Raw genomic sequence first — 57,411 nt, forward strand, 5'->3', positions numbered from 1 at the left:
GGGGGGGCCGCGCCCCCGTGCGCTCCTCCCCCCCGCTCCCCGCCGCCCCAACCCGCGCGCGCGGCGGGTGTTTGCCCGCGCCGGATCACCGAGCCGGCCGGCCGCCGCCGTCAGCGGCCGCCGCTCACCCCGCCGGAGCCGTCCTGGGCGCGCACGCGGGACGGAGCGCCGGAGTCACCGGCCGGGCGGGGGTCCTCCCGGCCTTCGACCACCACGGCGGACTCCAGCGGCGAGGCGATCTCCTGCGGCGTGCTCCGTGCGGCCCAGTCGCGGATGCCGAGCAGCACCATGACGAAGAAGATCCCGTAGACGATGCCGGAGAAGTAGAGCTCCGAGTGGACGGCGAGCGGCACACCGACCAGGTCTACCGCCAGCCAGACGAACCAGAACTCCACGTAGCGCCGCGCCTGGCTGTACATGGCGAGGATCGAGCCTATGAAGATCCAGGCGTCGGCGAGGACCATCCACCACGGCGCCCCGGGGTAGAACGAGGCGTCCGTGCCCTTCAGTACGAGGCCGAACGCGGCCGTGCCCAGGACCATCGCGGCCGCCAGCACCGTCCGTTCGCGCCAGGAGGCCCAGCGGACGTTGATCGTGCCCTCCTGCTCGCGGCTGCGCTTCCAGGTGGCCCAGCCCCAGGAGGCGGAGACGATGATCACGATCTGCCGGGCGGCGTTGCCGCCGAGGTGCACGTTCAGGCTGGCGACCAGGAGCAGGACCGAGCCGAGGATCTGCACCGGCCAGGCCACCAGCGAGCGCCGCAGGGCCAGCCAGACGGTGGCGAGCGCCAGGATGTTGCCCAGGAAGTCGGACCAGTAGACGGGGAGACCGAAGAAGTCGAACTGCTCGTTCAACCACTGGAATGCGCTCATGACTCACACCTTTGTTCGTGTGGAGCGAGGTGGGGGAGGGGCGGTCGGCCCCGCCGAAGCGGGGGAGCGGGGCCGACCGGGCGCGTGGGCGCGGCGTGGTCGCGAGAACGGGGACGCGCGCCGAGCGGTGGGGAGGGGTGCGGCGGTGGGGGTGCTGAGGAGGGATCAGGAGGGGATCAGGAGAGGAGGGCGAGGACGCGCCGCCCGTGCTCGGAGTCCAGCAGCGCCTCCGAGCGGCGGATGTCCTCCCGGGCGGCGAGCACCAGCTCGGCGACGGAGGCGAAGGTCGCCGTCGCCCGGACGCGGGCGACGAACCAGACCTCGACGCGCTCGCCGTACAGGTCGCCCACCTCGTCGGACGGGTCGTGGCAGTACACCTCGGTGTGGACCTCGGTGGTGTCGCAGAAGGTCGGGTTGGTGCCGACACTGATCGTCGCGCGGTGCACGGCGCCGGTGGTGCGGCGGACCAGCCAGCCGCTGTGGATGCCGGACGGCGGGGCGGGGGTGCCGGGGTCGGGGGAGACGTTGGCGGTGGGGAAGCCCAGGCCCCGCCCCCGGCCGGCGCCGTGCACCACGGTGCCGACCAGCGGGGGTGTCGGGGCGTCAGCCATGGGGGGTGAGCTCGCGGAACTGGCTGGTGTGGAAGACCAGCGGCTCCACCCCGGGGAACAGCTCGGCGGTGAGCAGCCGCATCAGGACGATCTCGTGGTCGCCGCCGTCGTACACCGCGCTCACCCGGGCGGTCAGCCACAGGGCCGCGTCGTGCACGAGGACCGCGCCGTCGGGTGTGGCCTGCCAGGCGGTGCCGTCGAAGCGGTCGCCCGCGCGGGAGGCGAGCCGCCGGCAGAGCGTGGCCTGGTCGCGGCTGAGCACGCTCAGCCCCAGCACCGGCGCCTGCGCCAGCCTCGGCCAGGTGGTCGAGGTGCGGGCCACGCTGATCGAGACCATCGGGGGATCGAGCGAGATCGACACGAAGGAGCTCACCGCGAGTCCGACGGGTTCGCCGTCGCGCAGCGCGCTCATCGCGACCACGCCGGTGGGGTAGGCCCCGAACGCCTGGCGCAGCGCCCCGGCGTTCAGCTCGGTCGGCGCGGTTCCGGGGCCGGCCGCGGGGGCGGTCCCGGCCCCGGCCCCGGCCCCGGCCGTGGGCGCCGGCGCGGCCGGTGCCGGGGGACCGGACGCGGTGGGCGGGGTCGGGTGGTGATGGGCGGGGGTGGCCATGATCCTCTGCCGTCCTCTCGTCGCGAGTGGGGTGGTTCAGTGCCGGTGACGCGCGGCCGGGTGGTCGGCCGGGAGGGCGGGGTCGGACGCGCCGGTCAGCCGCTCGCGCAGCGACTCGCCGTCCGTGTACGCGCCCCGGAAGACCCCGCGGGCCCGCAGGATCGGCAGCACCGACTCGACGAACTCGACGGTCGAGGCCGGCTGGACGGTCGGCGAGAGCAGGAAGCCGTCCAGGTCGGCGCCCTCCGCCAGCGCGCAGATCTCGTCGGCGATCTCCTCGGCGGTGCCGACCACCGGGCGGGCCCCGACGCCGTGGGTGTGCCAGTCGGCGAGCACGTCACCGACGGTCTTGTCGGCGAACCGGGCGACCTGGGTCTGCGACAGCTCGGTCGACAGCGCCGACATCGGGGTGTCCGGTGCGTAGGAGGACAGGTCGAGGCCGGTGAACATGGCGTAGCTGGCGACGGTGACCTCCGGGCGCTGGGCGTCCAGGACGCGCTGCCAGCGGCGCTCGGCGTCCGAGGTGGTGGCGCCGAGCACACAGGAGAACGCCGACATCACCTTGACCTCGTCGGCGCGGCGGCCCGCCTTCACCGCCTCCTCGCGGATCGCCGCGGTGTGCCCGGCGAGCTGCCGCACCGAGCCGCTGCCGACGAACATGCACTCGCCGTGCCGCCCGCCGACCCGCCGCCCGGCGGGGGAGGCGCCGGCCTGGAACAGGACCGGCGTGCCCTGCGGGGAGCGGGCGGTGTTGCCGTAGCCGTGCGAGCGGAAGTACGGGCCGTCGTGCTCGACCAGGTGGACCTTCGCCGGGTCGGCGAACCGGCCGTCCTTGTCCTTCTCCAGGGCGTCCGGCTCCCAGGCGCCCTCCCAGTACTTGTAGACCAGGTCCAGGAAGTCCTCGGCCATCTTGTACCGGTCGTCGTGCGCCACCATGTCCATACCGAAGGCCTTGACCGCGGTGTCGGCGGTGCCGGTGGTCACCACGTTCCAGCCGAGCCGGCCGCCGGACAGCTGGTCCAGGGTGGCCAGCCGGCGGGCGAACGCGTACGGCGGCTCCACCAGGACGGAACCGGTCACCACCAGGCCCAGGTCGGTGGTGCTCGCCAGCAGCGCCGAGGCGATCACGAACGGGTCCAGGCGCGGCAGGTCCAGGGTCTCCTCGGTGGCGATCGGCGGGCGCGTCCCGTCGATCTCCGACCAGCCCCAGGCGTCGGCCAGGAAGAGGAAGTCCAGCTTGGCGTCCTCGCAGATCTTCGCGATGTCGCGCCAGTACCCGAAGGTGTCGAACAGGTGCCGGCGGCTGTCGGGGTGGCGCCAGGTGGCGGTGCCGCTCGCGTTGGTCTGGGCGTTCTCGAACAGGCCGAGCTTGAGGTTGCGCATGGGGTGTTCTCCGTTGAACGTGAACCGGGTGGTGGTGCCGAGGGAGGGGGCCGAGGGAGGGGCCGCCGCGGTGGGGGAGCCGCGGCGGCGCGGGGCGGGACAGGTGGTCTGACGGTGCGTCAGGACTCGGTGGCGCGGGGCGGGTCGAGCTGCGCGGCGGACGGCATGGCGGACTGGGCGCCGCGGCCGGTGACGGCCAGCGAGGCCGCGCGGACGGCGCGTTCGGCGGCGGTGAGCAGGTCGCTGCCGCGGGCCAGGGCGTCGGCGAGGGCCCCGCAGAAGGTGTCACCGGCGCCGACGGTGTCGACGGCCTCCACGGCGGGCGCCGGGAGGTGCGCGGCGGGGCGGCCCGGCTGTTTGACCAGCGCTCCGTCCGCGCCGAGCGTCACCACGACCGCCCGGCAGGGCAGCGCGGACCGCTCCAGCAGCGCGCGCGCTCCGTCCAGGGAGTCGGGTCGGTCCGCGCCGATCAGGGTGGCGAGTTCGCCGAGGTTGGGGACCAGGACGTCGACGGCGGCCAGCACCTCCGGGGCGACCGGCCGGGCCGGGGCCGGGTTGAGGACGACGGTGCCGTCCTGGTCCCGGGCCCGCAGCACGGCGGCGGCGACCACCTCGGCGGGGATCTCGTGCTGGACCAGCACCACCTCGCCGGCCGACCGGGACAGCCGGGCCGGCAGGTCCGCGACCGACAGCGCGGCGTTCGCGCCCGGGTTGACCACGATGGTGTTCTCGCCGGCGCCGTCGACCACCACCGAGGCGATCCCGGTGGTGGTTCCCGGTGCCGGGCGGACCGCCCCGATGTCCACCCCCTCGGCGGCGAGTGCCCGCAGGATGGCCTCGGCGTCGGCGCCGACCCGCGCCACCAGGCGCACGCTCGACCCGAGCCGGGCCGCCGCGACGGCCTGATTGGCGCCCTTGCCGCCGACGCCCTCCACGAAGTCCCGGGCGAGGACGGTCTCGCCGGGGCGGGGCAGCTCCTCGACGGTCAGGACGAGATCGCGGTTGACCGAACCGACGACGGTGATGAGCGGCATCTGCACTCCTTGGGAGATCGATCTCCCACACTCTGGACCAGCACCCGGAAGCCGTCAAGTACCCTCAAGCTGCGTATTCCAGCGGTTCGGACCCGCCGGATCCGAACCGACCCCGACCTCGAAGGACCCCCACGTGACAGCGCCCCGACTCCTCGACGTGGCAGCGGCCGCCGGCGTCTCCCGCGCGACCGCCTCACGGGTCCTGGCGGGCACCCCGCGCAACGTGGACCCCGCACTCGTCCGCCGCGTCGAGGAGGCCGCCCGGCGCCTCGGCTACCGCACCAACCACTCCGCCCGGGCACTGCGCACCGGCACCACGGGCACCATCGGCGTGGTCGTCCCCTCGCTGGCCAACCCGTACTTCGTCCAGCTCGTCGACGCCATCGCGCAGCAGGTCCGGGCCGCGGGCGGCCAGCTGGTGGTGTCGGACGCCGCCAACGACGCCGCCATCGAGGCCGAGCAGATAGAGACCCTGCTCGGTGGGCGGGTCGACGGTCTGCTCGTCGTCCCGGTGTCGGCCGGGGCGTCCGGCCCGGCGGTGCGGGCCGCCGCCGGACGCGCCCCCGTCGTCCTCTTCGACCGCTGGGCCACCGCCTCGGGCACCGTCGCGGTGACCCTCGACAACGCGGCCGCGATGCGTCTGCTGCTCGATCACCTCGAAGGGCTCGGCCGGCGCCGGATCGCGCTGGTGGCGGCGGACCAGGCCTCCTCCTCCGGCGCGGAACGCCTCGCCGCCTTCACCGAGGCCCGCGGCGCCGACGCGACCACCGTCCTGCTGCCCAGCTTCACCACCGACGCCGGCCGCACCGCGGGACGCCGGATCGCCGAACGGCAGGCGCTGGTCGACGCCGTGGTCTGCGGCGCCGACGTCCTGGCGGTGGGGCTGGTCAGCACCCTGCAGCGCGCGGCGATCTCCGTCCCGGGGCAGATCGCCGTCACCGGCTTCGACGACACCGAACTCCTGGAGCTCCTCGACCCGCCCATCACCTCCATCCGCCACCCGCTCGCCGCGATGGCCGAGCGCGCCCTGACGCTGCTTCAGGCACCCGCCCGGGAGCGGGCGGAGAACGTCGAGCGGTTCGCCCCGCAGCTGGTCGTGCGCTCCTCGACGGACGTTCGCGCCCACGCCTGACGGTGAGGACGGCGGAGGCGTTGGGTCGAAGCCCCGGGGCTTCGCCTGACGTTTGGTCAAAGAGGCTCTCCCACAGAATGGTTGGTCGGGCCGAGGCGGTGGCTGCCGGTGCGACGGCACCGGAGTCCGCTCCGCCGGAGCCCCCGCCTAGGCTGTCGGTATGCATCCTCGACTCGGTGAAGACCTCGCCCGACTGCCCGAACTCCTCGACGCGGTGCGGGACCACGCCGTGCACGCGCTCGCCGGTCTCGCGGACCGGCCGGTGGTGTGGCCCGGCGAGCCAGGCCCGGGGCTGCCGCTCCCGGCGGAGGGCAGCGGCGCCGACGGGGCGTTGAAGCTGTTCGCCGAACGCTGGGAACCGGGGTTCAGCGGGAGCGCCGGCCCGCGCTACCTCGGGTTCGTCACGGGCGGGGCGACCCCGGCCGCGCTCGCCGGCGACTGGCTGACGGCCACCTTCGACCAGAACGTCAGCAACCGTACCGGCTCGGCCGCGGCGGATCTGGAACAGGAGACGATCGGCTGGCTGCGGAACCTCTTCGGGCTGGGTGAGGCCCACACCGGAGTCTTCGTCAGCGGCGCCACCACCTCGAACCTCGTCGGCCTCGCCGTCGCCCGCGAGTGGGTGGGGGAGCGGCGCGGCGTCAGCGTCACCCACGACGGCCTCGCCGCCCTCGGGCCGGTCCACGTGCTGTCCGGCGCCGCGCATTCGAGCATCGGGAAGGCGCTGTCCGTGCTCGGCCTCGGCCGGAGCGCACTGCGGCAGGTGCGGACCCTGGAGGGGCGGGAGGCGGTCGACGTGGCCGCGCTCGCCGAGGAGCTGGCGGCGCTGGACGGGCGCCCGGCCGTGGTCGTCGCCAACGCCGGCACGGTCAACACCGTCGACTTCGACGATCTGCGGGCGATCGCCGCCCTGCGCGAGCGCTATCCCTTCTGGCTGCACGTCGACGCCGCGTTCGGCGCCTTCGCGGCGCTCTCCCCGGAGCACGCGCACCTCGTGGCCGGCCTCGACGAGGCCGACTCGGTCTGCGTCGACCTGCACAAGTGGCTGAACGTCCCGTACGACGCGGCCGTGCAGTTCACCCGCCGCCGGGACTTGCAGGTGGCCGCCTTCCACAACGCCTCGCCGTACCTCGGCGCCCCGACCGGGAACCCGGACCCCGTCCACCTGGCCCCGGAGAACTCCCGGCGACTGCGGGCCCTGCCGGCCTGGTTCGCGCTGACCGCCTACGGCCGTGACGGCCACCGGGAGGTCGTGGAGCGCAACTGCGCCGAGGCGGCCCGGCTGGGCGCGGGCCTCGCCGCGGATCCGGCCTTCCGGCTGCTGGCGCCGGTACGCCTCAACGTCGTCTGCTTCACCCTCGCGGGGCACCCCGCGCAGGAGGACGTCGACACGCTGCTGCGCCGCGTCGCGGCTTCCGGCGAGGCGTTCCTGACGCCGACGGTGCTCGGCGGGGTGCCGGCCGTGCGCGCGGCCTTCAGCAACTGGCGTACCACCGGCCCGGACACCGACCGCGTCCTGGCGGCGCTGCGTGAGGCGGCCGCCGGGCGGTGACGGGCGGGCCCCGGGCCGGTGCGGCCCGGCCCGGCTGGCGGGATCCACCGGGCCCGGCCGCCCGCTGCCCGCCTACCCGGCCGCCTACCCGGCCGCCCGCCCGGCCGTCACCCGGCGGTCGTCGCTCAGCCGAAGTCCGGGATGGGGTGGTCCGGGGCCAGCGCGGCGGCGATCCGCTGGGCGATGGTGTGGGCGCTGTGGCCGCCGGCGGCGGTCGGGCCGTTGGTCGTGGAGACGGCGATGGCCAGGTGCTCGCACGGCAGGTAGTCCTGCGACGCCGAGTAGCCGAAGAACAGCGGGTGCTGGGAGATCCAGTCGTCCAGGACGAGCACACCCGTCCCGTAGTGGGTGGCCTCGGTCTGCGCGATGCAGGTCGTCGCGGGGCACTTCGGGGTCGGCGTGCCCAGGCCCACCGTCCCCGGGTTCAGCAGTTCCCGGTAGGAGGACGGGGAGAGCAGTTCGCCCGAGCCGATGCCGGCGGCGGAGCGGGCCAGGTCGCAGATGTCGGTGGTCTCCACCGCGCCGGGGGCGGTGGTCCACGAGGGGTTCCAGAAGGTGGACTCCTCGTACGTGCCGCGTTCGGAGGTGAAGGCGTGCAGGACGGGCGTCGGGATGTCGGGCGTGTAGCTGTCGCGGGTCTCGTGCAGTCCGAGCGGGCCGGTGACCTCCTGGTGGAGCAGGTGGTCGAGCCGGGTCCCGGTGATCTTCTCCAGGGCCGCGCCGAGCAGGACGAAGTTGGCGTGCGAGTAGTTCCAGTTGGTTCCCGGCTCGTACCAGAGGTCCCGGGCGGTGGAGATGCCCACCAGTTCCTCGGGCGTCCACTGGCGGAACGGGTCCGCGTAGACGGACTCGCTGAAGCCGGGGCTGGTGACGTAGTCGGCGAGCCCGGTGGTGGAGGCGGCGAGCATGCGCAGGGTGATCCGCCGGCCGAGGTCGTGCGGCAGGTCGGGCAGCCAGCGGCCGACCGGGTCGTCGAGGCCTGCCCGGCCCTGGTCGACCAGCCTCAGGAGCGCCGTACCGAGGTAGCTGATCGCGATGTTGCCGTTGCGGAAGTGCATCGCGGGCTCGGCCGGGACCGCGGTCACCGACTCGCCGAGCGCGCTCGTGACGAGTTCGCGGCCGTCGACGGTGACGCGCAGGATCACGGACTTGAGGTCCAGTTCCGTCCTGGCCCGCTCGGCGATCCGCAGCACGTCGAGCGCCGGGCCGTCCGCGGGTGGTGGGGAGCTGACGCAGGGTCCGCGGCGGTCGGCGTCCGGTGTCGCGCCCCCGGCGGTGGTGACCGGGGCGCCGAGGGCGATGAGCGCGGTGGCTGCGGCGAGGCACAGCAGGGAGGTGCGGCGGGAGGGTCTCATTCCCGCAGTATCGGCACGGGAGCCCGCGCGACCCGCCGCAGCGGCGGCCGACCCGCGCGGGCGTCACCCGTCGGGCCCGCCGGGCCCCGGCCCGGGGTTGCCGCGGCGGGACCGGTGCGGACCGGGGGATCAGTTCAGCGTGGCGGTGAGGACGGAGTCGTCCCGGCTGAGGTGGTCGATCGTGAGCTCTCCGGAGGCGCCGTCGTAGGCGCCGGTCCCGCCGGTGACCGCGAAGGTGTGGGACCACGGCTGGTAGCCCACCACCACTTCGGTCACCACCGGCAGCGGTCGCTCGAAGGCCCCGGCGCCGGTGAGCATGCCGTCGGTGAGGCGCAGCACCACGGTGGCCAGGACCAGCGAGGTGTCCGGCCCGACGGTGATGGGCAGGCTGTGCGCGCTCTCGGTGCCGACGGGACGGTCGGCGCTGTCCCGGAGTTCGTAGTGGACGAAGTACGGCGCGCCGGCGGTCAGGACACCGGGGATGTCGGCCGAAGCCCTCCTGCCCCTCAGGTTCAGGGTCGAGGCTCGCCGGGCCGCGCGGGCGGTCCCGGTCATGCCGAGGGTCGCGCCCGTGCCGACCGCTGTCGCGGATGCCAGGCGCAGGGCGTTCCTGCGGTCGATGTTCGTCATCTCGGTCCCGATCGTCTGGTGCGGTGGCGCGCGGGCGGACGAGCGGTGCGCCCGCGCGTCGGTGGACAGGCGGCTGCCTTCCCCGTACCGAGGGCGCCTACCCCGGTCGGCCCGGGATCCCCCCCCCGAACGGAGCACCGGGGGCGCCAGGGCGTCACCCATGGTGCGGTCCTCGGACGTTCCCCGGCCCTCGCGGCCGGTGACCTCGGCCGTCGGCCCCGGCTTCACCCGACGAGCAGGCGGGTCTCGGCGGCCGGCAGGCCCTTGACCCACCAGTGGTCGTAGCGCCGGTAGACCAGGGGGTCACGGTCGGCGAGGAACGCGAGAAGTGCGCGGGCCTCCTCGGCCAGGGCCGCCCAGACCTCCTCCGGCAGGGGACGGAAGGCCGCGGCCTCGATCCCGCCGTCGACGGTCCGCCAGACGCCGGCGACGAAGCCGTCCACCAGCAGGGTGGGCAGCACGTCCCCGTTCACGCGGATCACCGCCTTGCGGTGGGCGGGCGGCAGGACGCGGCCGCGGTCGGCGTAGACCAGCAGCGTGCTGTCCCACATCGGCAGGAACCTGGGCGGTGCGGGGGTGTCCGCGGCCGGCCGGGGCGCGCCGGGGAGGTCGTACAGCACCGTGCCGTCGGGGCCCTCCAGTCGTTCGAGTTCGTCGGCGAGTGCCTGGACCGCGGCTCCGGCGCGGGCCCGCCGGATCAGGGCGAACTGGGCGATGTCCGCCACCGAGGCCGGGCCGAAGCCCTCCAGGTAGCGGCGGATCAGGGGCTTCGTGCTCTCGGCCACGGTCTCCGGGTCCGTCAGTACCGGCCGGGTGCCCGCGGCGACGAACGACTGCCGGGTGCCGAACGACCAGGGGCCTCCGACGGGCGCGTGCCACAGCGGCGCGTACTGGCGCAGCAGCCGCCCGGCGGCCGGTTCCACCGGCGCGCCCCGCCGCTCGCCGATCCAGCCCTGCACCTCGGCGCCGGTGCGCGGCCGGGCGGCGAAGTCCAGCAGTGCGGGCAACAGGGCGTCGGCGTCGGTGGCGGTCAGCCCCGACGCCGTGAAACGCCGGTCGCCCAGCCTGGAGGCGCGCAGCGTCGGCTCCATGGCCTGGCGGAAGGTCCGGTAGTCCTCGGTGTGGACCAGGTGCAGCGTGATCCGCATCAGGGTCGACCTGACCACCTGGAGGTCGGCCACGGCGGTGTCGAGACCGACCGGGTCGAACCCGGCGAGCCGGGTCCACAGCGCGAGGTAGGGCGAGGCGGGCTCCTGCGCCTGGAGCGCGACCACCCGTCGCACCGCGGCGGCGGCGTCGAGCGGCTCCCGGGCGAGCAGCAACTGCCGGGCCAGCGTGGAGCGGTTGAGGGCGCGCGCGGTGATCACCATGCCCGCATTCTGTCGCTCCGGTCCTCCTCCCGGACACCTGTTTCGGAAGCGTCGGCGGGACGGCGATCCCGCTGTCCGCGACGATCCCCGCCCCGCGCGCGGGGAACCCGGGGGCCGGAGGAGCCCGTGACGCCGCGGAGCCTTCGCCGCGCCGCGGCACCCGTGGCCCGGCGGCGCCCTCAGTGGCAGATCTGCTGTCGCTGCTGCGCCAGGACGGTGGTGACCAGGTCGCCGAGGGCGAGGCGGGTGGGCGTCTGGTCCTCGGCGGGCCCGGGCCAGATGGTGGGGTCCGTGGTGACGGTGGCGACGGCGGCGAGGGCCTGGGTGTCGGGGCAGAAGTCGGTGAGGGTGGCGGCGCCGGGGCCGCTGGTGACGCCCTGGCCGACCTGGCTGCGGGCGGAGGCGCTGATGCCGGTGCCGGTCGGGCGGTCCGGGTCCACCGCGAACAGCAGGACACGGACGACCTCGTGGCCGTCCACGGAGATGACGCAGCTGAGCTTGCCGTGCCCGCCGAGCGAGTCGTCGGAGAGCGTGCGGGACTCGACGCCGGGGCGGTCCTTCGGAAGGACGAAGCCGAGCGGGGTGTCGTCCGCCCGGGGGAGTCCGCAGAGGGTCTGCTCCAGGTCGGCGTCCCAGAGGCCGGCGGCGAACGTGGCGCCGGCGGCGGCGGCCGCGACGACCACGGCCGCGGGCGCGAGCAGCCACCGGCGGGAGCGCCGCGGCCGGGCCCTCGGTGCGGCGGGGACGATTGACGGTTCGTCGAGCGGGACGTGCGTGGTCATCTGTGCGGTTTCCCCCGGAGCGTTCGTACGGTCGGCGGGAAGCCTAGCGCTCCGGGCGGGTGCCGCCCCGGCCGGGCCCGCGACGGCGCCGGAATCCGCGCGCGGCACCCGCGCCCGCACCTCGGACGACGGAGGGCTCATGCCGGTCGAACCGGCATGAGCCCTCGTCAGTCGCTGTGTCGTCGGTCGGTCCGCCGTGCAGGCGCGGTCCCTAGTGGCGGCGGCGCCGGGTGAACAGGGCGGCCAGGCCGATCAGGACGAGGCCGAGGGCGGCGAAGGCGAGCAGCGGCAGAGGCCCGGCTCCGGTGCCCGGGAGCTGGCCACCGGGGTGGGCGCCGTCCGAGTGGGAGGGCCGGGGGCTGTGCGGCCAGGTCGGGGACGCGGAACCCGTCGGGTGGGGCGACGCGGTCGGGGAGGCCGTCGGGCTGGGCGAGGCCGTCGGCGAGGGGGAGGGCGAGGGGACGGTCACCGTGACGTCGGCGCGGCAGCGGGCATCGCCCTCGCCGGGCCGGCAGTTGTTGCGGTAGCTGTCCGAGACGACGGTGTTGGTCAGTGAGGTGGCGGCGGTGAGCGAGGAGTGGACGGTCACCGAGTAGCTGACGGTGGCACTCGCGCCGACCGGCAGGTCCCCGGTCCAGTGCAGAGCGGTGCCGGCGACGGTGACGGAGCCGAGGTCGCTCGCGGCGTCGTTGTTGTAGTCGGCGTACCGGAGCACGTCGGTCAGGTCGTCGTCGAGGGTGACGCCGGTGGCGGGGACGCGACCGGTGTTGGTGACCTTGATCCGGTAGCCGACGGTGTGCCCCGGGGTGGTGGACGTCGGGTCGGCGGTCTTCTCGATCCGGTAGACGGGGGTGTCGACCACGGTGTTGCGCACGGTGTTGCTGGTGCGGGTCTGGGCGCGGTCGGTCTGGACGCCCCGGAAGTCGAGGGTCGCGGTGTCGTCCAGGACGGTGCCGGCGGTGGCCGTCGGATCGACGGTGACCCGGAAGGAGACGGTGCTCGTGGCGCCCGGGGCGAGGTCGGTGACCTGACAGGTGACGGTCTGTCCACTGGCGGCGCAGGCGGGGTTGGAGCCGGCGGTGAAGGTGGTGCCGGCGGGCAGCCGGTCCGTGACGGTGATGCCGGTGGCGGTGTCCAGGCCCTCGGTGGTGCCGTCGGGGTGGCGGTTGGCGACGGTGAACGCGTAGGTGACGGTGTCGCCGGGGGAGACGTTGCCGGGCGGGTTGTTGTCGGTGGTGCCGGCGGGGGTGTTGGCCTTGGTGATCTGCAGGTCCGGTTCGAGGGCGTCGACGGCCAGCCAGACCGCCTGCGGGTGCAGCGCGTCGCCCGAGCCGTTGATCCGGAGTACGGCCTGGGTGCTGCCGGCCGGGATCTTGCCGGTGACGTCGATCATCCGGGCGTCGTAGCCGTAGTTGTTGACCGGCGCCGGGTCGCGGGTCGTGATGTTGGTGCCGCTGCCGTCGGCGGCGACCCGGTCGATCCGGCTGGTGAAGGCGTTCTCGGTGGAGATGCCGGTGGGGCCGGGCATCGGCACCAGCGTGAGGTTGTCGGTGGCGGAGCCGACCAGCAGCTGGTCACCCGAGATCGGCACATCGCCGTCGCCGACGGTCACGCCCATGGTGGCCGGGGCGGGGGTGGCCGCGGTCCGGATGCCGCTGAGGGTGAGCGTCGCCAGGTTGTCGGGGGAGCGCAGCAGCTGGAAGCCGTCCCAGACCTGGAGGTAGCGCAGCGGTTCGGCCTGGTCCTGGTAGGCCACCACCAGGGACCAGCCGCCCCAGCAGCCCACGTTGTTCCCGCCGAAGTTCTGCGCCGAGGAGCGTCCGGCGCAGGCCTGGATGTCCGCGACGGTGTAGCTGCCCGCTCCGGCGGCCTTCACCTGGGCGGTCACGTCCTTCACGCCCGCCCCGGCCAGCAGCGGCTCCGGCGGGGTGCCGCCGACCTGCTGGTCGAACCAGTCGTAGGTGTCGGCGGTGAGCTGCTGGTAGGAGGAGGCACCCGGGACCTTCCAGGACACCAGGTTGCCGGTGTTGATGTCCCCCGAGGTGCCGCCCGCGGTGCTGGTGTTGGTCGGGTTGAACTGCCAGTAGAGGCGCGCCGAGAGCACCTGGGCCCCGGCCGGGATCACCAACTGCGCGGAGGACGCGTTGTTACCGGGTGCGGCCGGGTCCGTCTTCACGTACATGGTGCGGCCGTTGTTGGTGCCCTCGGTGTCCGAGCAGACGGAGCCGTCGCTGGGGTCACACGTCAGCACCGAGTTCGACGCCATCGTCAGGTTGCCGTGCGCCAGCAGGTCGACGACGGGTGCCGGGCCGATCGGCCGCTGGGTGCCGGCGCCGCGGACCGCCGCCTGGCGCTGGGACAGGTCCGGTGCCGCGAGCGCCTGGTGCGCGGCGACCGGCGCCACCACCGAGGCGGCCAGCGGGACGGCCACGCACAGCGCGCGCCACAGTCTCAGGTGCGGGGATCGGCGATGGAGCACGGGGGGCCTCATAACGGGTGTAATGGGTGTAACGGGAGAAAAGGGACCTGGCGGAGTCCAGCGTCACCCGTCACCCGCGCCGTTTCGTGGTGGACACGCGGGAGTGATCAACTGTTCTCCGCGTTCGCTCCGGGAGGATCGGCCCGGAGGTGGCGGCGACGGCCGCCCGCGGACCCGGCACGGCCCGCCCTCCGCGCCGCTCGGGCAACGGACCGCCGAAGGGGTGAATCCGGCGACGGTCGCGTCCTGCGCGACCCCTCACCCGCGACGGTGGCAGCGGCCGCCCCGGCCGGCCCACTCGTGCGTGTCGTGCTCGGTGAGTGTCACCGGCCGCCCGGGCGACGGCGGTGACCGCGAAGGCCACCTGCCGGTGAACGCGCCGCTGCCGGAGGCGCGGTCGACGTGCCCGAGGTATGTCGCGACGGGTGTCGAACCGCCGGCCGGTCGTCCCGTCCGGGTGAGCCTGGTCGACCGCCGGCTTCGCGTCATGTCCCGCCCCCGCCCCTGTTGTTCGACCCTCGGGCGGGTAGCTTGGTGCCGTGACGGTTCGGGGCGGGGCGGGCGGACGGGGGACAGTCGGGTGGTGGGCGGTGCTGGCGGCGTTGTGTGTGTGCGCGGCCGGTGTCGCCCTCGTCCTCGGGCTGTCGCTGGTCGCGCCGCAGGGGGCGCTGGAACAGGTGACGGTGTCAGCGTGTGAGACCAGACACGCCGGCCGCGACGACTACGTACAGTGCGACGGCCTCCTCGCCGACGGCACCCACGTCTCGCTGCGCCACGACGGTCACCCCGGTGAGCACGTCGATGCGGCGAAGACGCCTTGGGGCTCCTACATCGTCCCCGGGAGGGGCTTCGTCCCTTGGGCCGCCGCCCTGGCTGCTCCGGCGGGGCTGCTCCTGGCTGCGGTCGCGTGCGTGATCGCCCTGCGGAGAGCGGGTCGCCGGACGCGATACCGGGCAACGGTCAACCTTCGTTGAGCCGGCCGGCGCCCGGTGCGACGCGTTGCCCCGAGCGTCCGGGTCACGTCGTCCCGACGCAGGTCACCCCCATGTCGTCCGACAGCCCCGGCCGGACGGGGTACCGGTCTCCTCGTCGACCTCCGGCGCGCCGACTTCGGGGCCGGACACGAGCCGGGTCGACGATGCCCCGGCCGTCGTCCTGCCCGATCTGCGCCGCCGCGGCCGCCTCCGGCCCGTGGTGCGGTCGGCCGGTCGCCGGGCCGGCCGTCGTCACAGCGGGAGGAGGAGGTCCTGGTGCGCCCCGTCGAGGACGAAGCCGTTGTCCAGCCGGACCCGGACGGTCACCTGCTCGCCCCGTTCCAGGTACGCGGCCCAGTGCGGTTCCAGTGCGGCGACCTCCGCCTCCAGCCGGGTCCGGCTCGCCTCCGGCATGGTGTGCCCGAAGTCCTCGAACAGCGCCTTGAGCCGCTGGTACTCGCCGGCTTCGTGGCTCTGCGGGACTTCCCCGTCCACCCGCTCGACGGTGCCCTCGATCCCGGCTCCCAGGGAGAGGAAGCCGATGACGGCCCCGGCCTCCCCGGCGACCGCGTCAGCGATCCCGAGGTCCTCGGCCAACCTGACGCGCCGTCCTTCCTCCAAGGTCATTCGCCCACTGCCTCTCCGTCACTCGCTGCCGCCGACGCCGCCGGTCCGCGGCGTGGACCATTATCCCCGGGCCCGTGACGCCGCCGGACTCTCGCCGGCCCGGGCCCGTCGTCCTCGCCCTGCCGCGCGTGGCCGGGCGGGCCGTGCGAGCGGTATGCCGGCGGGCTGTCGGCCGGTGAGGGTGGGACGTCGACGGCTGTCGGCCCGGTGACGGCCGGGTCACCGTGACGCGAGGGCCTCGCGCGACCCGCCCCGGGGCCGGGGGAGTCCGGCCCGCGCGCCGGGTGGTGGCGCCCGCCGCCTACGCCCGGTGGTACTGCACCGGGCCGGCGACCTCGCCACCGAGGGCGGTGGCGGCGTGGCGGGCCCAGTACGGGTCGCGCAGCAGCTCGCGGCCGACCAGGACGGCGTCGGCCCGGCCGTCGGTGAGGATCCGCTGGGCCTGGGCGGGGTCGGTGATCAGGCCGACGGCGGCCACGGGCATCCCGGTCGCGTCGCGCACCGCCTCCGCGAACGGGACCTGGAAGCCCGGGCCGGCCTCGATCCGGGCGTCCGGCACGAGGCCGCCGGTGGAGACGTCGAGCAGGTCCACGCCGTGGGCGTGCAGTTCCTTGGCGAGCCGGACGGTGTCCTGCGAGGTCCAGCCCTCGCGCTCGTCCTCGGGGTTCTCGGTGAGCCAGTCGGTGGCGGAGACCCGGAAGAAGATCGGCAGCTCCTCGGGCCACACCGCGCGGACGGCGTCGACGACCTCCAGTGCGAGCCGGATCCGGCCCTCGAAGGAGCCGCCGTACCCGTCGGTGCGGCGGTTGGTGTGGGGGGAGAGGAACTCGTGGATCAGGTAGCCGTGGGCGCCGTGGATCTCGACCACCTCGAAGCCGGCGTCGAGCGCGCGCCGGGCGGCGTCCGCGAACTGCCGGACGATCTCGCCGATCTGCTCCGTGCCGAGCTCCTCCGGGGCGACCCGGTCCGCGTCGAAGGGGAGGGCACTGGGGGCGACGGGCCGCCAGCCGTGGGTCTCCTCCGGGGCGAGCGGGCGGCCGCGGTCCACCCAGGTGCGCTCGGTGGACGCCTTGCGGCCGGCGTGGGCGAGCTGGATGGCCGGGACGGTGCCGTGCGCGGTGAGGAAGGCGGTGATCCGGCGGAAGGCCTCGGTCTGGGTGTCGTTCCACAGGCCGAGGTCGTAGGGCGAGATCCGGCCCTCGGGGCTGACGGCGGTCGCCTCGGCGATGATCAGCCCGGTGCCGCCGGCGGCGCGTGCCGCCAGGTGGGAGAAGTGCCAGTCGGTCGGGACGCCCGCCTCCGCGCCGTCCGGTGCGGCGCTGTACTGGCACATCGGCGGCATCCAGACCCGGTTGGGCACGGTGAGCGACCGCAGGGTGAAGGGAGTGAAGAGGGTGGTGCTCATGGCGGACTCCTGGTCGGGTCGGCGGGCGGAGAGGAGGCGGACCGCAGGTGATTGCAGAAGCAATCTATGCCGAAACAATAGTTGCGTGCGCGGCATAATGGCAAGCGTCGGCGACGTCGCCGACGTCGCCCTCGCTCTGCGGTCCGCCGCACGGTCCGGCCCGCCCCGTCGCCCCGTACCGGTCTCGATGGTGGCGGTGGTCAGGACGCTTCGGTGGTCAGGACAGCGGTGCCCGCAGGAGCGGTGCCCGGCCGGCCGGTGCGCGCCGGGGCGGCTGCGCCGAGGCCTGCGGTCGGGCCGGGTTCGGGAGGCCCGGGGTGGGCAACATGTCCCAGACCCTAGGAAGCGGGCGGAGGGCCGTCATCCCCCTCCGGGGGTGCGCCGGGGCGCGGTGCCTCCTCCGTGAGAGGTACAGACCATCAGATCTCCTAGGGGGCAGGGCAGTTGTGGCCCCGGGTGCGGCGGGGGCGTCCCTCAGGGGCCGACCTGGCCCGACCCGGCCCGGCCGGTCCGACGGGGCCCGGTCGGCCCCGCGGCGACGGCGGACCGCACGGATGGGAAGGTGGAAGGGCCCACGTGTGATCAACGGAGGAGACCGTTCGACATGGCCGTCATCCATCAGACCGCCCTGAAGCCGTCCAAGCTGGAGCTGCTCACCGCCTGGCTCCCCACCCGCCCGTGGTATGGCGGTGGCCCGGGCGGACCGGAGCTGGTCAAGTCCGGCGGCTTCCGGCTCGACGACCCGCGGGGCGAGGTGGGGATCGAGTTCATGGTGGTGACCGACACCTCGGGTCCGGACCCGATCGCCTACCTGGTGCCGCTCAGCTATCGCGGCGCTCCGCTCGACGGGGCCGAGCACGCGCTCGTCGGCACCATGGAGCACGGCGTGCTGGGGCGGCGTTGGGCCTACGACGGCTACCAGGACCCGGTAGTGGTCGCCCAGTTGCTGGCCCTGATCGAGGGCCGGGTCGGGGCCCAGGACCAGAACGCCAGCGACACCCCCGATCCGGACGTCACCGCTTCCCGCACCGGGGAAGGCTCGATCCCCGGGGATTCCCCGGTGACCGCCACCGACGACCAGGAGGGCACCGCGCTGGCTCTCCCGCGGAGCGCCGTCCTCCGCCTGCGGCGGGCCCTGCGGGCCGCCGAGGGTGGCGCGCCGCTTCCGCCGCAGGGGGCGACCGGTCACCTGGCCGGGGTCTGGCGCACGCCGGATGGCGGCCGGGTCCGGGGGCTGTTCGCCGTCCTGCGACCGGGCGCCGGGGCCTGACGCGGGGCGGGGCCGGTGGGACGGGGTGCGGGACGGGGTCCGGGCCGGCCGTTGCCCCGCCCGCCGGCTCCCGGAGCCGGTGCGACCGGTGGGGCAGTGGACACCCACGCTTGTCGGATACATGACCGTCACGCGAAATTCACGGGCCGGGGTCTACTCGCATAGAGAGCGGCGGGTCATTCTGGTGTCGCGCCGCTTCCCGCACGGTTCCGCACCCTCGTCGCACCACCGATCTCCGCGTCAGCGGGGCCCGTCCGGACCGGAACCCGTCTGTCTTCCCGTCACCGTCCCCGGTCCGAGGGACCCCTGACGCGGCCCCGAGCACGGCGAGTCCGGTCGCGACGAGGCGGGGGCGCGCCCAGCCCGAGGTCCACCACCCTCACCGGGAGAGCCGATGAAGCTCCGCACCGTACCCACCGTCCTCGCCCTGGCCATGGCCGGGCTCGCCCTGGCCGCGCCCACGGCCGGCGCCAGTGGTACCAAGGTCTCGCAGGCGACGGCCGCCGCCCAGTTCAGGAACGCGGGCATCACCTGGAGTTCCAGCGGCGGCTGCACCACCCGGTCCAACGCGACCTGCACCTCGTTCGAGCAGATCAACTCCGGCACGGTGAGCACGATCATCACCCTCAAGCAGTCCAGCGGCTGTGCCATCAACATCACGGGCGGCACCGAGGTGGGCCACGCCTCCGGGACGTACAGCCACTACAACGGCTACAAGGTCGACATCTCCCGCAACTCCTGCATCGACGGCTACATCCAGAACAGCTTCACCTACATCGGCTACCGGGGCGACGGCTACCCGCAGTGGAAGGCCGCCTCGGGCAACCTGTACTGCAACGAGGGCAGTCACTGGGACATCCTGGCCTACTGACACCGGCCTCCGGGGGCGGGTCTCGGCCCGCCCCCGGAGTGGACGTCGCGGCGCGGGACCGGTCCGCACAGCCGCTCGGCGGCGTCAGACGCTCGGCGGCCCGGTGCGGTCGGCCTGCGACTTCGACACCGCGGCCGGGTCCTCGGTCGCGGTGAGCCGGTAGTCGACGCCGGTCGAGAAGGTGCCGGAGCCGCCGCGCAGCACGATCTCGTGCCGCCCGGGGGTGAGCCCGTCCAGCCGTACCCAGAGGCCGCAGGCCCAGGAGTCGTTGAAGTCCCGGTGGCCGCGGACCGGGCTGTTCGGCACCCCCTCGGCCCGGATCTGGGTGGCGCCCAACTCCTCCACGCGCAGGGCGGTCCCGTCGAGCACGGCGCTGCCCCGGGCGTCGTTCATGAACGCCAGGCAGTCGGAGCTCTCGCCGTACGTGTTGACCAACGGGAAGAGGATCGGGATGCCGGCGGGCACCGCGCACGTTCGGGTGACGGTCCCGCCGAACGTTCCGGCCAGCATCCAGATGCCCTCGGGCTGGCCTTCGGCGCAGTCGCGGCCGTCCGGGTCGACGACGGGGTTGCGCTCCGTGGGGGTGGATCCTGCCCAGTTCCACCACTGGTGCTGGAGCTCGGCCGAGGTGAGGGCCCGGATGTCGACCGGGGTGGGCTTCGGGGACGGTCCGTCGGGCGTCGGGGTGTCGTCGGCGGCGTGGGCCCGGGCGGCCGGTCCGGTGGCCGGAGCCGGGTCCGCCGCTCCGGAACAGCCGCTGAGCAGGACGAGTGCCGTGAGCGGCAGCAAGGAAGTTCGAACGAAACGCATGATCGTCAGCCTATGCCGGGCGGCTCCGCCGCCGCTGACGATTTCCGACCGGCCCGAGGGGACCGGGAGTTGGTGACCGTGACCGTGACCGTGGTGGTGAGGCGGAACAGCCTCTCCTCGCAGGTCCGTTGCCGGTGGCGCCCTGGACGGAGCGGCCGTCTATCGCTCGTTGACGGCCTGTCTACCCACGCTGCCTAGCGTCCTTCCTCGTACCGGCCCGATCCCGGGCCGTCGCCGAAAGGGAGAACTCTCGTGCTGCGCAAGACCCGCGCTCTGCTGACCGGTTCGGTCGCCGTCCTGGCCCTCAGCCTCGTCACGCCCACCCTCACCGCCCACGCCGCCGGGGACCAGAGCGGCATCGACGCCTGTGCCCGCGAGGCCCAGTGGGCGGGCTTCGCGAAGGACAAGTCCGGCGAGGGCCGCAACGACGACGCGATCTACGCCGTGGCGATCGCCATGGCCGAGTCCGGCTGCAACCGGCTGGCCGTCCACACCAACCTCCCCACCGACCCCGACCCGGGCACCAAGGACCTCGGTGCCTGGCAGATCAACGAGCGCTGGTACCCGGAGGTCCACGGCCACGACGCCGGGATCGTCACCGCCGAGAACTGGCAGGACATGGGCTGGTCGGCGCGCAAGGCCTTCAAGATCGACAACGACGGCACCGGCCGCGGCTGGGCCTCGTGGGCGGCCTGGCACCTGGGCACCTACCAGCAGTACCTCGGCCAGGCACGCGAGGCGGTCTACCGCGTCTGGCAGTGACGCCCCGCTCCGCGTGGCCACCACGGGCCCCCGCCCGGCGGTTCGGTCGGCGGCCACTCCCCGGCCGGCCGGCGGGTGCGGGGCCGGGGTCGAAGGCGGGGTCGGGAGGAGACCGGTTCGACCGGCAGACCGTCATGCGGACCGGTCCTCGACGACGAACCCCCCGCCGGTACCCTTCCCCCCACCGGGGACCGGCCCGCCACGGGTGGGCCGGTCCTCTCTGCTCATCCCCGAGAGGACGCCCATGTTCAAGGTCAACGAATACTTCGACGGCACGGTCACGTCGATCGCCTTCACCGCGGCGGACGGACCGGCGACCGTCGGTGTCATGGCGCCCGGCGAGTACGAGTTCGGCACCGCGAAGCGGGAGATCATGCACGTGGTCTCCGGCGCCCTGACCGTCCGGCTGCCCGGCTCCGAGCAGTGGGAGACCTTCAAGGCCGGCGAGCGGTTCGACGTGCCGGCGGACAGCCGGTTCCAGGTCAAGGCCGACGTCGACACCGCCTACCTCTGTGAGTACCGCGACTGACCCCGGCCGTCAGTACCGCGACTGACCCCGGCCGTAGTTACCGCGACCGATCCCGGCCGCGCGGGCGGCCGGGACGGCTCGGCCCACCGGGGCGCCGGTCGCGGGGCCGTACCCGCCGTGACGGCGTCAGGCCGGGGTGGCGCCGGTGCCGGTGACCATCGGGAGGGTGCGGCCGTCCGGTGTGGTGAGGGCCACCAGCCAGTGCTCGGGCGGCGGTTGGCCGGGCAGGGCGTCGAGGCGCAGTTCGGGCCCGGCGCCGGTGGTGGACGGCGTGGGACCGGCCGGGCCCGCCGGTCCGGCCGAGGTGGTGGTCGCGGACAGCGTCCAGGGCGCCGCGGCCGGGTGCGTGACCGGCACGGTGACGGCGAGGGCGGCGGTGCCGTCGCCGTGGGCGGTGTAGACGGGCACGACGGTCGGCAGCGGTAGGGGCGCGGCGACCCCGCGCGCCTCGGAGAGCGGGCTCCACCCACCGGGCCGGGCCTCCGTGGCGGGCGCCCCGAAGGTCTGGTAGAACACGCCGGCGAGCGGTTCGGTGTCCAGCGGGAACGTGGGCTCGGCGGGCCAGGCCGCCTCGCACGCGTAGCGCAGCGGCGCCCAGGCCGGGGTGCCGGGCGGAAGGGTGTCGGGGAGCTCGCCGGTCCACCGCCAGCCGTCGGCCGGGTTCTCGGGCGGCTCCGGGCGCATGTCGACGGTGCCGAGCACCGGCCAGGCGGTGGGCGGGCCACCGGCCGCGGACCGTCGCACCCGGACGAGCGGCGGGGCCTCGCGGTCCGGACCGAGCCGTCGGGTGATCGGCGGCGCGATGCCCCCGGTGGCCGACCGGTCACCGGGGAAGGCCACCGACACCCTGAGCCGTACGGTGCGGCCGTCCGGGTCGAGGGCGGCGGTGAGCAGCGGGGCGGGGGGCGTGTCGGTCAGCGGGACGGCGACGACGCAGCAGCCCCGCCGGTCCCGGGGAGCCTCCAGCCCGCTCGCGCTCACCGGCGCGAGTTGCAGGGCCCGCAAGGACTCCAGCCGCCCGGGGAGCGGGCAGCGGACGCGCAGCCGTCCGTCGGCGTCGGTCACCGTCGCCTCGGTGACCCGGGCCATCGGGGTGTGTCCGGCGGCGGTCTCCTCGCGGAGCGTCCCGGCGCGCTGCCAGCGGGGTTGTCCGGCGGCCCCGGCGGTGCTCGGGGGCGGCTCCTCGCCCGCGTACACCCGCCAGGTGGTGCCGGCCGGGACGCCGTCCGGCCGGGGCGTCCAGAGGTCCAGCTCGGCGAAGCCGTCCGGCCTGCGGTCGCCGCTGAACAGGATCACCTCGCCGCGCAGGGGGCTGGTCCAGGGCCGCGGGTCGTGGACGGTGAGGCCGGCGGAGCCGGAGCCTCGGGTGTCGTCCTGGTAGGTGGCGGTGACGGTGCAGGAGAGCGCCACGCTGGTACCGGGGGTGGTCGGCGGTGCGGCGGCCTCGGCCGTCCACAGCCCGTCGGCCTGCTCCTTCAAGGCCAACGGGCCCGCTGTGCCGGTGAGTTCGGGTTCGAGCGAGCGGAGCGGGGCGCCGCCCGCCAGGGGGGCGTTCAGGGTCGCCCGGACGGTGACGGTGCCCGGGACGGCGGGGGCGTCGCCGGTGGCGGCAGGGAACGCCTGGACGTAGTCGAGCGCGACGGCGGGCACGGCCGGGTCGGGCCGGGCGGGCTGCTGGACGTCGCCCGAGCTGCCGAAGTCCGACCACCGGCCCCACGGGTCGCCGGTGGCGACCAGCCAACGCGCGCTGCCCGCCGGGCAGTCGGTGTCGGTGACGAGGACGGCCCCGGTGCCCGGCCCGGCGGACGCCGCGATGATCGGCTGCCGATGGGGCCCGGTGTCGTCGATCACCGGGTTGAGCCAGCCGCCGGGCTCGCGCTTCACGGCGAGCGGGCCGGCCATGGTGTTTCGCACGGAGAGGGAGACCGTCCAGGTGTCGCCGGGCTCGCCGGTCACCTCGTGGGCCGGGTTCCACCGGGTGAGGTCGGGCAGGGCGTCGACCTGCGGCGGGTCGGGCGGGTCGGGGGGCGGTGTCGCGACGGCGAGGGTCCAGAGGCTGACCAGCCGTTGCCCGGCGGCTTCCAACTCCTTGGCCCGGTCGAGCAGGCGCTTCTCCGTGTGGGCCTGGTACAGGGCCTGGGTGACCGCCTGCTCCATCGGATCCGCCGCGTCCGGCAGCAGTGTCAGCAGCAGGGCGTTGCGCTCCGTCGGCTCGATCGCGAACAGCGCGGCGACGGCGAAGCAGCCGACCAGCTCCGGGCCGACGAGTGGCGCCGGGTCGGCGTCCAGGGTGGTGGCGAAGCCCCACCAGCGGGCCGTGGCCGGGTCGGTGGAGGCCGCCCAGAGGGCGAGCGAGAGGTCGGCGTCGATCGCGACCTCCTTCTGGCCGGCGCCCGCACCGGGCAGCGACAGCGGGGTGAGAGGGGCGAGCGAGGGCGGTGACGCGTGGGCGTCCCGCGCCCAGAGCCGGCCGATGTCGGTCTCCAGGTGGTGGGCGGCTGCGGCGGCGCGTGCCACCGGGTCCTCCGGTGCCGGGTCGTACGGCGGCACGGTGCTGTCGGCGACCCCGCGGCGCACCCGGGGGTCGCGGTCGGCCGAGTAGTAGGACCCGCGATCGGCTCCGCACCACCAGACACCCTCCGGCAGCTCGGCGCCGATCGCGTCGATCGGCGGGTCGGCCAGCCAGCCGGGCGGTGTGACCACCGCGCCGTCGAGCCGCGGCCCGGACCGGTAGGACGCGAGACGGAGGTCGGTGGGCGGCCCCTGGTAGCGCAGCCCCGGCAGCGGCACCCGGGCCACGAACGGGCGCCGCGGCGTCGGGGAGCGCCCGGTGCAGCTGGGCCCCGGACGTCCGGCGGCGTCCACGACGGTGAGGGTGCGGTCGGGGCCGCCCCACGCGCCGACCAGCAGAGCCTGCGCACCCGTGCCGGTGAAGCACCGGGAGCCGTCGGGCAGTTCCACGGGCAAGGGGTCGTTGGACAGCGTGGCGCTCCCGGCCCGCCAGACGGTGAACGGGCAGACCGGGAAGCCGATCAGCGGGGAGGGGAACACCCGCAGGTGCACGCCGGGCGGCAGCCCCGCGCCGATCGCCTCGTCCTGCGGAACGGTCACGCACTCCGCGGTGAGCAGCGCGGGGCTGACCCAGGCCGGTTCCGTGGTCATGGCCACACCTCCAGGGCGAGCGTCGGCACCGTGGCGGGCGCGGGCAGGGTGAGGGTCGCGGAGGTGCTGCTCCAGTCGGCCTTCTCCGGTGCGCGTTCCTGCCAGGTGAGGGTGAGCGGCCCGGCCGGGACAGGGCCGGGCGGCACGCACAGCGCCGTCGTGCCGGCGCGGTCCGTCCGGGTGACGAACCCGGTGAGGGCGAGGTCCTTCAGCCGGCCGGCGCGCACCAGGGGTTCGACGGCCTCCAGCAGCACCCCGCCGACGGCGTGCCCGCCCGCGTCGTCGGGCACCCACAGCACGGTGGTGCGGGCCCAGGTGTCCAGCGGGCCCGGGTCGGCGCCGGCCCGGTCGAGGGCCGCGCGCAGGGCGCCGTCGCTGTCCTCGCCCGGGTCGGTGGGGGCGGAGCGGACGAGGAGGTGCCGCACGGCGTCCACCGGGCCGCCGAAGCCGAGGTCCTCGAACATGACGGATGCGCGGGCCCAGTGGCTGGTCCGGAAGGAGACGTGCGGCAGGGGGGTCCGCACCCGGTCGGGCTGGGTGGTGTCCGAGCGGAGTTCGGCCACGGCGGCCAGGTCGTAGGAGGCGTCGCCGACCAGGAGCGGCTTCACCGCCAGGTCGGCGGCGGTGACGGGCCAGGTACAGGCCTGCTGTGCGGTGTCGAGCACGCCGTACCGGTCGACCGCGTCCATCAGTCCGAACTGCGCCGACGGGGCCAGGCCGCCGGTCAGCAGCTGCCTGCGGCGCGGGTCCTCCCGCCAGCTGGGGGGCGGATCGGTCCGGGTGACTTCGAGGTCGACGAGGTAGCCGTACAGGCGGGCGACGGTGGAGACCGTGTCGGTGGAGAAGGTGGCCACGAGCCGGTCGTCGTAGAACACCGGGGCGTCACCGCCGGCCGAGTAGCCCTTGAGGTACCGGCCCAGCATGGCGGGATGGAAGGTGCTGACGTCGTGCTGGAGCGCCGCCTGCGACGGGCGCGCCGCCTGATGCCCGGCGATCCGGAAGCAGCGGCTCTCGGTGCCGCCCGAGGTCTGCGTGCTGCCGTCGAGCGAGCCCGCCCAGGTGACGTCCAGCCGGTAGGTGGCGTCCTCGACGAACAGGTTGCCCAGCGAGAGGCCGCGCGACGTCTTCCGTTCGGCGATCGAGGCCTTGCCGGCGGCCCGGGCGTGGTCGACGGCGTCGGCGGCCACGGCGGTGACGCCGCCGACGGCGACCACGGCCAGCAGCGGACCGACGGGGCGGGCGACCGGGACGAGCCCGTGGCGGACCGTCACGGTGGCCACGGGGTCGGGGGAGCCGTCACCGGGCCGGTACTCGAAGACACCCAGGATCCCGCCGGACGTCTTCTGGGTGTTCGTCAGTGCCCAGTCCACCCGGGAGCCCGCTCGCTCGGTGAAGACCTCGACGGCCTGGAAGGACTCCGCGGTGTACCGCAGGACGAGCGTCGGCGCGACGCCCGCCCGCTCCCACGGCACCAGCGGCGAGTCCAGGGTGAGGGTGGTCCGGACCGGCCGCGGGACGTCGTCGGCCCCGCCCTCGGACGGAACCACCACCAGATCGGCGAGCGGCAGCAGGCCGGGGAACTCCGCCGGCGGGAACGTCGACGGGAGGGAGACGGACACCGGGCCGGTGTCGGGCGGCCCGCCCGGGACCAGCGCGGTGCCCGGCGGCAGCACCGGCGCCGACGAGGGGACGGCCGGGACGGGGTCGAGCGGTGCGACCGCCGTGACCACGGTGCTCGCGGTGGCCCGGACGGTGGCGGTGGTCGCGGGCGTCGGCCCCGGTGTGGACGGCCCGTCGGCGAGTGACGGGAGCCGCCAGGAGACGCCGTCCGGGACGGCCCGGCCGCCCACGGCCCAGCCGGGTGCCGCCGACCAGTCGCTGGCGCAGTCGCGCCGGAACCGCAGGACCGGGTCGGCGGGGTCCTTCGCACCTCCGTTGAGCAGGTGCTGCGCCCAGAGCGCCGGTTCGTGGGTCAGCAGGGCCAGCACCCGGCCGGTGGTCGGCGTGTTCGGCGCCACTCCGGGCGGGAGCTGCCAGCAGGCGGGCAGCTGGGAGTGCGGCGGCACGTCGACGCCGTTGTCCAGCCGCTGGAGGGTCAGACCGGTCAGCTTCCAGTGCCCGGGGTAGCCGGGCGATCCGATCGTGCCGTCCGGGGCGGCCGCCGTGCCGTGGCCGGGCGGGGAGGAGGTCTGGTCGAGGGCCCCGTGGAACGGTTCGCCGGGCGGGCCGGTGTAGGCGGGACTGGGCGCGAAGCCGAGCAGGAGGACGCCGTCGGGCCACATCGCGGGCGCGCCGTCGGACTCCTTGGTCATGGTGCCGTCGGTGGCGGCGGCCCCGGTGAAGTCGGCGACGGTCGCCGAGACCAGCGGGTCCGCCGGTGGATCGGGCTTGACCGGTTTGCTGTCGCCGAAGGTCAGGTGCACACAGCCGCTGAGCTCGAACAGCCACAGGTCGATCGATCCGCAGGCTTTGAGCTCGGCGAACTTGGCGTCACCGGGGCCCAGTCGCAGCGTCAGCGTGCTGTTCAGGCCGAGGCTGAACGGTCCCAGGTGCAGTGCGCCGCGGACGTCCGCCGAGCCGGCCACGAACACCGGCGCGCTGCCGACCGCGGCCACCGCGCCGGCCGACAGCTCGGCCCACACCGGCGACATGCCGTACTTGGCACGGAAGGAGAACCCGGCCGCGGCCCCGAACCCCGCGGCCGGGGTGGCCGGCAGCCCCGGTATCGGCTTCGGGAACCCGTTGCCCCGCAGCATCAGGAAGGCCTCGGCCCCGACCGCGAAGAGTTCGGGCAGCAGCACCGCCCGGATCGGCGTGCCGTAGCCGGGCGCGGCCCCGAGGTGGACGAACCAGTCGCTCGCACCGGACGCCCGGACGTAGCGGGCCTCCGCCGGGACGTCGATCTCCAGCAGGTGCCACGCCCCGGGGTGCGCCGGGTCGTCGGGCGGGAGGTGGTACTGCCCGGCGACGCCCGCGTAGAGCTCCTCGGCGCCGACGGACAGCAGACCGGTCATCCTGGCACTCGTGGTGGCGTCGGGCTTGCGGGTCACGTCGCGGGGCGTGGACAGGACGGTGGCGTCGAGGGCGACGAGCAGGCCGAGGTCGGGGGTGCGCACGACGACCCGGCCGAGCGCGGAGAACGCGAGGCCGAGGTCGGGCAGGGTGCCGACGGCGACCCCGGCGCCGAACAGGTGCGTTCCCAGCTGTCCGACGGTGTGCTCGGCGTCCGGCTGCCAGCGCAACCGCTGCTCGACATCCGACGGCTGTCCGACGGTCCCGTCGATCGTCGAGGCGCGGTTGAGCCCCAGGACGGCCTCGATGCCGAACAGGCCCAGCCCGCTGTCGGCGAGCGGGATCGGCGCCGGCAGGGTCACCCCCAGCACCGCGAGGATCGACCGGGTGCCGTTCAGCCGTTCGCTGGTCAGCCCGGCGTCGGCGGCGAGGTTCAGCGGGGTGATCTCGACCCGCAGCGTGGCCGAGAAGGCGCCGTCGTCGCCGAAGGCGATCCGGCCCTCGCCGGAGACCAGATCCGGCACCTCCAGGGACAGCGAGAACCCCTGGAGCGACACCTGGTGGTCGTCGAGCGAGACGCGCAGCACGCCGCCGGCCGAGTGGACCGGGCCGAGGTCGAAGGTCAGGCGGAGGTCCAGTTCGAAGAAGGACGAACCGTGGCCCGAGCGCACGCCGGTCACCTGGAGCAGGCCGGAGGGCTGGGACACCTCCCAGCGCCCGGTGTCGGAGACGTCGATCGACGCTCCCTCGAAGCTCAGCAGGGGCGCGCCGGAGCCGTACTCCAGCAGGGCGTCGCGGACCGCGACCCGCATGGGGGCGACGGTGCCCGCCGTCAGGATCGTCGACCGGATCCGGCAGTCGAGCTCCGCGCGGTAGTCGATCCTGGCACGGCCGGGGGTGGCGGGGTCGAACCGGACCGCGGTGACCGTGGTCCGGCCGTGGCTCCCGGGGCCCGGGGGGAGGATCCCGGTGTCGGCCCCGGTGCCCCCGACGAGGGTCCGGGCCTCGGCGGCCAACGCGGTGAGCGCGGCGAGGTCGCTGCCCTTCGCCACCGGTTCGGTGTCCGCGGCGGTGGCGGTGACCAGCACCGCCGCGGCCGCGAGGCCGGTGTCGGTGTCCGCGAGCACGCCGTCCTCGCCGGACTCCACCGCGACCGTCCCGCGGTAGCCGCCGGTGTCGTGCGCCAACCGGGCGCGGACCACCGACCGGCCGACGGTCGGCGCCGCGACGCCTACGACGGCGGTGCTCGGCAGGGCGAACGGCGTGCTGACGTCGATCGAGTCGGGGAACGGCCCGCCGGCTCCGCTCCAGCCGAGGCTGTAGTGCACCGGGCCCGCCGTCGCGCTCACACCGCCGGCGAAGCCCGGCCGGCCGACGGTCAGCGCGAAGTCCAGCGGCACCGGGGCGGCCGACGGCAGACCACCGACCGTGACGGTGCCGGCCAGCTCGAACGCGGGCGCGCCGTCGGCGAGGCGCAGCGCCGCCGAGGTCAGCCCGAGCGACACGGCGGTGCCGCCCGGCGACGCGTGCAGCAAGGCCGGGGCCGGCGTGAGCGCGACCGTCGCGGCCCCGCCGACCGGCCCGCCGAGCGCCCAGCGGACGCCCTTCGGGTCGATGTCCACCGTGGCGACGGCCGGACCGGTCACCGTGAGGGACACCGGCGTGCCGTCGGCCTGGCCGCCGAACACGAGCCCGGTGAGCGGGAGGGTGAGCCGGGCCGAGGCCGGGCCGCCGCTCGCGGTCGCCCCGTGGACGGTCCCGCGGAAGCCGCCGATCGTCAGCTCGACGTCGAAGGGGGCCGCCGTGGAGGCGGTGGTGGCCGAGAGGGCCGACAGCTCCCCGCCCGCGGGGAGCGGGAGCTGCGTGATCAGATGTGCGGCGCGTAACGCGTCCACCAGCGTGCTCATGGTGGGTCTCGCTCTGCTGATCGGGCCCCGGCCGCTGACCGGCCGGGGGCGCGGTGCGGTCGGGCCTGCCCGACGGGGTCCCTTCCAGCCTCGGCCCGCCCGCGCGACAACGCAACCCCCTGGGCCGGTCGGATCCCGGCCGGTCCAGGGGGCGCGTACGGCCTAGCGGTGGGCGATGCGCTCGACCTCGAAGAGCTGGGCGGCACCGATCCGGCCCTCCTCCAGGGAGAGCAGCCAGCTCAGCAGCTCCGGTGCGGCGTGCAGCTCGTCGTAGAAGCCGAGCCGGAGATCCGCCAGCTGCCCCTCGAAGAGCCAGTCGTCGAGCGCGTCGGCGAGGTGGCGGTCCGCCGCGTCGGTCCGGGTACCGGCCCAGACCGTCAGCCACGGCGAGAGGCTCCCGGTGCTGACGGAGACCGCCTCCAGTACCCCGGTGACCGACCCGGTGCCCGGGTACTCGTGCAGGGCCGCCCGCCACCAGGCGTGCCAGACGCCCTCCAGCGCTTCCCGCTCCGGCTCCGACCAGGTCCGCGGCTCCGCGGCGAGCAGCCGGGAGGCGATCAGCCCGTGGTCGACGTGCAGCCGATCGGTGGCCAGGAGGCGGACGACGCGCGGTGTCATCCGGCGGTAGAGGGCGGGGAAGTCGTCCCAGTGGCCTTCCGATTCCGCCGCGACCGAGCGGACCAGTGCCTCCGGTAGCCGCTGCGAGGGCCCGGCGAGTGCCGCGAGGTCGGCGTCGGTGTAGCAGTAGGCGCAGCCGCCGACGGTGAAGGGTCGTTCGGAGACCGGCGCGAAAACGGTGTCCAGCGCGTCGAGAGCGCTCCGGAGCTGCTGGGAAGGGTCGGTCACGGGAACCTGCTGGGGGGGGACCTCATCCGGCCTACCGGAGAAGGGACGGACGCTACCACACGCCGTCAGTCGGTCGGTCTGTCGGTCCGCCAGGACTCGTGCCGCCGGGCCGGAATACGCTCGGGTAGTGGTGGGTCACCGCTGGACATGCGAAGTGATCTTGAACCGTCCGGCGGCATACATCCCCTGTTGGCGGCACGGTTCAGCCCCCACGCGTTCGACCCGTCCGTGAGCATCGACGACCACGCCCTCGGCCTGCTGCTGGAAGCCGCGCGGTGGGCGCCGTCGGCCGGGAACGGCCGATGCGAGGGGCGGGGACGGTGCCCCGCCTCGTCGTGGCCCTGGTCGCCGACGTGCGGGGCCCGGGAGGCCGTCAGGTCGCGGACCGCCCCCCGGGGGACCGGGTGAGGTCGGCCACCACCAGCCCGGCCGCCCGTGCCGGGTCCCCGCCGGCGCGGGAGAGCAGCTCGGCCACGTCGTAGCCGGCGTCGGCGGCCTCCCGGTGGGTCAGCCGCATCGCGTGCACGGACTCGTAGCGCGGTGAGTCGAGTGCCGCGCCGATGCCGGGGCGCAGCCGCTCCAGCTCCGTCACGACCGTCCAGGCGTCGTCCTCCAGCCGGGCCCGCCGCACCGGGTCGCAGGCCGCGACGGCCCGGTGGGTCTCGGGCGAGGCGGGGTCGCAGGCGGCCAGCGCCGGCAGGAGCGCGGGGACGCCCAGGATCTCCGCCGCGTCGAGGGTGAAGGAGTGGGACCAGCCGTCGGTTTCCAGCAGTCGCGCGATCAGCGGCACGGCGCGGGGGTCGTGCCGTCTGGCCAGCCCCCGGGCGCCCTCCTCCCGGACCTCGTCGCACGCGTCGGTGGTGCACGCCCACAGCGCGTCCCTGATGGCGGTCGTGTCCTGCTCCCGTTGGAACCCCAGCGTGAAGGCCGCCCAGTCGCGGACCTCGGGGTCCTCGTCCCGGGTGAGCCGGATCAGCGCCCGGACGTCGGGCCCGTCGGACAGTCCGCTGGTGACGAAGGTGAACTCCGAGGCGACCTGACGCCGCAGGTCGGCGTCCTCGTGTCCGGAAAGGCCGACCAGCACGGGAACGCCGCGCCGGTCCCGGGTCCGGCCCAGGGCGCAGACGAGGGAGGACAGGACGGAGGTCTCCGTCTCCACCTCGGCCGGCGCCGTCAGCGCGGTCGCCGCCGCGCTGCGCAGGGACTCGTGCGTGTCGGCCGCGCTTCCCACCAGATCGCAGCCGACCTTGCGCTCCAGGGCATCGGCCGACCCCAGCAAGCCCGACCCGCGGCGCAACGCCGGCTCCCCGTTCTCCTCCTGCGCCGCCTCCCGGACCAGCGCCCAGTAGGCGTGCCCGTCGTGGTCCGCCTCCGAGACCCGCGCCAACCGTGCCGCGGCCACCAAGCGTTCCGCCGGCCCCACCGTGTCGTCCATGCGCGCATTCTGGCCCGACGGCCCGGTGCCGGGCACCCGATTTCCACGCCGGCCCCGCGCCGATGTCCTCGACCTCCCGCGGCTTCCGGCCGTCTCCTCGGCGGTGTCCAGCCCCTGCGTGAAGCCGACGATCTCTCCATCCGATACGACAGTCCGACCGGGAGATGTCGGGTCAGCAGTAGGTTTCGATGAAGAGGAGCACCCGGCCGTCGTCGGCGGTGAACTCGTACGCCTCATGGATCGGCAGGTCGGTGGCGTCGAGGCGGGCCCGCGCCGCCAGCCACGCGGCGGGGCGCTCGGCGTCCGCCAGAAAGCGGGGGAGCCACCGCTCGGCCCGGTCGTCGTAGTACTCGCCCATCGACATCACGTCGGCGCAGACGGCCAGCCGCTTGGCCCGGCGGGGGTGCAGCGGCCCACGGGCGAGCCGCCAGTGGCAGCCCTCGCCGTCGGCGAAACCACGGGCCGCCACGGGACGCAGGGTGTACGAGCCGGCGCGCTCGTCCGCCGACGGAGGTTCCATGGCGGCCACCACCTCGGCGAGGGTCGTGGCACGCTGACGCTTCTTCGACACCCGGACAGGATGCCAGGGCCGACCGTGTGTCGGACAGTTCGTGTGTCGGGACAGTTCGTGCGAGTCCGTGAGCCGGGAGGCCGGCGGGGGCCCGGTCGATGGCTCCGACCGGCCTCGCGGTCCGGTGGGGTGATCGTGGTCGCGGGTGCCGGTACCGGTCCCCGGGGCGACGACCTGCCGGGCGGGGGAGGGGAGTCCGGCAGGCCGGGGGCACGGCGTCGGCGAACCACCGGGTGGTCATGATGATGTGACGCACGATCCCTTGACCCGGTCTTTTCCGCTTCGCGATGATGAGCCGTCACATGGTGACTCCGTCAACGGGGGAAGTCCGGTCCGAATCCGGCGCTGACCCGCAACGGTAGGTCGCCGACGTCACGTCGGCGGCGAGCCCGAGTACCCGTCGGCGGAGATGTGGCGTCCACTCCTCCCGTCGTGGTCTGCGGGCCGGAGCTCCGAAGGCTGCCCCGGCACCCGCCGCGCGCCTTCCGGGCCCCTGCGTCCAGGCCCGGAAAGGCACCCATGCCCCCGCTCCGCCGCACCCTCGGTCTGCTCGCGATACCCGCCCTCGCCCTCGCCACCGCACTCCCGGCCTCGGCGGCCGCCCACGCCGCGCCCGCGGCCGCGCCCGCCGCGACGACATCCGCGACGTCGTCCGCGACGCTCCGGCCGGACGCCGCGGCGGCCGGCTGGCTGGCCCGCCAACTCGTCGACGGGGACCACTTCGAGTCCGTCTTCAACGGCACCGCCTACCCCGACCAGGGCCTGACCGTCGACGCCGTACTGGCCTTCGCGGCCTCGCACAGCTCCGACCAGGCGGCAGCCAGGGCCACCGCCTGGCTGGCGAAGCCCGAGATCATCGGCGGCTACCTCGGCGACGGCACCACCGAGGCCTACGCGGGCGCGACGGCCAAGCTGCTGCTCGCCGTCGAGGTGCGCGGCGGGAACCCGGCCGGGTTCGGCGGCGTCGACCTGCCGGCCCGGCTGCGCTCGCTCCAGACCGCCGAGGGCCGCTTCTCGGACCGCTCGCAGTGGGGCGACTACAGCAACGCCTTCGGCCAGTCGCTGGCCCTGATCGCGTTGCACCGCACGCCCGGTGACGCCCCGGCGGCGGCCGTGGACTTCCTCGCGAACAGCCAGTGCGCGGACGGCGGCTTCCCCGTCTCCTTCGGCGCGGCCACCTGCACCGGTGACCCGGACGCCACCGCGCTCGCCGTCCAGGCCCTCGCCGCCACCGGCCGCGCCGCCAAGGCGGCCTCCGGCCTCGCCTGGCTGGCCTCCCGTCAGAACGCCGACGGCGGCTTCGCGGCCTCCGGGGCGACCGCCTCCAACGCCAACACCACCGGCCTGGCCACCCAGGCGCTGCTCTCCGCAGGGCGCTTCGGCGCCGGCCTCAAGGGCTGGAGCCGCTTGGTGAAGTTCCAGCAGGGCTGCGCCACGGACCCGGCGGTGCGCGGCGCGGTCGCCTACGACGCGTCCGGGTTCAACCCGGGCAACGGCGCCCGGGCCACCGCGCAGGCCGTCCTCGGCCTCGCCGGCACCCCGCTGGCCACCCTGTCCGCCGCGGGTGCGCGTCCCGGCGCCCCCACCCTCGCCTGCCCGGCACCGGCCGCCGGCTGAGGCCGCGAGCGCCGGCGCGGCGGACGCCGGCGCGGCGGACCCCTGATCCCGAGAACCCCAGAACCCGCGAACCCCTGATCCCGCGAACCCCTGATCCCGCGAGGAGAGTTCCGATGACCGACACCCTCACCCCGGCCCGCCCGGTCCGTCCCGTCCGCCGCACGCTCGGGTCGATCGCCGGGGCCGTGGCCCTCACGGCCGGCCTGCTCGGCATCTCCGCCGTCCAGGCCCCGCAGGCCCGGGCCGCCGCCTGCTCCGGCACCACCGGCGTCACCGTCGTGGTGGACTTCACGGCGGTCGGCGGCGGCGTCCAGACCGGCTGCGCGCTCGGTGACCCGGCCAGCGGCCTGGCCGCGTTGACCGGCGCCGGCTTCTCGTACGCCTTCCACCCGCGCTTCCCGGGTTTCGTCTGCACGATCAACGCCCTGCCGACCACCTGCACCAACCCGACCGGCAGCGCCTACTGGTCGTACTGGCACGCCCAGCACGGCGGCGCCTGGTCGTACAGCGGCCTGGGCGCGGGCAGTTACAACCCGGCGCCCGGCGAGGTCGAGGGCTGGGCCTTCGGCGCCGGCGCGCAGCCGGGCATCACCGCGCCCTGAGATCCGGCACGACGCCGCCCGGACCCACAGCCGAACGCCGGTGCCCCGGCCCCTCCCCTCGGAGGAGCCGGGGCACCGGCGGCACGGCTTCAGGCGTCCCGGGAGGCCCGGCGCCGGCGGGCGAGCCGGTCGGCCAGCAGGACCGTGGTGACCGCCGCGGCCGTGAACAGCAGGGTGTTCACCACCGTGCCGGCGGTGGTGAGCCATGCCGGTTCGTCGCCGCCCGGCAGCCGGGTCGCGGTGAACAGCCCGCCGATGCCGGTCAGCAGGCCCCGTGCGAGGTAGACGGCGGCCAGTGCGGCGAACCCGACGGGCAGGGTGAGGAGGAGCGCCGCGAGGTAGTACCGCCCGTTCTCCGTCAACCCGCCCAGGGCGGCCAGCACGCCGACCGAGGCCACGTAGCCGCCCGCCACCCATCTGGTCACGCTCATCGGTACCCGTTCCCCCTGTCCGGTGGCCCGGGCGGCGGATCCGCCGGGCCGTCGTGGTTCCCGCCCGCCGGGAGGGGGCCGACCGCGGATCGTCCCCCTCCCGGCGGCGTGCGGTCAACTGCCGTAGCGCAGCGACACGGTGTCGCCGAGATGGACGGTGGTGGCCCGGGTGGCGGCGCTCGCGGCGGCGCCGTCCAGGCCGACCTTCCAGGTGGAGGAACCGCTGTTGGCCGTGCCGTTGACCGCCGTGACGGTGCCGCCGCCGGTGGACGGCGTGACGGAGGTGACGCAGCCGCCCGGGGTGGCGCCGGCCGCCGCGTCCAGGACCTCGCCGAGGGTGGTGGCCGTGCCGGTCGGGGTGAGGGTGACGGCGCAGACCTTGAGCGCCCCGGTGCCGTCGTCGACGACCAGGGCGAGCCTGGCCGCGGTGCCGGCGGTGAACCCGCCGGTCGCCGCCCAGGCCGGTTCCCCGGCGGTGGTCGGGGCGGGCGGGGTGGCGGTGAAGCCGGCGCCCGCGACGGCGCGCAGGCCGTCGACGGAGGCGTAGGGGGACGGGGTGGTGTCGGTGGGCAGGTACTTGAAGCCGCCGCCGGGCTTGAACTGCTGGGCGATGAGGAAGTCGAGCGGGGTCTTGCCGGTGCCGCTGGTGAAGTCGGTGCCCTGGGGGTTGATGCCGCAGGCGTTGAGGCCGGACACGGCCCAGCCGTTGGAGTCGGTGTTCACGCCGAACATGGCGTTGAAGGCCCCGGACGAGGCGAGCTTGCCCTTGAGGAAGTTCTTGGCGGCGACGATCGCGGGATCGGTGTTGGCTACGCCGCCGGTGCACAGCGAGGCCATGGCCGCGCCGGTCATGTCGACGTCGCTGCCCTGGGCGAGGGCGGTCGGGTCGCCCGCGGCCTTGCTGTAGTTCCAGCCCCCGTCGTTGTGCTGGTTGGCGCGCACCGCGGTGACGGAGGCGTTCAGCAGGGCCTGCGGGGCGCGCTGGGCGCCCGCCTGGGTCCTGGCACCCGCGAGGGCGAGCAGGCCGAAGACGGTGCCGTTGAAGTTGGCGGACGGGCCGTAGTAGCCGGGTTCGGCGCTCTGCCAGTAGGCGGTGAGGTCGGCGAGGAGGTTGCGGGCCGGGCCCACTCGGGCGGGGTCGATGCCCGCCGCGTAGGCGTTGAGGATGCCGCGCTCGTAGTCCGTGACGACCGGCGAGCCGCCGGGCCAGCCGGGCGCGGCGAGCTGGTTGCGGTACACGAGGCGGGCGTTCTTGCTCGCGTCACCACCGGGGGTGACGTCCGCCGCTGCCGTGCCGGCGGCCGCAAGCGCGCTGAAGGCCCACTCGTTGGAGAGCCCGCCACCGGTGACGTAGCCGCCGTCGGCGGCCTGCAGGGACTTCAGGTAGGTGACACCGGTGCTCTTGGAGGTGGCTATCTGCGCGGGACTGGCCGTCGCGTGGGCGGGGACGGGGGTGAGCAGCAGCGCTCCGGCCGACAGCGCCACGGTGACGGCGGAGGCGGCACGGGACGGGGTGGTCCGCGAGGTGGTGGGGAGGGTCACGGGACAGGCTCCTTGGGGTGGCGGGCGCCGACCCTGCCCCGTGCGGTCCGGCGTCCGTTCGGGCGCGCGCGACCGCTGGAGCGGTCGCCGCCCGAATCGCGTGGGCCGGCATTCGCCGTGGTGCACGGCCGGGCGGGCATCCGGGCTCGGGGTGGCTCGAACGCCACCCCACACCGCTGCGCGTCAGCCCCGGATTCGCACCGGGTTCCCCCGTCAGGCCACCGCGGACGCTACCGTACGGCGCTCCCGATCACGAGGTGATGTGGTCGACATGACGACCCGTTGACTGTCCCTCGACCGACGTGGTCTGATGAACCGTTTTTCACCCTCGGCATTCAGGGGAAGCCGGTTCGATTCCGGCGCTGACCCGCAACCGTGGACCCACCTCCGGGTGGGTGAGCCGGAATGCCTGGACCGGGGGTCTGTTCCAAGCACATGCGTCGTCGCGGACTACGACGTGGTCGGGACGGTCCCTGCCCGGGTACCGTCGGCTGCGCCGTGGTCTCCTGCGTCGACCGACGAGGGAGTCGTCGTGAGGGTCAGCAGCAGTCGCACACGTCACAGAAGCCGGGACCTCGCCTCCCTGGTGGTCGCCGGCACGGTGGCGGCCGCCGCCTGCGGAACGGTCCTGCTCGGCCGGCCCGGCATCGCCGCCGCCGACCCGATCGAGCGGTGCACCGCGACGACCGGCGCGATCGTCGCCGTCGACTTCGGCCACTGGGGCGGCGGCATCGTCCGCGGTTGCGACGCCAACCCCACGACGGGGATGAACCTGCTGCACGCCGCGGGGTTCACCACCACCGGCACCGAGCACGACGGGCCGGCTTTCATCTGCCGGTTGGGCACCGGGAGCTTCGACGCCGGCACCCAGTACCCGACGCCGGCCGAGGAGTCGTGCGTCAACACCCCGCAGGCCACCGCGTACTGGTCGTACTGGATCGCCGCACCCGGCCAACAGGCCTGGTCCTACAGCCAGTTCGGCGCGGGGACGCAGAAGCCCAAGCCGGGCGAGGTCGAGGCCTGGGTGTACGGCGGCACCGACATCGGCGGCACCAGCGGCGCGCCGACCTTCACCCCGGACTCCGTCCGGGCCAAGAACGACGGCCCCTCGCCCTCGCCCACGGCGACCCCGAGCCCGACGTCGACCTCCACCGGGTCGCCGGCCGCCCCCGGCGACCCGGCGGCCGCGGCGGCCTGGCTGGCCGGGCGCCTCGTCGCCGGCGACCACATGGAGAACTGGGCCACCGAGGGGCCGGACTACCCGCGGACCGCGCTCACCGCCGTCGCGCTCGCCGCGGCGGGTACGCAGGATCCGGCGCTGCGCAAGGTGCTCGGCTTCCTCTCCACGCACACCGACGCGTTCCTCCTCCCCGAGGGTCCGACCGGCGCGCCCGACGCACGGGCCGCCGCGCTGCTGGCCCTCGTCGCCGAGAGCACCGGCCGCGACCCGCGCTCCTTCGGCGGCCGGGACCTGGTCGCCGCGCTCACCGACCACGTCTGCGCGGCGGCGGGGGAGAACGGCAAGTGCACCGCCGCCGGGGACTTCCTCGGGGCGGCCTCCCCCTGGGTCCAGACGCTCGGCGTCATCGCGCTCCAGCGTGCCGGCGTCACGCCGCCCGCCCCGGCACTCGCCCGCTTCACGGCCCTCCAGTGCGCCGACGGCGGGCTGGCCGGATCGATGATCGTCGCCGGTGACCACTGCGAGTCCGACCCGCTCACCACCGCCGTCGCCGCCCTCGCCCTGCGCACGGCCCCCGGTTTCGAGGCGACGGCGAAGAAGGCGGCGGACCAACTCGCGGCGAGCCAGCAGGCCGACGGCTCCCTCCTGCCGTACGCGGGCGCCCCCGGCGACACCGTCAGCACCGCGAGCGCGGCACAGGCGTTTCGGGCCACCGGCCAGGGCGCCCGGCGGGACGCCGCCACGGCCTGGCTCGCGGGCCGCCAGGGCGAGGACGGCGGTTTCGGCCCCGACGCGGCCACCTCCGAGGCCGACGCGGCCGCCACCGAGCAGGCCGTCCTGGCGCTGACCGGCACCGACCTCACCACTGTCCGGCACGACCCGGACGGCGCCACCGCGACCCCGCCCGCCGGCCGCACCCCCGACCTGGCCCGGGGGAGCGGCTACCTGACGGATCCGGCCCGCCTGATCGACGGCCACTACTACGAGGCCTTCCCGACCTTCGCCGACTTCGGGCTCACCATCGACGGCGCCTACGCCCTCGCGGCGACCGGTGCCGACGACGCGGCCCTGCGCAGGATCGTGGACTTCCTGGACCAGCGGGGCAAGGACCCCAACGAGCGGACCGTCAACGACTGGACGGCCGTCGGCACCGAGTACGCGGGCGGCGGCTCGATCGGCAAGGAGGCGCTGCTCGCCGAGATCGTCGGCCGTGACCCGCGGGCCTTCGGCGGCCACGACCTGATCGCCGCGCTGGACCGGGCCGTCTGCGCCAAGGCCGACCAGAACACCGGCTGCGCGGCACCCGGCAACTACACCTACGCGACCTCGGTGTTCTCCCAGGCGCTCGGCATCATGGCCCAGCTGCGCGCCGGTGACGCGGCCAACGCCGCCGCGCCGATCACCTACCTGGAGGGCCTCCAGCACGCCGACGGCTCCTGGCCGAGTCTGATCCCGGCCACCGGCGACTCCGACGTGGACAGCACCGCGATGGCCGCCATGGCCCTCGCCCTCGTCCCCGGCGACGAGGCCGCCCGGGCCGTCGACCAGGGGCTCGGTTGGCTCGCCGCCCAGCAGCTGCCCGACGGCGGCTTCCCCGGCGCGGCCGGCCACTCGACCAACTCGACGGCCCTCGCCATTCAGGGCATGACCCTGCGCAAGGCCACCTACGGCGCGCGGATCGCCAAGGCGCTGGATTTCCTGGCCGGCCGGCAGAACGGCGACGGCGGGTTCGACGTCGCCTCCGCCGGGCAGCAGGGCTCGGACGTCCGCGCGTCCACGCAGGTGGTCGGCGGTTCCACCGGGATCTCCTTCGGCACGCTGTCCCGGAACCTCGGCGGTACGCCGACGGGGACGCCTACGGCGACCGGTACTCCGACGGCCACCGGCACGCCGACCGCGACCGGTACGCCGACCGCGACCGGTACCCCCGCGCCGACCGGTACCCCCGCGCCGACCGGTACACCGTCGGCGACCGCTCCGCCCACGGTGACCGGCACGGCCCTGCCGACCGGCACGGCGACGGCGCTGCCGCCCGCCCCCGGCGGCGCGACCACCTCGACGGCCGGCGCCGCGGTCGTCGGCGGGGTCGACGCGCCGCTCGCCGACGCGGGCGCCCCCGCCCCCACCGTGCGGACCGGGACGGGCCCGGGCAGCCTGGCCGGCACCGGAAGCCAGGCGCTGGCGCTGACCGGGACCGCCGGTCTGCTGACCGTGATCGGGGCCACCGCCGTGCTCGCCGCCCGTCGTCGGACGGCCTCCGCCCCGGGGCGTCACCGGTGAGCCGGCGGCCGGTCCGGCTGTCCGCGGCCGCCGTGCTGACCTTCGCCCTCGCCTGGGGCGGCGTCGGGGCGACCCCGGCGTCGGCGTCACCGCTGCCGATGGAGCAGTGCACCACCACCTCCGGTGTGGTGCTCGCGGTCGACCTGGGCACGTGGGGCGGCCCGCTGCTGCGCTCCTGCGGGACCACCCCGACCACCGGATACACCCTGCTCAACCAGGGCGGCTGGAAGACCACCGGTACCGGGCACGACGGTCCGGCGTTCATCTGCCGGATCGGCTACAGCGGGTTCCAGGGCGGCAAGCAGTTCCCCACCCCGGACCAGGAGAAGTGCGTCCTCACGCCGCCGGCCACGGCCTACTGGTCGTACTGGCACGCCGATCCGGGCCAGAACGAGTGGTCCTACAGCCAGCTCGGTGCGATGAGCTACCAGCCGAAGCCGGGCAGCGTCGACCTGTGGATCTTCGGCGGCACCGACATCGAGGGCACCCGGGGGCGTCCGACCTTCTCGCCGGACAGTGTCCGCGCTCAGAACGCCGGCCCCGGCGGGCAACCGACCGACCCCGGCCAGGGCACCGCAGGCGGCTCGGGCGGCTCCGGCGGCACCGGGGGGTCCGGCGGCGCGTCAGGTGGTGGCTCCGGCGGCGGGTCCGGCGGTGCTGCGACAGGTGCCACCGGGACGACCGGCGGCACTGGCACCGGTGGCACGGGCGGCACCGGGACCTCGGGCGGCGGCACCGCCACCGGCGGTGGATCCGCCACCACGGGAGGCACCGGGGGAACCGGCGGCACCGGCGGGACCGGCCGGGCCCCGGCCCCCGCCAAACCCACGGCGGGTGCGGCCCGCCCGCCCGCGCCCGTCACACCCCCGGGGACCGGCGGCGCGGCCACCCCCGAGGACGGCATCACCCCGCCGGGCGCGCCCGATCCGACACCCGTCCCCGCCACACCGGTACCGGTCGGTCCGTCCACCGCGCCGTCGACGGACACCCCGAGCGACCCACCGACCCCGACCTCGCCGACGACCCAGGCCGCCGCCGCGCCGCCGCCCGCTCCCGCCGTGCCCGGCGCGGTGGTGAACGCCGACCCCGTGGCCGACGCGCCGCACGACTCCGGGTCGATGCTCCCCGCCGCGCTGGCGGCCGTCCTGGTCGTGGCACTGGGCGTGGCCACGGTGGTCGCCGCACGCCGCCGCCGACGGGCCGAGTGAGCGGGTGACCATGCTCGACAAGCCCGACACCGACGCCCCGGGGCGCGCCCCCGGGCGGCCCCCGGGGGGCCGGCGCAGCCCGCGGAACCTGCACCCGCTGGCCTGGTGGACGTGGGCGCTCGCCCTGGCGACGGCGGCCAGCCGCACCACCAACCCGCTGCTGCTCCTGCTCGTCCTCGCCGTGCTCGGCTACGTGGTCACCGCCCGCCGGACCGAGGCCCCGTGGGCGCGCGGATTCACCTACTACCTGGGGGTGGCCCTGACCGTGGTGGCGATCCGGGTGGTCTTCCGGTGCGTCTTCGCCACCGGCATCACCCCGGACGACCACCTGCTCTTCTCGCTGCCGCACATCCCCACCCCCGCCTGGTACGCGGGGATCCGGATCGGCGGCCCGGTCTCGCTGGAGGCCACGCTCTCCGCGGCGTTCGACGGGCTGCGGCTGGCCTGCCTGATCTGCTGCATCGGCGCCGCCAACACGCTGGCGAACCCCAAGCGGGCCCTGCGGGTGCTTCCCGGGGCGCTGTACGAGCTGGGCGTCGCCGTCACGGTGTCGCTGAGCGTCGCCCCCCAGCTGGTGCAGAGCGTCCAGCGCGTCGCCCGGGCCCGGCGGTTGCGCGCCGGACAGCGCAAGGGCGTCCGTGCGCTGCGGAGCATCGTGGTGCCGGTCCTGGAGGACGCCCTGGAGCGTTCGCTGCACCTGGCCGCCGCGATGGACTCGCGCGGCTACGGGCGCTCCGGCACCGCCTCGCGCCGCTCCCGCCGGCTCACCGGTGTCCTGATGCTGCTCGGCATGTGCGGCCTGTGCGCCGGGGTGTACGGGCTGCTGGACGGCACGGCCCCCGCCGCGCTCGGCCTGCCGGCCTTCCTCGCGGGCGCCGTGCTCTGCGTGGCGGGACTCTTCCTCGGCGGGCGGCGGGTGCGCCGCACCACCTACCGGCCGGACCGCTGGCGGGCCGCCGAATGGGGCGTGGCCGGCTGCGGCGTCACCGCCGCCGTCCTGCTGTTCGCCACGGTCGGCTACGACGCCACCGACCTCAACCCGTCCCTGTACCCGCTGACCTGGCCGGCGCTGCCGCTCGTCCCGGTGTGCGCCCTGCTGCTGGCGGGCGCGGCGGGTGTCCTCTCGCCACCGCCCGGCCGGACGCCCGGACCCGCCGCCCCGCCCCACCCGCGCCCGGTCGCGGGAACCGACGGCGACGCCCGTGCCGCCGCCACCGACCGTACGACCTCCGAGGTGCGCACGTGATCCGATTCGACCAGGTCGGCGTGGTCCACGACGGCGCGACCGCACCCGTCCTGCGCGACGTCGACCTGTACGTCCCGGAGGGTGAGCTCTGCCTGGTGGTCGGCCGCACCGGTGCCGGCAAGTCGACCCTGCTGGGAGCCGTCAACGGTCTCGTCCCGCACTTCACCGGCGGCACGCTGCGCGGGCGGGTCACCGTCGACGGCCGCGACACCGCCCACCACCCGCCGCGCGAACTCGCCGACGTGGTCGGGGTGGTGGGACAGGACCCGCTGGCCGGCTTCGTCACCGACACGGTCGAGGAGGAGCTCGCCTACGCCATGGAGCAGTTGGCGATACCACCGGAGGTCATGCGCAAGCGGGTCGAGGAGACCCTGGACCTGCTCGGCCTCGCCGACCTGCGCCACCGCGCCCTCTACGAACTCTCCGGCGGTCAGCAGCAGCGGGTCGCGATCGGCTCCGTGCTCACCGCGCACCCCCGGGTCCTCGTCCTGGACGAACCGACCTCCGCCCTCGACCCGACCGCCGCCGAGGAGGTGCTCGCCGCCGTCACCCGGCTCGTCCACGACCTCGGGGTCACCGTCCTGCTCGCCGAACACCGCCTGGAACGGGTCGTCCAGTACGCCGACAGCGTCGCCTACCTCCCCGGTGACGGCACCGTCGTGCACGGCCCGCCCGCCGAGGTCTTCCGGGCGAGCGGGGTCGCGCCGCCGGTCGTCGAGCTCGGCCGGCTGGCCGGCTGGCGGCCGCTGCCGCTCTCCGTGCGCGACGCCCGCCGGGCCGCCGCCGGGCTGCGGGAGCGGCTGGCCGCCGGACCGGCCCCGGCGGCACGCCGCGCCCCGGCCACGGGGGAGACGGTGCTCCGCGCCGAGCGGGTCCTGGTGCGCTACGGCCAGGTCGTCGCCGTCCGCGGCGTCGGGCTGGAACTGCGCGCGGGCGAGGTCACCGCGCTGATGGGCCGCAACGGCTCGGGCAAGTCCTCGCTCCTGTGGGCCCTGCAGGGCTCCGGGCCCCGACAGGGCGGCACCGTGAAGGTCACCGGGGCCGGCGGCGGACCGGCCCTGGACCCCAAGCCGCTCACTGCGGCCCGGGCCCGCCAACTGGTCGGACTCGTCCCGCAGACCCCCACCGACCTGCTCTACCTGGAAACGGTCGCCCAGGAACTCGCCCAGAGCGACCTCGACGCGGACGGGGCCGCCGGGCCGACCGCACGCCGGATCCTCGACCGACTCGCCCCCGGCATCCCCGACGACACCCACCCCCGCGACCTCTCCGAAGGCCAGAAGCTGGCCCTCGTCCTGGCGATCCAACTGGCCGCCGCACCAAGGGTGGTGCTGCTGGACGAGCCCACCCGCGGGCTCGACTACCAGGCCAAGGCGGCGCTCGTCGGCATCGTGGACGCCCTCGCCGCCGAAGGCCGGACGGTCGTGATCTCCACCCACGACGTCGAGTTCGTCGCCTCCGCCGCCGACCGGGTCGTCGTGATGGCCGAGGGGGAGGTCGTCGCGGACGGTCCCACCGCCGAGGTCATCGTCGCCTCTCCCACCTTCGCGCCCCAGACCGCCAAGATCCTGGCCCCCCTCGGGTACCTGACCACCCGGCAGGTCGCCGAAGCCCTCGAACCGGCGCGGGCCGCCCGATGACCGCCCTGCGGATCCCCGGCCGGGCCCGGGTCGTCATCGCCCTGGCCGCCTTCATCGGTCTCGTCGCCTTCCTCTGGCCGTTCGTCGTCGCGCCCGGGAAGTTCGGTTCCGGCTACGCCCCGCCGCTGATCTTCGGCGCGCTGCTGGTGCTGGTCCTCGCCGTCGTCGTCGCGGAGATCTCCGCCGGCGGCATCGACGCCAAGGCCCTCGCCATGCTCGGCGTCCTGTCCGCCGTCAACGCCGGGCTGCGCCCGCTCGGGGCCGGAACGGCCGGGGTGGAGACGGTCTTCTTCCTCCTCGTCCTGGCGGGCCGGGTCTTCGGTCCGGGCTTCGGCTTCACCCTCGGCTGCACCTCGCTGTTCGCCTCCGCCCTGCTGACCGGCGGCGTCGGCCCCTGGATGCCCTACCAGATGTTCGGCTGCGCCTTCGTCGGCATGCTCGCCGGACTGCTTCCGCGCGTGCGGCGGCGCTGGGAGGTGGCGATGCTCGCCGCCTACGGGGCGTTCTCCGGGTACCTGTTCGGCTTCCTGCTCAACCTCTCCTTCTGGCCGTTCGCCACCGACCCGAACAGCTCGATCGCCTACCTGCCCGGCCTGCCGTTCACCGAGCAGTGGCACCGCTACCTGCTGTTCGACCTCGCCACCTCGCTCGGCTGGGACACCGGCCGCGCCGTCACCACCTTCACCGCCGTGCTCGTGGTCGGGCCGGCCGTCCTGACCGTCTTCCGTCGTGCGGCCCGTCGGGCCAACTTCGAACCCGCGGTGCGGTTCGAGACCACGGCCGGCTCCGACGCGCCACCCGCTCAGGGACCCGCCGACCGGACGGCCGGAGCGGTGCCGTCCTGACTCCGCAAGGCGCGCGCCCGGGGCGTCGAGGGTGCCCCGCTGCCGGCTCCGGCCCGGCCGGCCCGGCCGGGCCGATCGGGCCGGGAGGAAGGCGGGTGTTCCGCACGCAGCCGGTCGGCGAGCGGCCGCAGGTCGTAGCGGACGCCGGTGAAGTGTGCGGCCATCCGCATGCACGGGCTGTCCGGGTTCTGCAGCACCACCAGCAGGGCGCCCCCCGGCGCGGTCCACTCCAGCGCCCGGCCGACCGTTTCGACGGTGCTCCGGTTCGCCCATTGCACCGGGGCGCGCGGACGGTGCCCGGCAGGGACGTTCCTGCCCGCGTGTCGCGCGAGCGGGGTGGTCGGCGGTGGACCCCGTGGGTGGCGGCCGAGGTCGCGGCCTGCCCTTCCGTCCCCGGGGTGGTGCCCTCCCGGTCCTGGCCCCGTGACCTTGGGTGGCGGGAGAATCACGAGCTGTTCATGACATCACTGTCGCGTTGACGAGAGGTGGCGCCTTGTCAGGCTCCAACGTATTTCGCAGGCTGGCGCACGTCCTGGCGCTCGGCGTCGCCGCAGGGGCGGTCCTGCTCCCGACGAGCCCCGCCGGCGCCGCCGGGTCGGTGTACACCGACGCCGTCGACCTCGGGTCGACGAGCCGGGCGGACTGGATGAAGGACCTCGCGGGCGGCACACCGCTGTCGGCGCTCTCGCTGCCGGGCACCCATGAGACGCTCGCCATCCGCGGGCTCGAACTGACGAAGGCGCAGCAGGACTTCGGCGTCAGCGGACAGACCCTGGCGGTGCAGTTGGACCGGGGGATCCGCGCCGTCGACATCAGGGTGCGGGTCACGGAGGGGAAGTACTTCACCATCCATCACGGGAAGGAGTACCAGAGCGCCAATTTCGACGACGTCCTGAGCAAGGCGCGGACCTTCCTCCAGCAGCATCCGAGCGAGACCGTCCTGATGCGGCTCCGGGCCGAATGCGCCCGGTCGGACATCGGTTTCGGGGACTGCACCAACGATCCGTCGACGGTGACCGGTCAGAACATCCGGGCCATCTTCGACAGGTACGCCAACACGGACTACGCCGGCCTGTTCTACAAGGAGTCGACGGTCGAGGGGAAGCCGACCGCGACGCCCACGCTCTCCCAGGCCCGTGGCAAGATCGTGCTGACCCAGTTCGACAACGTCGAGGCCGAGTACGGAATCGCGTCCTACAACGACCACACCGAGGACACGTACAACAACCCGGGCATCAGCGTGAAGTTCGAGAAGGTCAAGGCCAATGTCGAACGGGCGGTCGCCGGTAGCGGCGGTCAGTTCTTCGTGACGTACACCTCCGCGAGCGGTGGCGGCGCCACGCCCCTGTTCTACGCCGGCGGAAGCGGCTGGGACCCGGCCAGGCAGCAGCCCTCGGTCCTGGGGATCAACCCCCAGTTCATGCGCTACCTCAACGGCGGTGGCGGGAACGGGCGGATCGGCGTCATCATGATGGACTACCCGGGCTGGGCGCTGGTGGAGAACATCATCGCCCGCAACGGCGGGTACGTCGTCAAGGGGGCCCATCAGGCGGTCTGGCAGGTCAACGCGGACAAGACCTACGTCGACACCCGGTACGGCCGCTGCATGGTGCGCGGCCCGGAGTTCGACAGCTCGAAGACCGGCGGACTGGTCACCCAGCGCGCGTGTCAGCCGACGGCACCCAGCAGCCACCAGTGGGGTGCGGTCAAGCCCTCGACCTACGACGGCCAGGGCTACTACTGGATCAAGGCGAACAACGGCACCTGTCTGACGGCCCCCTACAACAACGGCACGCCTCCGCCCCCCGGGACCCAGCTGTACTGGTGGGGCTGCGAGACCCGCTGGTTCTCCGGCAACCAGCTGTGGAACGTCATCCCGACGCCGATCAGGGTCGGCGGCAAGGACACCGGCGCCTACAAGTTCATCAACCAGTGGACCGGCCTGTGCCTGTCGGTGGACCCGGCCACGGCGGCGACGGCCGGCGGCAAGGTCACCCTGGACACCTGCCCGAAGTAGCCTCCGCACCACGAGTGACGGCGGCGGTCCGACAGGCGGCGGGGGCGTGCGCGCAGGTGCGCGCCCCCGGCCGTGATCTCGTCCGCCCCTCCGCGCCCCGATTTCCGCCTGTCGCCGCTCCGGCACCGAAGAATAGGCTCGTGCCGGACATTCAGATCGTGCGCGAATCCCTGTGACGGACCCCGATGGGTAGCTGACGGAGCATCGTGCGCGAGTGGGGATTCCGGCATCAAGTGCCCCTGGACGGAGGAGAATGTGATGCGCGCCCGAAGGACCATGGCCGCGTTGGCCGGACTGCTGCTGACGGCCGGGATCTCCGTGGCAACGGGATCCTCCGCGCAAGCGGCCTCGTGCGAGGGCACCTACACGATCGTCGTCGGCGGCACCGGCAGTTCGTGGAACAACGACGGCTTCACCGGCAATATCCAGCAGCACGTCGGCTACCCGACCCAGATCCCCAACGGCGCGAGCGCCCGGGCGGGAGTCAACGAGCTGAACCGGCTGGTGCGGGACCAGCGCAACGCGTGTCCGGGCCAGCACGTCAAGATCGGCGGGTACTCGCTGGGCGCCGGCGTGGTGCACATCTGGGTCACCGAGAACTGGCAGACCTTCGACAACGTCAACGCCGTCCTCGTCTCGGACCCGAAGCGCCAGGGCCCGCCCGGCGCCAACGGCGGCGCGGTGCCGTTCGGCGGCATCATCGGCGCACCGCTCGCGGGCGCCGACAAGTTCTTCGGCAACGTGCCGGTCAAGACGATCTGTCACTGGGACTACGTCTGCGACGAGTCCGCCGGCATCTGGACGTACCCGCAGAACCACGTCAACAACTACCCCAACGACTTCAACATGGACCACCACAACGACAGCGCCAACGAGGTCTGGTACAACGGCGCCTGGTATCCCGCGTAGCGCCGCGTGCGCCGAACGCCCGCGGGCGTCCGGCGGCGGCGCCGGTCACGCGGCGGGCTCGATGCCGAGGTCGGTGAGCAGGCCGCGGATCCGCCGCTCGATCTCGTCGCGGATCGGGCGGACGGACTCGACGCCCTGGCCGGCCGGGTCCTCCAAGGTCCAGTCCAGGTAGGTCCTGCCGGGGAAGTACGGGCAGGCGTCACCGCAGCCCATGGTGATCACCACGTCGGAGGTTCGCACGGCTTCGGTGGTCAGGATCTTCGGGGTCTCGGCGGCGATGTCGATCCCGACCTCGGCCAGCGCCTCGACCACCGCCGGGTTCACGGCCTCGGCCGGGGCGGAGCCGGCCGAGCGGACCTCGACCCGTCCACCGCCGAGGCGGGCGAGGAACGCGGCGGCCATCTGGGAGCGGCCCGCGTTGTGCACGCAGACGAACAGCACGGACGGGACGGCGGGAGTGTGCACAGTGGGGTGTCCTTCGATCTTCGCGGGCAGGCAGGCAGGCAGACAGGCGGGGAAGTGGTCGGGCAAGCAGGCGGTCGGGCGGGGAAGCGGGCGGCTCAGCGGTCGGCCCGGGCCGGGAGGTGAGCGCCGTGCGGGCCGACGACCTCCTCGGCAACGCCCGGGGCCGGGCGTCCGAACAGCACCGTGACCAGGCCGAGCCCGACGGCCAGGCCGACGAGCTGGGCCGTGATGAACGGCAGCACCGAGGTGGGGGCGATGCCCGCGAAGGAGTCGGTGAACGCCCGGCCGATCGTCACCGCCGGGTTCGCGAAGCTGGTCGAGGACGTGAACCAGTACGCGGCGCCGATGAACGAGGCCACCGCGACCGGGGCGGAGCGCTCCCGGCCGATCCGGGCCAGGCCGATGATCAGCAGGACCAGGCCGGCGGTCGCGACGACCTCGCCCAGCCACAGCTGCGGCGCCCAGCGGTCGTGCGTCGACCAGCGCACCAGCGGCTCGCCGAACATCGCGTCCGCGAGCATCGCCCCGCCGATCGCCCCGGTGGTCTGTGCGACGGCATAGGCCGCGACCTCCGGCAGGTCCGGCCCCGCTCCGCCGCGGCGGCCGGTCCACCAGGCGGCCAGGGTCACGGCCGGGTTGAAGTGGGCGCCGGAGACCGGGGCCAGCAGCAGGATCAGCACTCCGAGGCCGAACACGGTCGCCAGTGAGTTGGCCAGCAGCCGTACCCCGACGTCCTGGGAGAGGGTGACGGCCTGGATGCCGGAGCCGACCACGACGGTGACCAGCGCGCCGGTCCCGACGAACTCCGCGGCCGCGCGCCGGCCGAGCGGAGCGGTCGCGGTCATCTCGCGTCTCCGGCGGCCGGGGCTTCCAGCAGGGCGGACAGCCTGGCCAGCGCGGCGGGCAGCACCCAGTAGTAGACCCAGGTCCCGCGACGCTCGGAGCCGACCAGGCCGGCCTCGCGCAGGACCTTGAGGTGGTGGGAGATCGTCGGCTGGGACACGTCGAACGGACCGGTCAGGTCGCAGACGCAGGCCTCGCCGCCCTGGTGCGAGGCGATCAGCGAGAGCAGTCGCAAGCGGACCGGGTCGGAGAGGGCCTTGAACATCCTCGCCAGGTCGACGGCGGCGTCCTCGCCCAGGGGCTCGCGGACCATCGGCGAGCAGCACACGGCCGCGTCGTCCTGGCCGAGCACCGGCAGTTCCAGATTCGACATACGTCTATATTGACAGTCATCGATGTGAGGAGCAAGGTGGTCCATATCGACAGGTGTCGAATCAAGGCTTCGGATCCAGGGAGAACCGACATGTCCCGCGTTCAGCTCGCTCTCCGCGTCGCCGACCTCGAAGGCTCTGTCGCCTTCTACGCCAAGCTCTTCGGCGTCGAGCCCGCCAAGAGCCGGCCCGGTTACGCGAACTTCGCCCTCGTCACCCCGCCGCTGAAGCTCGTCCTCATCGAGGGCGGGCCCGGCGAGGAGACGCGCCTGGACCACCTCGGTGTCGAGGTCGAGAGCGCCGAACAGGTCGTCGCCGCCACGGAGCGGCTCAAGGGCGCCGGGCTGGCCACCTTCGAGGAGAACGACACCTCCTGCTGCTACGCCGTCCAGGACAAGGTCTGGGTCCACGGCCCCGGCAAGGAGCCGTGGGAGGTCTATGTCGTCAAGGCCGACGCCGACACTCTCGGCAAGAGCGCCGACAGCACCCCCGTGGCCTGCGGCACCAGGACCGAGCAGGCCACCGAACCGGCCGTGGACGCCGGATGTGCCTGCGGCTGACTCCCACCGTCGTCGACCGTCGTCGGCGGAGAGGTCGACGTCAACCGGCGGCACCGTTCACCCGCCGCCGCCGCCTCGTCCTGCGGCCGGCCGGCCGTTCGGCGCCCGCGGCCGGGTGCGGACCTCCGCGCCCCGGGGTGCGCGCGGGGAGCCCGGTCGGCGGGTGCGCGGTGGACCGGTGGCGGGCGGGGCGTTCAGCCCGGCCGGCCGCCGTTCGGTGCGGGCCCGTCCGGGGGCGGGAGCCGTCCGGCGCCCGCCGTGGGCGGTCCGAGCGCGAGCATCGCCCCGGCGACCTCGCCGAGGGCCGCGCCGGGGATCGCGGTGGCGGCGGCGTCGAGGACGAGCAGGCGTGCCCGGGGGATCGCGCGGGCGATCGCCTCGCCGTTGCCGACGGGGAAGAACGGGTCGCGGCGGCCGTGCACGACGAGGGTGGGGATCCTGATCCCGGGCAGGCGCTCGCGCCAGCGAGGGCGGCAGTCGAGCCTGGAGAACACCATGCGCAACTGATTGGCCGTCTGGACGGCGGCCGCGGTGCCGGGGGTGCGGTCCCAGACGCGCGCGGCGGTCGCGCGTGCGACGGCGGGGTCGTCGCCGAGGATCTCGGCGCCGCCGGCGGCGAACTCGGCGACGGCCCGGCGGTCGGCCCAGTCGGGCCTCGGACGTGCGAACAGCCGGCTCATGATCGCGGGGTCGTGGTCGGGGAGGTCGTCGTCGGGCGGGCCGGGGGCGACGGGGCGGGTGCCGACGAGGGTGAGCGCGGAGAAGCTGCCCGGGTGGTCGAGCGCGGCGACCTGGGCGACCAGGCCGCCGACGCCGATGCCCGCGAGATGGGCGGGGCCCCCGCCGAGTGCCTCGGCGAGGGCCGCCGCGTCGGCGGCGAGGTCGCGCAGGGTGTAGCCGGGCGCCTGCGGGTCCGCGGTCGTCGACTCCCCGCTGTCGCGCAGGTCGTAGCGCACCACGCGGCGTCCGCCGGCGGCGAGGCGCTCGCACAGCGCGTCGGGCCAGGAGAGCATCGTCGTGCCGCCCGCGAGCAGGACGAGTGGCGCGTCCGCCGGACCGAACGACTCGATGCCCAGGGTGATTCCGTTGGCACGGACGACGGTCATCGGGTCACCGGGATTCTTCGCGCCCGAGACCGCGGTCGGGCGCGCTCATGTCGCCCGTCGCGGGCGTACCGTCGGCGAGCCCGTAGCGCAGGTAGACGGTGCCCTCCGGACCGGCCACCGGCGGTTCCAGGAGGGTGAGGTTGGTGGGCACGGCGCCGCCGTCGAACACCTTCTTCCCGACGCCGAGCGTGATCGGGTGCACCCAGAGGTCGAGGCGGTCGAAGAGCTTCTCCCGCAGGAGGGTCTGCACCAGGTCCAGGCTCCCGACCACCTTCACGTGCTCGTGCCGCTCGCGGAGCTCGCGCACCGCGCCGGCCAGGTCCGGGCCGAGTCGCGTGGACCCGGCCCACGGGAGGTCGGGCGTGCCCCGGGAGGCCACGTACTTGGGGACGCGGTTGAAGAGTTCGGCGATCTCGCCGTCCTTCTGGTGCGGCCAGTAGGCGGCGAAGATGTCGTACGTGCGCCGGCCGAGCAGGAGGGCGTCGGTGCCCTGGTACGCGGCGAGGATCTGCGCCCCGGTGGCCTCGTTCAGCAGGGGCGCCTGCCAGCCGCCGAACGGGAACCCCGCCGGGTCCTCGTCGGGTCCGCCGGGCGCCTGCGCGACGAGGTCGAGGGTCGCGAACAGCTCGATGTGGATGAGTCCCATGTCTGTACTCCCGATGAGTCGGTGATCCCGGTCGAGATATAGACCTGCCGGGACCGGAAAACTCATCGCCGCGCCGGAGTCGGGTTTCCGCGTCCGTCGGGATCGCTGTTCGGACGGCCGCCGGCGGTCCCGGTCGTACCCCGCCCGGGGCCGGTGTTCGCCGCCCCGGCCGTCGGCTCAGCCGCAGTGTTCGTGGCTGTAGCCGGCGTCCCCCTGGCCGGAGAACTCGTTGTACGCCAGCCGCCCGACGAAGTCGACGCAGGCCCCCTTGGCGTACGCGTAGACCGGGCCCGCGTAGCTGGTGTAGTTGCTGCCGGCGCCGTCCTGGCTCCAGGCGCCGCCGCCGGACTGCCGTAGGGCGACCGTGATCTCGTGCTGGCCGGTGACCACCGTGTCGTTGCCGCGGGCGATCGCGCAGTTGTAGCCGTTCCCGCTGTTGTAGTAGATGTCGATGAAGCCGACCACCGTGCCCAGGGCGCGACTGTCGGTGATCTCCCAGCTCTTCTTGAAGGCGTACGCGCTCCCGCACTTGTTGACCCGGGGGTAGGCGTGGGCCGCGCCGGCGGAGACGCCGACCAGGCCTCCGGCGAGGACGGTCGCCGTGAGTACCGTCGCCAGGCGCTTCTTGATCATGGAGAGCTCCTCGGAGTGCCGTGGTGGCCGGGATCGGGTCGGCCGGGTGACGGTCCCCGTGGGACCGTCACGGCGCCGGCGTGTCCCTCGCGGGTGCGAGTCGCCCGAAGGTCCGGTGGAACTCCCATGGTGCGGGCCCGTCTGATTGTCCGTCCGCGAGGGGCGGTCGCGGTCCAGGTGAACCGCGGACAACCCGGATTGTCCGCGGACGGGAGGGGAGCGGGGGCCGGGAGGGCCAGGGGTGTCCGGGGGTGAACGTCCCGGCGATCAGCCGTACCCGAATGATCGCGAAACGGTAACCGGTCTGTACCTAAGTTGGGCAGTTGTTCATACAACCGTATTTTGAGGGAGACCAGGGGATAGCCGCGCGACTCCAAGCTCTTCAGCGGCGCCCGCCGCGATGGTGCCTCATCCCGGCCCGCCCGTCCCGCACCCATCTCCGTCTCCCCTGGAGTTCCTGTGCACATGTCCCGTTCCGTCCGGGCCGCCCTGGCCACCGCCACGCTCACCGCGGCGCTGCTGCCGCTCACCGGTGTCCAGGCCTCGGCGGCCACCGGTCCGTACAAGGGTCTGCCGAACGGCACCAAGACGGCCAAGACCCTGGTGATCGGTGTCGACGGCACCCGCTACGACAAGCTGGTGACCGCCGACGCGCCCAACCTCAAGGCGCTGATGGCCTCGGGCCTGACCGCCACCAGCAACCTGTACGCCAACCCGCTGGCCCCGACGCTCTCCGGCCCGGGCTGGTCCAGCATCGCCACCGGCGTCTGGCCCGACAAGCACGGCGTCAAGGACAACAACTTCGTCGGCTCGCGCTTCGACCTCTACCCGGACCTCGCCACCCGCCTGGAGACGGCGTCGCCCAGCGCCTCCACCCTGGTCGCCGCCTCCTGGAACCCGATCGCCGACAACGTCTTCAACGGCAAGGCGGACCTGCGGATCACCGAGAGCGAGAACGACGTCAAGACCGCCTCGGACGCCGTCGACTACCTCGCCAACGGCAACCCCGACACGACCTTCCTGCACTTCGACCAGGTCGACGAGGCGGGCCACAGCTACGGCGGCGCCAGCACCCAGTACGCCGCCGCGATCCACTCGGTGGACGCCCTGGTCGGACAGGTCCTCCAGGCGGTCCGCGGCCGCGCGACCTACGCGTCCGAGGACTGGCTGATCATCGTGACCACCGACCACGGCCACACCGACGCGGGCGGCCACGGCGGGAACAGCGCCGCCGAGCGCCAGACCTTCCAGATCGTCAACGGGGCCGGCTACGCGGCCGGTTCGAAGCGCTTCGACATCAAGCCGGTCGACATCGCGCCCACCGTGCTCAAGCACGAGGGCGTCGCCCTCCAGCCGGCCTGGCAGCTCGACGGCAAGCCGATCGACGAGATCGTCCCCGACGCGTTCGACGCGCTGCGCCCGAGCCTGCAGGCCCGGGTGGACGAGACCGGCATTCCCGCCGCCACCAAGGGCTGGACCCACACCCCGCCGAGCGGCTGGACCATCGACAACTCCCGGATGCCGAGCGGTGGCGTCACCGAGTGGCGCGGTTGGACCTTCGCCACGGACGAGTTCTGGACGGCCTCCCAGCTCGGTCAGTCCCGGGAGACCAACGTCCGCGCCCGCAACGTCTTCGCGGTCGCCGACTCCGACGAGTGGGACGACAAGTCGCACGGCGCCGGGCAGTTCGACTCCACCCTGGTCAGCCCCGCGTTCCCGGTCAGCGGCACCCAGGCGGTCGTGTCCTTCGCCACCGACTACAAGGTGGACGGGCCGCAGACCGGCGACCTGTACATCGTCTTCGGGACCGGCGCCCCGCAGCTGGTCAAGTCCTACCGCAGCGACCTCAACGGCTTCGAGAAGCTCCCGGTCACCGTCCCGGCCGGTGCCACCACCGCGCAGCTCCAGTTCCGCTACACCGGCACCAACAGCGCGTTCTGGACGGTGGACCAGGTCTCCGTCACCTCCTGACGCACCCGTGGGGGCCGGCCCCCACGGACGCCGCCGCTCCCGGGTCCGCCGTCGTCGTGACGGGCGCCCGGGAGCGGCACCAGCATGCTCCGGTCAGGTGACGGAGCCCTGGTTGAGCCACATCGTGTGGACGTTGTCGTTGAAGTACGGGCTGAAGATCCTGCCGTCCTCGTAGGTGCTCGTGACGCCGTTGACGGAGGTCACGAACGTCTTCGGGTCCGTCCACAGCCAGGGCCCCCCGCTGGCGCCCTGGCCGATCAGGTTGCAGGGCATCTCGATCAGGAGCGGGACGAGGACGCGGCTCTCGATCGTGCGGGTGCAGTCGACCTGGTACTCCCCGTTGTCGACGTTGCCGGGGTAGCCGTAGGCGGTCAGGGACACCTCGGCGGTCTGGTTCCACGTCAGGGCGTTGGCGCCGGTCGCGTCGACGACCTTCTGGCCCTGCGCGTTGGGGTTGACCGTCACGAAGGCGACGTCGGCCTCGGGGCTCGCGTCGTCGACCCAGTCGACGAAGGCGCGGGCGCGCTTCATGGTGAAGAAGCCGTACGGGTACGGGTCGGCGCCGTTGTAGGCGGGCACGTAGATCCAGCGGGTCCTGAACCAGTTCGGCGTCTGCCCGTGGTAGCCGCTGCCGCCGGTCACGATGCAGTGTCCCGCCGTGACCACCATCATCCGCGAGGGGCTGCTGATGGCGCCCGCCGAACAGGTGCCGTCCTGCTGGGTGACGGGGTTGGTGTAGAAGACGCGCCCGACGGTCCTGTTCGCCGAGGACTTCGCCGCGTCCGCCGCCGCGCCGTCCGCCGTCGCGCCGTCCGCCGCGGCGGGCAGTCCGGCCGCGGACCTCGCGGCCGCCTCCCGGCCGGCCTCCGCGGTCACCGCGGCCGCCATCCGTTCCGGCGTCCAGTAGGCGCCGGCCGCCTCCAGATCGCTTCCGTCGCCCTGGACGGTGGTCGTCGCCCCGGACCCGCCGACGGTCGTCGACCCGGGCCCTCCGGTGTGGCCCGCCGCGCCGGCGGTCCCGGCCGGCCCCAGGCACAAGGTCGCCGCCAGAGCGGCGCCGCACACGGTCCTGAACCATCTCATCGCTGTTCTCCCTGCTCCTCGTGCGTCCGTCGCGGCGGCGCCCCGGTCGGTGCCGGTCGGCCGCGCGAACTTCGTACCGGGAGCTTCGCATCGGTCCCGGGCGCGTCACATGAGTACGTGTACTCAGGAGGAGGTGCCCAACGGGCTTGTGTGCCGGCTGAGTTGATCACGTTCTACGGCCGGCGCCGGTGATCGTCCAGGTGTGGACGATCACCGGCCGCCGCCGACGGGGTGCTTGATCCCCGTCGCCGCCCTCGCTTGTGACGCGGGAACATCGGCCGCCTGAACGAATCTTGCGCTGTTAGTGTCAGATTTTTGCTCTTTCATATGGACTTCATGCGACGGCGCCCATAGTCTCTCCTCGCTCGGCCGAAACCACCGCGCCACACGTTCGAAGCCTCCGCGCAATCCGATCGTCCGCAACGCCGCAACGCCGCAACGCCGGAGCGCCGCAGCGCCCGTGCCGGTGCCGCCCGCCCTGCCGTCTGGTCCCCACCCCTCTGGCACGCCCCCCACGACCAGCAAGGATGTGTAACCGATATGCAGTCACCGCCCGCCCGCCGGCTACGGAGCAGCGTCGCCGCGCTGACCGCGGTCGCGCTCGGCAGCGCCGGCCTGTTCACGGCCGCCGTCGTCGGCACCGCCACCCCGGCCCGCGCCGCCGGAGTCCCGACGCTCTCGCCGCTGAACGTCTCCGGCCGTGGCGCCACCGTCCCGTTCAAGGAGCAGGAGGCCGAGTACGCGGCCACCAACGGGTCGGTGATCGGCCCCGACCGGCTCTACGGCCACCTGCCCTCGGAGGCCTCCGGCCGCCAGGCGGTGACGCTGGGCGCGGTCGGCCAGTACGTGGAGTTCACCCTCACCGCGCCGGCCGACTCGATCGACTTCCGCTACAGCCTGCCCGACACCGCGGACGGCAAGGGGCGGGACGCCTCGATCGACCTGCTGGTCAACGGCAGCAAGCTGAAGAGCGTCGACGTCACGTCCAAGTACAGCTGGTACTACGGCGGTTACCCGTTCAACAACAACCCGGGCGACACCAACCCGCACCACTTCTTCGACGAGACCCGGACGATGTTCGGGACGACCTACCCGGCCGGGACGAAGATCCGGCTCCAGGTCGCCTCGACCGCGCAGTCTCCCAGCTTCACCATCGACCTGGCCGACTTCGAGCAGGTCGGAGCCCCGATCGGCAAGCCGGCCGGGGCCATCGACGTGGTCGCCGACTTCGGGGCCGACCCCACCGGCGCCACCGACTCCACCGCCCGGTTCCAGGCCGCCGTCAACGCCGGTCAGTCCCAGGGCCGCACGGTCTACATCCCGCAGGGCACCTTCACCCTCTACGACCACGTGGTGGTCGACGGCGTGACGCTGGCCGGGGCCGGCCCCTGGTACAGCGTGCTGGGCGGCCGCGACCCGAACAACCGCGCCAAGGCGGCCGGCGTCTACGGCAAGTACGTCGGCCAGGGCGGACCGAGCCAGAACGTCACCCTCAAGGACTTCGCCATCATCGGCGACATCCGCGAACGGGTCGACGAGGACCAGGTCAACGCGGTCGGCGGCGCGATGTCCAACTCCACCCTGGACAACCTCTGGCTCCAGCACACCAAGGTCGGCGCCTGGATGGACGGTCCGATGGACCGCTTCACCGTCAAGAACAGCCGGATCCTTGACCAGACGGCCGACGGCGTGAACTTCCACACCGGCGTCACCAACTCGACCGTCACCAACACCTTCGTCCGCAACACCGGTGACGACGGCCTGGCCTCCTGGCCGGAGCGGGTGCCGAACGTCGACGACAGCTTCACCCACAACACCGTGGTGCTGCCGATCCTGGCGAACAACATCGTCACCTACGGCGGCAAGGACTTCACGATCTCCGACAACGTCATGTCGGACACCATCAGCAACGGCGGCGGCCTGCACATCGCCAACCGCTACCCCGGGGTCAACTCCGGCAGCGGGACGGCCGTGGCGGGCACCATCACCGCCGCCCGCAACACCCTGATCCGCACCGGCAACAGCGACTTCAACTGGCAGTTCGGCGTCGGCGCGATCTGGTTCGACGGCCTGAACGAGCCGATCGCCGGCGCGACCATCAACATCACCGACACCGACATCCTGGACAGCTCCTACGAGGCCGTCCAGACCATCGACGGCTCGGCCAGCGGGATCAACTTCACCAACGTGAACATCGACGGTGCCGGCACCTACGCCATCCAGGC

Annotated in this window: 45 protein-coding genes, 1 pseudogene and 3 riboswitches (1 of these 49 only partly in view); of the genes and pseudogenes, 19 read left to right on the forward strand and 27 right to left on the reverse strand. The window is 74.4% G+C overall.

What is annotated here, in order from left to right:
• Positions 1-110 precede the first annotated feature (110 nt).
• The 5 genes from ACFXHB_RS07200 to ACFXHB_RS07220 form a co-directional block, all read right to left on the reverse strand.
• Positions 111-872, reverse strand: coding sequence for a nicotinamide riboside transporter PnuC (locus ACFXHB_RS07200; protein ID WP_380572810.1), 762 nt, complete (start codon positions 870-872; stop codon positions 111-113).
• A 176-nt stretch (positions 873-1,048) separates the two neighbouring features.
• A complete protein-coding gene (locus ACFXHB_RS07205; protein ID WP_380572811.1) occupies positions 1,049-1,483 on the reverse strand; it encodes a riboflavin kinase in 435 nt (144 codons plus the stop codon).
• Positions 1,476-2,093, reverse strand: coding sequence for a flavin reductase family protein (locus ACFXHB_RS07210; protein WP_380572812.1), 618 nt, complete (start codon positions 2,091-2,093; stop codon positions 1,476-1,478). Before ACFXHB_RS07210 ends, ACFXHB_RS07205 begins: the two co-directional genes overlap by 8 nt.
• Before the next feature lie 36 nt (positions 2,094-2,129).
• Positions 2,130-3,476, reverse strand: a complete 1,347-nt coding sequence (locus ACFXHB_RS07215; RefSeq protein WP_380572813.1) for an NtaA/DmoA family FMN-dependent monooxygenase — start codon at positions 3,474-3,476, stop codon at positions 2,130-2,132.
• A gap of 119 nt (positions 3,477-3,595) precedes the next feature.
• Positions 3,596-4,510 carry a ribokinase gene (locus ACFXHB_RS07220; protein WP_380572814.1) on the reverse strand — a complete coding sequence of 305 codons (915 nt, stop codon included), beginning with the start codon at positions 4,508-4,510 and terminating at the stop codon, positions 3,596-3,598.
• 133 nt (positions 4,511-4,643) lie between these two features.
• Between ACFXHB_RS07220 and ACFXHB_RS07225 the strand changes: the two genes are divergently transcribed.
• Positions 4,644-5,642: a LacI family DNA-binding transcriptional regulator gene (locus ACFXHB_RS07225; protein ID WP_380572815.1), complete on the forward strand. Its 999-nt coding sequence runs from the start codon at positions 4,644-4,646 to the stop codon at positions 5,640-5,642.
• 160 nt (positions 5,643-5,802) lie between these two features.
• Positions 5,803-7,194, forward strand: coding sequence for a pyridoxal phosphate-dependent decarboxylase family protein (locus tag ACFXHB_RS07230; RefSeq protein WP_380572816.1), 1,392 nt, complete (start codon positions 5,803-5,805; stop codon positions 7,192-7,194).
• 125 nt (positions 7,195-7,319) lie between these two features.
• Here ACFXHB_RS07230 and ACFXHB_RS07235 read toward each other — a convergent pair whose 3' ends face one another.
• The 5 genes from ACFXHB_RS07235 to ACFXHB_RS07255 all read right to left on the reverse strand — a co-directional run bounded on the left by ACFXHB_RS07235 (position 7,320) and on the right by ACFXHB_RS07255 (position 13,810).
• Complete coding sequence (locus ACFXHB_RS07235; RefSeq protein WP_380572817.1) at positions 7,320-8,549, reverse strand: serine hydrolase domain-containing protein; 1,230 nt, start codon at positions 8,547-8,549, stop codon at positions 7,320-7,322.
• A 129-nt stretch (positions 8,550-8,678) separates the two neighbouring features.
• Positions 8,679-9,179 (reverse strand): hypothetical protein, encoded by a 501-nt coding sequence (locus ACFXHB_RS07240; protein WP_380572818.1) that lies wholly within the window; start codon positions 9,177-9,179, stop codon positions 8,679-8,681.
• A 224-nt stretch (positions 9,180-9,403) separates the two neighbouring features.
• Positions 9,404-10,549 carry a winged helix DNA-binding domain-containing protein gene (locus tag ACFXHB_RS07245; RefSeq protein WP_380572819.1) on the reverse strand — a complete coding sequence of 382 codons (1,146 nt, stop codon included), beginning with the start codon at positions 10,547-10,549 and terminating at the stop codon, positions 9,404-9,406.
• A gap of 179 nt (positions 10,550-10,728) precedes the next feature.
• Positions 10,729-11,331: a hypothetical protein gene (locus ACFXHB_RS07250; RefSeq protein WP_380572820.1), complete on the reverse strand. Its 603-nt coding sequence runs from the start codon at positions 11,329-11,331 to the stop codon at positions 10,729-10,731.
• 211 nt (positions 11,332-11,542) lie between these two features.
• Positions 11,543-13,810: a hypothetical protein gene (locus ACFXHB_RS07255; protein ID WP_380572821.1), complete on the reverse strand. Its 2,268-nt coding sequence runs from the start codon at positions 13,808-13,810 to the stop codon at positions 11,543-11,545.
• A gap of 539 nt (positions 13,811-14,349) precedes the next feature.
• On the opposite strand from ACFXHB_RS07255, the gene ACFXHB_RS07260 reads away from it, so the two are divergent.
• Positions 14,350-14,784, forward strand: a complete 435-nt coding sequence (locus ACFXHB_RS07260; protein WP_380572822.1) for a hypothetical protein — start codon at positions 14,350-14,352, stop codon at positions 14,782-14,784.
• A 252-nt stretch (positions 14,785-15,036) separates the two neighbouring features.
• Here ACFXHB_RS07260 and ACFXHB_RS07265 read toward each other — a convergent pair whose 3' ends face one another.
• Positions 15,037-15,411 carry a hypothetical protein gene (locus ACFXHB_RS07265; RefSeq protein WP_380572823.1) on the reverse strand — a complete coding sequence of 125 codons (375 nt, stop codon included), beginning with the start codon at positions 15,409-15,411 and terminating at the stop codon, positions 15,037-15,039.
• 301 nt (positions 15,412-15,712) lie between these two features.
• Positions 15,713-16,816 carry an NADH:flavin oxidoreductase/NADH oxidase gene (locus ACFXHB_RS07270; RefSeq protein ID WP_380572824.1) on the reverse strand — a complete coding sequence of 368 codons (1,104 nt, stop codon included), beginning with the start codon at positions 16,814-16,816 and terminating at the stop codon, positions 15,713-15,715.
• A 604-nt stretch (positions 16,817-17,420) separates the two neighbouring features.
• On the opposite strand from ACFXHB_RS07270, the gene ACFXHB_RS07275 reads away from it, so the two are divergent.
• Both ACFXHB_RS07275 and ACFXHB_RS07280 read left to right on the forward strand, forming a co-directional pair.
• Entirely contained in the window at positions 17,421-18,086 is a 666-nt protein-coding gene (locus ACFXHB_RS07275; RefSeq protein ID WP_380572825.1) for a 1,4-alpha-glucan branching protein, read from the forward strand.
• 394 nt (positions 18,087-18,480) lie between these two features.
• Positions 18,481-18,957 carry a hypothetical protein gene (locus ACFXHB_RS07280; protein WP_380572826.1) on the forward strand — a complete coding sequence of 159 codons (477 nt, stop codon included), beginning with the start codon at positions 18,481-18,483 and terminating at the stop codon, positions 18,955-18,957.
• 84 nt (positions 18,958-19,041) lie between these two features.
• Here the strand turns inward: ACFXHB_RS07280 and ACFXHB_RS07285 are convergent, their stop codons facing one another.
• On the reverse strand, positions 19,042-19,767 hold the full coding sequence (locus tag ACFXHB_RS07285; protein ID WP_380572827.1) for a signal protein: 726 nt from the start codon (positions 19,765-19,767) through the stop codon (positions 19,042-19,044).
• Between the two features lie 252 nt (positions 19,768-20,019).
• On the opposite strand from ACFXHB_RS07285, the gene ACFXHB_RS07290 reads away from it, so the two are divergent.
• On the forward strand, positions 20,020-20,529 hold the full coding sequence (locus ACFXHB_RS07290; protein ID WP_380572828.1) for a hypothetical protein: 510 nt from the start codon (positions 20,020-20,022) through the stop codon (positions 20,527-20,529).
• 244 nt (positions 20,530-20,773) lie between these two features.
• A complete protein-coding gene (locus ACFXHB_RS07295) occupies positions 20,774-21,058 on the forward strand; it encodes a pyrimidine/purine nucleoside phosphorylase (RefSeq protein WP_380572829.1) in 285 nt (94 codons plus the stop codon).
• A gap of 126 nt (positions 21,059-21,184) precedes the next feature.
• Here ACFXHB_RS07295 and ACFXHB_RS07300 read toward each other — a convergent pair whose 3' ends face one another.
• The 5 genes from ACFXHB_RS07300 to ACFXHB_RS07320 all read right to left on the reverse strand — a co-directional run bounded on the left by ACFXHB_RS07300 (position 21,185) and on the right by ACFXHB_RS07320 (position 31,991).
• Positions 21,185-24,220: a hypothetical protein gene (locus ACFXHB_RS07300; protein WP_380572830.1), complete on the reverse strand. Its 3,036-nt coding sequence runs from the start codon at positions 24,218-24,220 to the stop codon at positions 21,185-21,187.
• Positions 24,217-29,139, reverse strand: coding sequence for a hypothetical protein (locus ACFXHB_RS07305; protein WP_380572831.1), 4,923 nt, complete (start codon positions 29,137-29,139; stop codon positions 24,217-24,219). Before ACFXHB_RS07305 ends, ACFXHB_RS07300 begins: the two co-directional genes overlap by 4 nt.
• 162 nt (positions 29,140-29,301) lie before the next feature.
• Positions 29,302-29,985 (reverse strand): hypothetical protein, encoded by a 684-nt coding sequence (locus ACFXHB_RS07310; protein WP_380572832.1) that lies wholly within the window; start codon positions 29,983-29,985, stop codon positions 29,302-29,304.
• A 373-nt stretch (positions 29,986-30,358) separates the two neighbouring features.
• A complete protein-coding gene (locus ACFXHB_RS07315) occupies positions 30,359-31,420 on the reverse strand; it encodes a HEAT repeat domain-containing protein (RefSeq protein WP_380572833.1) in 1,062 nt (353 codons plus the stop codon).
• 172 nt (positions 31,421-31,592) lie between these two features.
• Positions 31,593-31,991: a hypothetical protein gene (locus ACFXHB_RS07320; protein ID WP_380572834.1), complete on the reverse strand. Its 399-nt coding sequence runs from the start codon at positions 31,989-31,991 to the stop codon at positions 31,593-31,595.
• Positions 31,992-32,262: 271 nt separating this feature from the next.
• Positions 32,263-32,411: riboswitch (cobalamin riboswitch) on the forward strand.
• A 99-nt stretch (positions 32,412-32,510) separates the two neighbouring features.
• On the opposite strand from ACFXHB_RS07320, the gene ACFXHB_RS07325 reads away from it, so the two are divergent.
• A complete protein-coding gene (locus ACFXHB_RS07325) occupies positions 32,511-33,608 on the forward strand; it encodes a prenyltransferase/squalene oxidase repeat-containing protein (RefSeq protein WP_380572835.1) in 1,098 nt (365 codons plus the stop codon).
• Between the two features lie 113 nt (positions 33,609-33,721).
• Positions 33,722-34,210 (forward strand): flagellar hook-length control protein FliK, encoded by a 489-nt coding sequence (locus tag ACFXHB_RS07330; RefSeq protein WP_380572836.1) that lies wholly within the window; start codon positions 33,722-33,724, stop codon positions 34,208-34,210.
• A gap of 89 nt (positions 34,211-34,299) precedes the next feature.
• Here the strand turns inward: ACFXHB_RS07330 and ACFXHB_RS07335 are convergent, their stop codons facing one another.
• Together ACFXHB_RS07335 and ACFXHB_RS07340 are read right to left on the reverse strand one after the other, a co-directional pair.
• The gene (locus ACFXHB_RS07335) at positions 34,300-34,641 is read right to left on the reverse strand and encodes a hypothetical protein (protein WP_380572837.1); all 342 of its coding nucleotides are present in this window, start codon (positions 34,639-34,641) and stop codon (positions 34,300-34,302) included.
• A gap of 114 nt (positions 34,642-34,755) precedes the next feature.
• Entirely contained in the window at positions 34,756-36,183 is a 1,428-nt protein-coding gene (locus ACFXHB_RS07340) for a hypothetical protein (RefSeq protein WP_380572838.1), read from the reverse strand.
• Positions 36,184-36,317: 134 nt separating this feature from the next.
• Positions 36,318-36,394, reverse strand: a riboswitch (cobalamin riboswitch).
• Between the two features lie 77 nt (positions 36,395-36,471).
• Positions 36,472-36,615, forward strand: a riboswitch (cobalamin riboswitch).
• A gap of 100 nt (positions 36,616-36,715) precedes the next feature.
• Between ACFXHB_RS07340 and ACFXHB_RS07345 the strand changes: the two genes are divergently transcribed.
• From ACFXHB_RS07345 to ACFXHB_RS07375, 7 genes and pseudogenes are all read left to right on the forward strand, one after another.
• Complete coding sequence (locus ACFXHB_RS07345; RefSeq protein WP_380572839.1) at positions 36,716-39,643, forward strand: prenyltransferase/squalene oxidase repeat-containing protein; 2,928 nt, start codon at positions 36,716-36,718, stop codon at positions 39,641-39,643.
• Positions 39,640-40,185 (forward strand): annotated as a pseudogene (locus ACFXHB_RS07350) (hypothetical protein); the annotation flags it as partial. The gene ACFXHB_RS07345 and the pseudogene ACFXHB_RS07350, both read left to right, overlap by 4 nt.
• A 676-nt stretch (positions 40,186-40,861) precedes the next feature.
• The gene (locus ACFXHB_RS07355; protein ID WP_380572840.1) at positions 40,862-42,097 is read left to right on the forward strand and encodes a CbiQ family ECF transporter T component; all 1,236 of its coding nucleotides are present in this window, start codon (positions 40,862-40,864) and stop codon (positions 42,095-42,097) included.
• Positions 42,094-43,737, forward strand: a complete 1,644-nt coding sequence (locus tag ACFXHB_RS07360) for an ABC transporter ATP-binding protein (protein ID WP_380572841.1) — start codon at positions 42,094-42,096, stop codon at positions 43,735-43,737. The genes ACFXHB_RS07355 and ACFXHB_RS07360 overlap by 4 nt, the downstream gene beginning before the upstream one ends.
• A complete protein-coding gene (locus ACFXHB_RS07365) occupies positions 43,734-44,582 on the forward strand; it encodes an ECF transporter S component (RefSeq protein ID WP_380572842.1) in 849 nt (282 codons plus the stop codon). The genes ACFXHB_RS07360 and ACFXHB_RS07365 overlap by 4 nt, the downstream gene beginning before the upstream one ends.
• Before the next feature lie 493 nt (positions 44,583-45,075).
• Entirely contained in the window at positions 45,076-46,599 is a 1,524-nt protein-coding gene (locus ACFXHB_RS07370; RefSeq protein WP_380572843.1) for a phosphatidylinositol-specific phospholipase C domain-containing protein, read from the forward strand.
• Between the two features lie 258 nt (positions 46,600-46,857).
• Entirely contained in the window at positions 46,858-47,508 is a 651-nt protein-coding gene (locus tag ACFXHB_RS07375; RefSeq protein ID WP_380572844.1) for a cutinase family protein, read from the forward strand.
• A 45-nt stretch (positions 47,509-47,553) separates the two neighbouring features.
• Here the strand turns inward: ACFXHB_RS07375 and ACFXHB_RS07380 are convergent, their stop codons facing one another.
• From ACFXHB_RS07380 to ACFXHB_RS07390, 3 genes are all read right to left on the reverse strand, one after another.
• Positions 47,554-47,973, reverse strand: coding sequence for an arsenate reductase ArsC (locus ACFXHB_RS07380; protein WP_380572845.1), 420 nt, complete (start codon positions 47,971-47,973; stop codon positions 47,554-47,556).
• Positions 47,974-48,068: 95 nt separating this feature from the next.
• A complete protein-coding gene (locus ACFXHB_RS07385; RefSeq protein ID WP_380572846.1) occupies positions 48,069-48,818 on the reverse strand; it encodes an aquaporin in 750 nt (249 codons plus the stop codon).
• Positions 48,815-49,189 (reverse strand): ArsR/SmtB family transcription factor, encoded by a 375-nt coding sequence (locus ACFXHB_RS07390; RefSeq protein WP_380572847.1) that lies wholly within the window; start codon positions 49,187-49,189, stop codon positions 48,815-48,817. Before ACFXHB_RS07390 ends, ACFXHB_RS07385 begins: the two co-directional genes overlap by 4 nt.
• 90 nt (positions 49,190-49,279) lie before the next feature.
• Between ACFXHB_RS07390 and ACFXHB_RS07395 the strand changes: the two genes are divergently transcribed.
• Positions 49,280-49,747, forward strand: coding sequence for an ArsI/CadI family heavy metal resistance metalloenzyme (locus tag ACFXHB_RS07395; protein WP_380572848.1), 468 nt, complete (start codon positions 49,280-49,282; stop codon positions 49,745-49,747).
• A 194-nt stretch (positions 49,748-49,941) separates the two neighbouring features.
• Here ACFXHB_RS07395 and ACFXHB_RS07400 read toward each other — a convergent pair whose 3' ends face one another.
• From ACFXHB_RS07400 to ACFXHB_RS07410, 3 genes are all read right to left on the reverse strand, one after another.
• Positions 49,942-50,853 carry an alpha/beta fold hydrolase gene (locus tag ACFXHB_RS07400; protein WP_380572849.1) on the reverse strand — a complete coding sequence of 304 codons (912 nt, stop codon included), beginning with the start codon at positions 50,851-50,853 and terminating at the stop codon, positions 49,942-49,944.
• 4 nt (positions 50,854-50,857) lie between these two features.
• The gene (locus tag ACFXHB_RS07405) at positions 50,858-51,499 is read right to left on the reverse strand and encodes a dihydrofolate reductase family protein (RefSeq protein WP_380572850.1); all 642 of its coding nucleotides are present in this window, start codon (positions 51,497-51,499) and stop codon (positions 50,858-50,860) included.
• Between the two features lie 177 nt (positions 51,500-51,676).
• Positions 51,677-52,132, reverse strand: a complete 456-nt coding sequence (locus ACFXHB_RS07410) for a hypothetical protein (RefSeq protein ID WP_380572851.1) — start codon at positions 52,130-52,132, stop codon at positions 51,677-51,679.
• A 465-nt stretch (positions 52,133-52,597) separates the two neighbouring features.
• On the opposite strand from ACFXHB_RS07410, the gene ACFXHB_RS07415 reads away from it, so the two are divergent.
• Positions 52,598-54,103: an alkaline phosphatase family protein gene (locus ACFXHB_RS07415; protein ID WP_380572852.1), complete on the forward strand. Its 1,506-nt coding sequence runs from the start codon at positions 52,598-52,600 to the stop codon at positions 54,101-54,103.
• 93 nt (positions 54,104-54,196) lie between these two features.
• Here the strand turns inward: ACFXHB_RS07415 and ACFXHB_RS07420 are convergent, their stop codons facing one another.
• On the reverse strand, positions 54,197-55,186 hold the full coding sequence (locus ACFXHB_RS07420) for a trypsin-like serine peptidase (RefSeq protein ID WP_380572853.1): 990 nt from the start codon (positions 55,184-55,186) through the stop codon (positions 54,197-54,199).
• Positions 55,187-55,726: 540 nt separating this feature from the next.
• Between ACFXHB_RS07420 and ACFXHB_RS07425 the strand changes: the two genes are divergently transcribed.
• Positions 55,727-57,411 carry the 5' portion of a discoidin domain-containing protein gene (locus ACFXHB_RS07425; protein WP_380572854.1) on the forward strand. The gene runs 1,231 nt beyond the window's last position, so only the first 1,685 of its 2,916 coding nucleotides appear in the window; it begins with the start codon at positions 55,727-55,729; the stop codon falls past the right edge of the window.

Origin of the sequence: Kitasatospora sp. NPDC059327, from assembly GCF_042752535.1 — a bacterium.
Taxonomy (GTDB): Bacteria; Actinomycetota; Actinomycetes; order Streptomycetales; family Streptomycetaceae; genus Kitasatospora.

Coding starts and splice junctions, on each gene's coding strand:
- ACFXHB_RS07200 (WP_380572810.1), bottom strand. CDS start 872: ATGAGCGCATTCCAGTGGTTGAACGAGCAGTTCGACTTCTTCGGTCTC.
- ACFXHB_RS07205 (WP_380572811.1), bottom strand. CDS start 1,483: ATGGCTGACGCCCCGACACCCCCGCTGGTCGGCACCGTGGTGCACGGC.
- ACFXHB_RS07210 (WP_380572812.1), bottom strand. CDS start 2,093: ATGGCCACCCCCGCCCATCACCACCCGACCCCGCCCACCGCGTCCGGT.
- ACFXHB_RS07215 (WP_380572813.1), bottom strand. CDS start 3,476: ATGCGCAACCTCAAGCTCGGCCTGTTCGAGAACGCCCAGACCAACGCG.
- ACFXHB_RS07220 (WP_380572814.1), bottom strand. CDS start 4,510: ATGCCGCTCATCACCGTCGTCGGTTCGGTCAACCGCGATCTCGTCCTG.
- ACFXHB_RS07230 (WP_380572816.1), top strand. CDS start 5,803: ATGCATCCTCGACTCGGTGAAGACCTCGCCCGACTGCCCGAACTCCTC.
- ACFXHB_RS07235 (WP_380572817.1), bottom strand. CDS start 8,549: ATGAGACCCTCCCGCCGCACCTCCCTGCTGTGCCTCGCCGCAGCCACC.
- ACFXHB_RS07240 (WP_380572818.1), bottom strand. CDS start 9,179: ATGACGAACATCGACCGCAGGAACGCCCTGCGCCTGGCATCCGCGACA.
- ACFXHB_RS07245 (WP_380572819.1), bottom strand. CDS start 10,549: ATGGTGATCACCGCGCGCGCCCTCAACCGCTCCACGCTGGCCCGGCAG.
- ACFXHB_RS07250 (WP_380572820.1), bottom strand. CDS start 11,331: ATGACCACGCACGTCCCGCTCGACGAACCGTCAATCGTCCCCGCCGCA.
- ACFXHB_RS07265 (WP_380572823.1), bottom strand. CDS start 15,411: ATGACCTTGGAGGAAGGACGGCGCGTCAGGTTGGCCGAGGACCTCGGG.
- ACFXHB_RS07270 (WP_380572824.1), bottom strand. CDS start 16,816: ATGAGCACCACCCTCTTCACTCCCTTCACCCTGCGGTCGCTCACCGTG.
- ACFXHB_RS07275 (WP_380572825.1), top strand. CDS start 17,421: ATGGCCGTCATCCATCAGACCGCCCTGAAGCCGTCCAAGCTGGAGCTG.
- ACFXHB_RS07280 (WP_380572826.1), top strand. CDS start 18,481: ATGAAGCTCCGCACCGTACCCACCGTCCTCGCCCTGGCCATGGCCGGG.
- ACFXHB_RS07285 (WP_380572827.1), bottom strand. CDS start 19,767: ATGCGTTTCGTTCGAACTTCCTTGCTGCCGCTCACGGCACTCGTCCTG.
- ACFXHB_RS07295 (WP_380572829.1), top strand. CDS start 20,774: ATGTTCAAGGTCAACGAATACTTCGACGGCACGGTCACGTCGATCGCC.
- ACFXHB_RS07300 (WP_380572830.1), bottom strand. CDS start 24,220: ATGACCACGGAACCGGCCTGGGTCAGCCCCGCGCTGCTCACCGCGGAG.
- ACFXHB_RS07305 (WP_380572831.1), bottom strand. CDS start 29,139: ATGAGCACGCTGGTGGACGCGTTACGCGCCGCACATCTGATCACGCAG.
- ACFXHB_RS07315 (WP_380572833.1), bottom strand. CDS start 31,420: ATGGACGACACGGTGGGGCCGGCGGAACGCTTGGTGGCCGCGGCACGG.
- ACFXHB_RS07325 (WP_380572835.1), top strand. CDS start 32,511: ATGCCCCCGCTCCGCCGCACCCTCGGTCTGCTCGCGATACCCGCCCTC.
- ACFXHB_RS07330 (WP_380572836.1), top strand. CDS start 33,722: ATGACCGACACCCTCACCCCGGCCCGCCCGGTCCGTCCCGTCCGCCGC.
- ACFXHB_RS07335 (WP_380572837.1), bottom strand. CDS start 34,641: ATGAGCGTGACCAGATGGGTGGCGGGCGGCTACGTGGCCTCGGTCGGC.
- ACFXHB_RS07355 (WP_380572840.1), top strand. CDS start 40,862: ATGCTCGACAAGCCCGACACCGACGCCCCGGGGCGCGCCCCCGGGCGG.
- ACFXHB_RS07365 (WP_380572842.1), top strand. CDS start 43,734: ATGACCGCCCTGCGGATCCCCGGCCGGGCCCGGGTCGTCATCGCCCTG.
- ACFXHB_RS07375 (WP_380572844.1), top strand. CDS start 46,858: ATGCGCGCCCGAAGGACCATGGCCGCGTTGGCCGGACTGCTGCTGACG.
- ACFXHB_RS07385 (WP_380572846.1), bottom strand. CDS start 48,818: ATGACCGCGACCGCTCCGCTCGGCCGGCGCGCGGCCGCGGAGTTCGTC.
- ACFXHB_RS07390 (WP_380572847.1), bottom strand. CDS start 49,189: ATGTCGAATCTGGAACTGCCGGTGCTCGGCCAGGACGACGCGGCCGTG.
- ACFXHB_RS07395 (WP_380572848.1), top strand. CDS start 49,280: ATGTCCCGCGTTCAGCTCGCTCTCCGCGTCGCCGACCTCGAAGGCTCT.
- ACFXHB_RS07400 (WP_380572849.1), bottom strand. CDS start 50,853: ATGACCGTCGTCCGTGCCAACGGAATCACCCTGGGCATCGAGTCGTTC.
- ACFXHB_RS07405 (WP_380572850.1), bottom strand. CDS start 51,499: ATGGGACTCATCCACATCGAGCTGTTCGCGACCCTCGACCTCGTCGCG.
- ACFXHB_RS07410 (WP_380572851.1), bottom strand. CDS start 52,132: ATGATCAAGAAGCGCCTGGCGACGGTACTCACGGCGACCGTCCTCGCC.
- ACFXHB_RS07415 (WP_380572852.1), top strand. CDS start 52,598: ATGTCCCGTTCCGTCCGGGCCGCCCTGGCCACCGCCACGCTCACCGCG.
- ACFXHB_RS07420 (WP_380572853.1), bottom strand. CDS start 55,186: ATGAGATGGTTCAGGACCGTGTGCGGCGCCGCTCTGGCGGCGACCTTG.